We start from the raw sequence: 56690 nt of genomic DNA, 5'->3' as shown, positions 1-56690 counted from the left end.
GGCTCCCGGGTTCGTCGGGCCTCGGAACGAGAGGCCGCTTAGATGTGGTAGGTCTTCAACGGCGGGATGCCGTTGAACGCCACCGCCGAGTAGGTCGACGTATAGGCCCCGGTGCCTTCGATCAGCAGCTTGTCGCCGATCTCGAGCGTGACGGGAAGCGGATACGGGTTCTTCTCGTACAGCACGTCGGCGCTGTCGCAGGTGGGCCCAGCGAGCACGCACGGCGTCATGTCCGCGCCGTCATGCGGTGTGCGGATGGCGTAGCGGATCGACTCGTCCATCGTCTCGGCGAGGCCGCCGAACTTGCCGATGTCCAGGTATACCCAGCGCACCTCGTCCTCGTCGCTCTTCTTCGAGATGAGCACGACCTCGGATTCGATGATGCCGGCGTTGCCGACCATGCCGCGACCCGGCTCGATGATGGTCTCCGGAATCTGGTTGCCGAAGTGCTTGCGCAGCGCGCGGAAGATCGAGCGGCCGTAGGTCAGCACCGGCGGCACGTCCTTCAGGTATTTGGTCGGGAAGCCGCCGCCCATGTTGACCATGGTCAGGTTGATGCCGCGCTCGGCGCAGTCGCGGAACACCTGCGAGGCCATCGCCAGCGCGCGGTCCCACGCCTTCACCTTGCGCTGCTGCGAGCCGACATGGAAGGAGATGCCGCACGGCTCGAGGCCCAGACGCTTGGCGACGTCGAGCACCTCGACGGCCATTTCCGGGTCGCAGCCGAACTTGCGCGACAGCGGCCACTCGGCGCCGGCGCAGTCATAGAGGATGCGGCAGAACACCTTCGCGCCGGGAGCGGCACGGGCGATCTTCTCGACTTCGGCAACGCAGTCCACTGCGAACAGGCGAATACCGAGCGCGAAGGCGCGCGCGATGTCGCGCTCCTTCTTGATGGTGTTGCCGAAGGAGATGCGGTCGGGCGTAGCTCCAGCGGCCAGCGCCATTTCGATCTCGGCGACGGTCGCGGTGTCGAAGCAGGAGCCCATGGAGGCCAGCAGCGCCAGCACTTCCGGAGCCGGGTTCGCCTTGACGGCATAGAACACGCGGCTGTCGGGCAGCGCCTTGGCGAAGCTCTGGTAATTGTCACGCACGACCTCGAGGTCGACGACGAGGCACGGCTCGGTGTCGAGACCTTCCTTGCGGCGGTTACGCAGGAATTCCTGGATACGTTCGGTCATGGCACTCTCCAACGGTCCCAGCGACGGGATCCGCATCAACGTGACGTCGGATAGGAGTGCTCCGGCCACATCGCGCGATGGAGGCGCGCTGAAGCCAAAAGACTCAAACCAGACTGTGCTGCCGTGGATTGGTTGGGAGAGCTTCCCGCCCGCACACCTGGCAATGAAGGACAAGCCTTTTCAGTAGCCCGCGCCGGCGTTGGACTGCCGGTAGAGACCAAAAAAGCCCGATCCGTCGTTGCTTTAAGTCGCGTCCCCCGTTGAGAGCGGGGTGCGCCGGTTCGCCTCCGGCTGCCAGTCACGGTTGCAAAAAGTGAAGTCACCTTCGACAAGGCATCTCTTTGAGAGAGATGCTGGACGCTTCGGAGTCTGCTCCAACCTTCCGGCTTCGGCACTTCCGAAGAGCCCCTCGGCTTCTTCACCCCTTGGCGGCTGTCCGGCCTCTTGTCCGGATACCTACCGACTGACACACGACCACAGGCACGTGCGAAATTGGGCAAAAACGCACATAAGGGTTTTGACTCAGCTTCGCAAGAATTTTTTTAGGCTGAGGACAAATTTGCCTAACATCTGCTTGCGCGGTGTTGCGCGAGCGACGCGGAAGATGAACGTGCGTTAAGTTTTCTGTGTCGTGCGCGTGACCAGCACGCGCGTGAAGCGTCAGCCGCGCTTGAAGAACGGCTCGACGCGCTGAGCTGCGCGGATGAAGGCAGTCATGACCAGCACGCCGAGTGCGAACAGCACGGCCTGAAGGATGTGCGCGCCCTGGTCACCGAGCCCGAGAAGAATCGCGAGCGCCCAGCCGCCGGCAAACGCTGCGCCGAACACCTCCGCGCCGATCAGGATGGCGGCGCTGATGACGGTGATGACGCTCGGCCAGACGATCTGACGGGAAGATGAGGAGGGCGCGTTCATGGGCGTTGGGGTCCGGTGTTTCGAGGGCCGCAATCTCCTCGAAAAGGCGGGCGGGAGCAAGGCCAAATGGCCCAAAAAAGCCCCATCGCGTGCTATAGCTGGCCCCAACAAATCCGCTCAAAAAACGGGACAAGCGATGTCAGACCCCCGCCAGACTACGGACTCCGAGACCAATCCGCTGCTGAAGGCCTGGGTGACGCCGTTTGCGACCCCGCCCTTCGACGAGATCATGCCGGAGCACTTCCTGCCGGCCTTCGAGCAGGCCTTCGCCGACCATTCCGCCGAGATCGCCGCGATCACCAACGATCCCGCTGCGCCCGACTTCGCCAACACCATCACGGCGCTGGAGCGCTCCGGCAAGCTGCTGAACAAGGTCGCGTCCGTCTTCTACGACCTGGTCTCGGCGCATTCCAACCCGGCCATCCTCGAGATCGACAAGGACGTCTCCTTGCGGATGGCGCGGCACTGGAATCCCATCATGATGAACGCTGTGCTGTTTGGCCGCATCGCCCAGCTGCACGAGAACCGCGCCGATCTCGGGCTCGACCCGGAGCAGCTCCGCCTGCTGGAGCGTACCTACACCCGATTCCACCGTGCCGGCGCCGGCCTCTCCGACGAGGCCAAGACGCGGATGGCCGAGATCAACGAAAAGCTGGCCCAGCTGGCGACCGGTTTCAGCCATCATTTGCTCGGCGACGAGCAGGACTGGTTCATGGAGCTCGGGGAGGCCGACCGCCAGGGTCTGCCGGAGAGCTTTGTCGCTGCGGCCAAGGCTGCGGCAGAAGATCGCGGCATGGCGGGCAAGGCCATCGTGACGCTGTCGCGCTCCTCGGCCGAGCCATTCCTGAAGAGCTCGGCGCGGCGCGACCTGCGCGAGAAAGTCTACAAGGCCTTCACCGCGCGTGGCGACAACGGCAATGCCAACGACAACAACACCACCATCGGTGAGATCCTGAAGCTGCGCGAGGAGAGCGCCAAGCTCCTTGGCTACCCGACCTTCGCGGCCTACCGGCTGGAGGATTCCATGGCCAAGACGCCCGAGGCGGTGCGCGGCCTCCTGGAGCGGGTCTGGAAGCCGGCCCGCGCCCGCGCGCTCGCCGACCGCGACGAGATGCAGGCGCTGATCACGGCGGAGGGCGGCAATTTCAAGCTCGCGCCCTGGGATTGGCGCTTCTACGCCGAGAAGCTCCGCCTTCAGCGGGCCAATTTCGATGATGCCGCAATCAAGCCGTATTTGGCCCTCGACCACATGATCGCGGCCGCCTTCGACTGTGCCACGCGCCTGTTCGGCATCACCTTCGAAGAGCGCAAGGATGTGCCGGTCTGGCACCCCGACGTCCGGGTCTGGGAGGTGAAGGGTCCCGACGGCAAGCACAAGGCGCTGTTCTACGGCGACTACTACGCGCGGCCGTCAAAACGCTCCGGCGCCTGGATGACATCGCTGCGCGACCAGCAAAAACTGGACGGCGAGATCGCCCCGCTCGTCATCAATGTCTGCAACTTCGCCAAGGGCACCGGCACCGAGCCCTCGCTGCTGTCGCCCGACGATGCCCGCACCCTGTTCCACGAGTTCGGCCACGGCCTGCACGGCATGCTCTCCAACGTGACCTATCCGTCGCTGTCCGGCACATCGGTGTTCACCGATTTCGTCGAGCTGCCGTCGCAGCTCTACGAACATTGGCAGGAGCGGCCCGAGGTGCTGCAGCGGTTCGCCCGCCACTACCAGACCGGCGAGCCGCTGCCGGACGACCTGCTGAAGCGCTTCCTTGCTGCGCGCAAATTCAACCAGGGCTTTGCCACGGTCGAGTTCGTCTCCTCGGCGCTGCTCGACCTCGAGTTCCACTCCCAGCCGTCCGCCGCTGCGCAGGATGTCCGCGCCTTTGAGCGACGCGAGCTCGAGAAGATCGGCATGCCCGAGGAAATCTCGATGCGGCACCGGCCCACGCAATTCGGCCACATCTTCTCCGGCGACCACTACGCGGCCGGCTATTACAGCTACATGTGGTCGGAGGTGATGGACGCGGACGCCTTCGGCGCCTTTGAAGAGGCCGGCAATATCTTCGATCCGGCGGTCGCCAAGCGCCTGCATGACGACATCTATTCGAGCGGTGGCTCGGTCGATCCGGAGGCCGCCTACGAGGCCTTCCGCGGCCGCCCGCCCGAGCCCGACGCGCTGCTGCGCCGCCGCGGCCTGCTCGACGAAAAGGCGGCCTGACCGGCATGCGCGCCTGGCTGGGACTGGTGCTCGCCGCCGCAATGATGCTCGCATCCGGCGCGGCGCAGGCGCATCCGCATGTCTGGATCACCGCTTCCAGCGAATTGCTCTACGCCGAGGACGGCTCGATCACGGGCGTTCGCCACGCCTGGACCTTTGACGACATGTTTTCGGCCTATGCAGTACAAGGGCTCGAGAGCAAGAAAAAGGGAGCCTACACACGCGAAGAGCTGGGGCCGCTGGCGCAGACCAATGTCGAGTCGCTGAAGGAATACGCCTATTTCACCTTCGCGAAAGCCGACGGCAAGAAGGAGCGCTTTAACGAGCCGGTCGACTACTTCCTGGACTACAAGGACACGGTGCTGACCCTGCACTTCACGCTGCCGCTGAAGAATCCGGTCAAGCCCAAGCAGCTGGTGCTCGAAGTATTCGACCGCTCCTTCTTCATCGATTTCCAGATGGCCAAGGACAATCCGGTCAAGCTGGTCGGTGCGCCCGCCGACTGCCAGATGAAGCTCGACCGTCCCAGCGATGGCACCGCGACCGCGCAGAAGCTCAACGAGCAGACTTTCATGGATGGGCCGAACGCCAATTTCGGCATGATGTTCGCCAACAAGATCACGGTGGATTGCCCATGAAGCCGCATCTCTCGCCGCTCGCGCGTGCGCTGCTTGCCAGCGCTGCTGTCCTCCTCGCCGTCGGTGTGGCCGACGCCGCGCTTCATGATGTCCTCGCGCAAAATCCGTTCGGCGCGCCGAAGCAGGCAGCAGCGGCGGAGCCCGAGGCCAGCGGCCTCATCGGCTGGCTCCTGGCTAAGCAGTCGGAATTCTATCGCCAGATGTCATCGACCATCCGCGCCGCCAAATCCGACGGCTCCGCGGTGTGGACGCTGCTCTTCATCTCGTTCGCTTATGGCATCTTTCATGCCGCAGGTCCCGGCCATGGCAAGGCGGTGATCGCCTCCTATCTCGTTGCCAATCGCGAGACCGCGCGGCGTGGCATTGCGCTGTCGTTTGCCTCCGCGCTGATGCAGTCGCTGGTGGCGATCCTGATCGTCGGTATTTCGGCCTGGATCCTCAATGCCACCGCCAAGACCATGTGCAAGGCGGAGGGCGCGATCGAGATCGCAAGCTATGCCCTGATCGCGCTGTTCGGCCTGCGGCTGGTCTGGGTCAAGGGCCGCACCTTCATCCGCGCGCTCGAGGCGACGCAGCCGGTACCGGCGCTCGCAGGCGTGCCGCATGACCATCATGATCACGGTCATCACCATCACGATGCGCATGACCACCGTGACCAACACCACAGCCATGATGATCACCACGATCGCGCGCAGGCCCACCACCACGCCCACCACCACACCCATGACCATGTCCACGACGAGCATTGCGGCCATTCTCATGGGCCCACCCCGCGCGAGCTTGCTGGTCCGGGCGGCTGGCGGCGCGGGTTTGCCGCGATCCTGACTGTCGGCATCCGCCCCTGCTCAGGCGCGATCCTCGTGCTGGTGTTTGCGCTTGCCCAGGGCCTGTTCTGGGCCGGCATTGCCGCGACCTTCCTGATGGGGCTGGGCACCGCGATCACGGTGGCTGCCATCGCGGTGATTGCCGTCTCCGCCAAGGACATCGCCGGCCGGCTGAGCGCCGGGCGGGATGGCGGTGGTGCGCTCTTTATGCGCGACATCGAGTTCGGCGCGGCGGCTCTGGTCCTGCTGTTCGGAGCGGGCCTTTTGTTCGGCTACATCGCGGCCGAGCGGACGACGTGTTTTTGAGCCTACCCTCCCCCTCCAGGGGAGGGTAAAGGTCACACCGGCAGCAGCCGCTTCAACATCGGCATGAAGAAGATCGCCAGATTGATCGCAAAGCCGATGCTCCAGAGAATGGAACGCAGGGTCGGGCGGTTGCCGAGATAGGTCAGCACGTAGGCGATCCGGACGATCAGGAACAGCACGGCGAGCTCGTCGATCAGGCGCTGCGGCGAGTCGCGGAATTCGGCGAGCAGCACGGCGAAGGCGAAGAACGGGAAGGTCTCGATCCCGTTCTGGTGGGCGCCAAGCGCACGCTGCGCGATGGCGTCTTGGTAAAAGACGGGATCGCGCGGCCGGGAATTGTCGAATCCGCGAAACCTGATCCATTTGATCGACGCGATCGTTATGAGATAGAGCAGCAGCGCTCCGAGAACGCCCCATTCGGCGAGTGTCACATTCCCTCCCCCCGCTTGGGGGCGACCCTAGCGAAACCGGGCTTATCTTGACAAGTTCGGAGCAACGCGCGACGCAACGGATCATGACGATCGTCACCCCCATCGAGACCACGAAACCGGCCTTGCCGCCGGCCCAGCTTCGCGTCGGCGTGCTCTTGGTCAATCTCGGCACGCCCGACACGGCCGATGCGCCCGGCGTGCGGGTCTATCTGAAGGAATTCCTGTCCGACGCCCGCGTCATCGAGGATCAGGGCCTGATCTGGAAGCTGGTGCTCAACGGCATCATCCTGCGCACCCGGCCCCGCGCCAAGGCACGCGACTATCTGAAGATCTGGAACACCGAGAAGAACGAGTCGCCGCTGAAGACCATCACGCGGTCGCAGAGCGACAAGCTCGCCGCCGCGCTGTCCGATCGCCCCCACGTCGTGGTCGATTGGGCAATGCGCTACGGCAATCCCTCGATCCAGTCGGGCATCGACGGACTGATCGCCAGGGGGTGCGACCGCATCCTCATCGTTCCGCTCTATCCGCAATATTCCGCCTCGACCTCGGCCACCGTGTGTGACGAGGTGTTCCGGGTGCTCGCCCGCATGCGCGCGCAGCCGACGATCCGGGTGACGCCGCCCTACTACGTCGACGAGGCCTATATCGAAGCGCTCGCCACCTCGATCGAGACGCACCTCGCCTCGCTCTCGTTCAAGCCCGAGCTGATCGTTGCCTCGTTCCACGGCATGCCGAAATCCTATGTCGACAAGGGCGATCCCTACCAGAGCCATTGCGTCGCCACCACCGAGGCGCTGCGCCGCCGGCTCGGCATGGACGAGACGAAATTGCTGCTGACCTTCCAGTCCAGATTCGGATTCTCCGAGTGGCTGCAGCCCTACACCGACAAGACCATGGAGCGTCTTGCCAAGGAAGGGGTGCGTCGCATTGCGGTGGTCACGCCGGGCTTTTCCGCCGACTGCCTGGAAACGCTGGAGGAAATCGCGCAGGAGAATGCCGAGATCTTCGAGGAAAACGGCGGCGAGCATTTTGCCGCCATCCCCTGCCTCAATGACAGCGATCCCGGCATGGACGTGATCCGCACCCTGGTGTTGCGCGAGTTGCAGGGCTGGATCTGATGGGCGCTCCTAATCCCACCAGGTTCGAGCTCGTCATCAACCTGAAGAGCGCCAGGGCCATGGGTATCACGATCCCGGCGAGCCTGCTCGCAATCGCACACGACGTCGTCGAGTAGGGCGCAAATCTTAACGTTTGCCGTTGGGACTGCGTCCCTACGCTTTCAAGAGCCCTTCGCGAATACATAATCGTGACCGTTCTCGCTCCGTGCGCCTTGTTCAGAAACGCGCGAATGCTGACGTGAAAAGCGACCGCTGAACCGGTAGGGTCGTGGTCCCGACCAATGACTGCGCGGTAAAGGCCTGTTTCCCGCCTTGGAGGATATATGAGCGGTTTCGATATTTTCGCGATTGTGCTGGTGCTGCTCGTCATCGTCACGCTGATTGCCGGCGTGAAGACGGTGCCGCAGGGCTATGACTGGACCATCGAACGGTTCGGCAAGTACACCCAGACGCTGAGCCCCGGGCTCAATCTGATCGTGCCCTATTTCGATCGCGTCGGACGCAAGATCAACATGATGGAGCAGGTGATCGACATCCCCGAGCAGGAGGTGATCACCAAGGACAACGCCACCGTGACCGTGGACGGCGTTGCCTTCTATCAGGTGTTCGATGCAGCGAAGGCGAGCTACGAGGTCTCCAACCTCACCCAGGCCATCACCGTCCTGACCATGACCAACATCCGCTCGGTGATGGGCGCGATGGATCTCGACCAGGTGCTGTCGCACCGCGACGAGATCAACGAGCGCCTGTTGCGCGTCGTCGACGCTGCGGTCTCGCCGTGGGGCCTGAAGGTCAACCGCATCGAGATCAAGGACATCGTGCCGCCGGCCGACCTCGTCGAAGCCATGGGCCGGCAGATGAAGGCCGAGCGCGTCAAGCGCGCCGACATTCTGGCCGCGGAAGGCCAGCGCCAGTCCGAGATCCTGCGCGCCGAAGGCGCCAAGCAGGGCCAGATCCTTCAGGCCGAGGGCCGCAAGGAAGCTGCGTTCCGCGATGCCGAAGCGCGCGAGCGGTCCGCCGAAGCCGAGGCCAAGGCGACGCAGATGGTCAGCGAGGCCATCGCCAAGGGCGACGTCGCGGCGCTGAATTACTTCATCGCGGACAAATATATCAAGGCGTTCGGCCAGTTCGCGGATGCGCCGAACCAGAAGCTCATCATGTTGCCGATGGAAGCGACCAGCATGCTCGGTTCGCTCGCCGGCATCGGCGAGATCGCGAAGGCGACGTTCGGCGAAAGCGCGGCGTCCGCGTCCGCGGCGGCGCGCCGTACCGGCTCGGTGCCGCCGGCCGGCGGCACGCCTCCAACGGTCCCGCCGCGGCAGGGATAAGGAACGGCGCATGATCTTCTGATAAGGTCATGCGGCACTATCAAGCGCATGCGCCGGAAAAGCGGAGACCGGTTTTCCGGCAAGGGCATGCGCCACTATAAAGAGGTCGTGTCATGACCGACATGTTCGTATCGCTCGGCACCTGGAACTGGCTGATCTTCGGCTTCATCCTGATGGCGCTGGAGGTGATCGCGCCGGGCGTGTTCCTGTTCTGGCTCGGGCTTGCGGCATTGCTGGTCGGCCTGATCTCGTTCGCGACCGTCATCTCCTGGCAGATCCAGCTCGTGATGTTCGCGGTGTTCGCCGCTGCCGCCGTGCCAGTCTGGCGTCGGCTCGCCCGGTCGAAGCCGGATGAAAACGCCAGCCCCTTCCTCAACAAGCGCACCGAGGCGCTGCTCGGCCGCGAATTCACGCTGGAGAAGCCGATCATCGACGGCAACGGCACCATGCGCATCGGCGACACGGTGTGGCGCGTCGCGGGTCCGGACACGCCGGCGGGGACAAGGGTGAAGGTGGTGCAGGTGGATGGCGCCAATCTGACGGTGGCGGCGGCGTAGCTTTCAACCCTCCAGGGGAGGGTAAGCGAGGCCCTACCTCTTCCACCGCTCCGCAAACCGGAGCAGCGGCATGACCATCTCGCACAGCTCCCGCCCAAGCGCCGTCAGCGCATAGCCGCCGCCTTCGCCGAGCTCCACGAACCCCGCCCCGCGCAATTCCGTCAGCCGAGCCTGCAGCACCGTCGGCGAAGCTTCGTCGCAGGCCGTGCGCAGCGCGCGCGAGGTGAGGGGCTCCTCGCGCAGCTCCCACAGGATTCGCAAGGCCCAGCGCCGGCCGAGCAGGTCGAGCAGCGCCATGACTGGCCGGCCGGACCGCGAGCCGCGGACTTTCCCTGATGCTGCCTGCTTCGCCATCGCAACCCTCTTGCGTCTTGCTACGGATAATGTAGCGTAATGCTACAATAATTGTAGCAAAAAGGACGCCCATGTCATCCCCGACGCCGCGTATCGCCCCGCTCGCGCCGCCTTATACCCAGGAGATCCAGGCGCAGTTCGACCGCATCATGCGCGGCGCACCGCCGCTGGTGCTGTTCCGGGTGATGGCCGGCCACACCCGCGCCTGGGAGAAATTTCGCGCCGGCGGCCTCCTCGATCCGGGTCCGTTGCCGCTGCGCCAGCGCGAGATCGTCATCAACCGCACCTGCGCGCTGAATAAATGCGAATATGAATGGGGCGTCCATGTCGCGATCTTCGCGGGCCCGGCCAGGCTCAGCGAGGACGAGGTCCGCGCGACGGTCGAGGGCGATGCGACTTCGGCTTGCTGGTCGCTGGCCGAGCAGGCCCTGATCGCTGCGGTGGACGCGCTGCACACAAGAGCGACGTTCACCGACGACGAGTTCGCCGCGCTCTCGGCGCATTACGACGAGGCGCAGATCCTGGAGATCATGCTGCTGTGCGGGTTCTATCGCACGGTGTCGTATCTGGCCAACGGGCTGAAGCTGCCGCTGGAAGAGAAGGCCGCGCGGTTTCCGGGGTAGTGCTCGCTGTCATTCCGGAGCACGCAAAGCGTGAACCCGGAATCTCGAGATTCCGGGTTCGATGCTTCGCATCGCCCCGGAATGACTGTGCTTGAAACTACGCCACACCGGCGCGCAAAAGATCGTGCAGGTGCACGATCCCCACCACCTCGTCCGCCTCGGTCACGACCAGCGTCGTGATCTTGCGGGTGTTCAGCACCTCGATCATCTCGGTCGCCAGCATCGAGGGGGGCACGGTCTTCGGCTGCTTCGTCATGATGTCGTCGACCGACACTGTCAGCAGGTCAGGCCGCATGTGGCGGCGCAGATCGCCGTCGGTGATGATCCCGACCGCCGCGTTCGCATCGTTGACGATGCAGACGCAGCCGAGCCCCTTCGCCGACATCTCCATGATCGCGTCCGACATTTTGGTGCCGAGCGGCTTGACCGGGATCTCCGCGCCGGTACGCATGTAGTCGCGGACGTATTTGAGCATCGCCCCCAGCTTGCCGCCGGGGTGGAAATGCGCGAACTCCAGCGCCGTGAAGCCGCGGCCTTCGAGCAGCGCGATCGCAATGGCATCGCCGATCGCAACCTGCATCATGGTCGAGGTGGTCGGCGCCAGATTGTGCGGACACGCCTCGCGCGCCTTCGGCAACTCGATCACGATGTCGGCGGCTTGGCCAAGCGACGAGGCCGCATTCGACGTCACCGCGATCATCGGGATCGCAAAGCGCGCCGAATAGTTCACCAGCGTCTTCATCTCCGGCTGCTCGCCGGACCAGGACAGCGCCATGATGACGTCGTCGGTGGTGATCATCCCGAGGTCGCCATGGGCGGCTTCAGCGGTGTGAACGAAGAAGGCCGGCGTACCCGTCGAGGCCAGGGTCGCCGCGATCTTGCGCGCCATGTGGCCTGATTTGCCGAGGCCCGTGACGATGACCCGGCCCTTGGCGTTGCGGATCAGGTCGACCGCTTTGGCAAAGGACTCGCCCAGCGGGCCGCGCAGGGCGGCTGCGAGCGCGTTGATGCCGCCGCTCTCCGTCTCCAGCGTGCGGAGCGCGGATTCGACGCTGGCGGGGGTGGGGCCGGATGATGAGGTCATCAGCGGTTTCGAACTCGGCATGTCTGGATCCAGGGAGGAGGGGCGTCGGCCCTTTGACGCCTCCTTAGCACGCCCCGGCGGTTGAGGCGACGCGACCGCCATCGCCCTCAACGGGTCATTAACCATAATTGTTTTAACTCCATTAACGATGGTTCCCGCGAGGTCGCGGAGGTCATCGACGAAGTGTTTGATTTCGTTGGAGTTATTCCATCGTGGGGTCGCCTCCAGGTAGGGGCCGGAGCCGTCGCGCGTACGTCTTTCGCGCCGCTTTGCCATGCCTGCTGCTGATCGCGCTTGAGAACGCTCCGGCGGCGGCCCAGAGCGTCACGCCCGACCTGTTCAATCCCAACCGCGGCGGCTTCGTCTCGCCTGACACGCTTCCCACGCGCCGCACGGCCGGTGTGCTGCAGGCTCCGTCGGACGCGATCCCGCAGCCGCCGGATCCCAACGACGATCCGCGCAGGAAAAGCGACACACCCGCGGCGTCACGCATCGGTCAGGTCCCAACCTATGGCCTGCCCGCCGCCAACGGCGCGAGCAGTTCCGGCTACGACTCGCTCAATCGCAAGCGCCAGCAGCCCAAGCTCTACCCCGGCCAGCCGAAGCCGAAGAAGGCCGCCGGCCCCGGCTCGCCGGTGCCGCCCGCAACGCCGCCCGTCTCCACGCTTGGTCCGCCGCGCATCGCGCCGCCGCCGTCGGAGACCGCGAACAAGACGCCGGTGCCGCCGGCCATGGCGGGCACTGTGCCCGGCCAGCCGCAGCGCCGTCGCCTCAAGGCCGACGACGACGCTTTCGGCGCGGTCGGCGATTACGCCGGCAGCTTCCTGATCAAGGGCGGGCTCGAACTCTCCACCGGTTACGACACCAACCCCGCGCGCCTGCAAAAGCCGGTCGGCTCGCCGGTCGTTGTCGTCGCGCCTGATCTCCTCGTGATGTCCGATTGGGAACGCCACGCGCTGGTCGCCGATTTGCGCGGCTCGTTCAACGGCTACACCAACAACATGCCGGCGACCATCGACGGCCTTGCCTCGCCGTCGCCTGTCGAGATCAATCGCCCCGATTTCACCGGCCATGTCGACGGCCGCTTCGACGTCGATCGCGATCTCAAGCTGACCTCGCAATTCCGGCTGCGGCTCGCCACCGACAATCCCGGCAGCCCGAACGTGCAGGCCGGCCTGCAAAAATATCCCATCTACGCCACCTATGGCGGCACCTTCGGCTTCGACCAGACCTTCAACCGCTTCCAGGTCGCGGCCGGCGCGACGATCGATCGCACCGCCTATACCGACTCCAAGCTCACCGACGGCTCGACCTTCAGCAACGACGACCGCGACTTCAACCAGTATGGCGGTGTCGGACGATTCTCTTACGACCTGAAGCCGGGCCTGAAGCCCTTCGTCGAGATCCAGGGCGACAACCGCATTCACGACCAGGCCGCCGATCGCAACGGCTATTTGCGCGATTCAACCGGCGGCTACGCCAAGGTCGGCTCGTCCTTCGAGTTCACCCGCATCCTCACCGGCGAAGTCTCGATAGGCTATTCCGCACGCAACTATGTCGATCCGCGCCTCAGCCAGCTCTCGGGCTTCCTGACCTCGGGCTCGCTGATCTGGAACGCGAGCGGGCTGACGACGGTGAAATTCAACACCGACACCCAGATCGCGGAAACCACCATCCCCGGCTCCTCCGGCGTGCTGGTGCACACCTACGCGGCCGAAGTCGACCACGACTTCCGCCGCTGGCTCACGGCGATCGGCAAGTTCACCTACGGCACCTACGACTATCAGGGCCAGAATCGCAACGACAAGACCTACTCGATCGAAGGCGATTTGATCTACAAGCTCAACCGCAACATCTGGATCAAGGGCTCGCTGCGTCACGACATCCTGGACTCGAACCAGCCGGGGTCGAGCTCGCAGGGGACGGTGGTGATGGTCGGGGTGAGGCTGCAGAATTAAAGCGCGTCTTCGTTGCTAATTAGCTAGCTACGGTCCGGCTTTCGCGTGGTCACTGTGATGACTGGCTCTTCGTCTGAAACGACGTCAAGGCATGTCCAGCCGGTGACAAAGCGATAGTGGCGAGCATTGCTGTGAACGAGCTTGAGCGCTTCAGATTGTGACTTCCAGAACGATGAGTCCTCGACCAGATATGCGAAGTGCTCGGCGAGCAGTCCCTCAGACGGCGTATCCTCGGCTTCGGTGCTAAGCGCCATTTCGTCCAAAATTCGAACGACGTGAGTCCTGTCGAACCGAACCGTGATAGCCCGCAATTCGTCCTCCGGAACCGCAAAGTCGGCGCGTATACCCAGGGCTTCCCAAGTCAAGGCGATGAGATCACTCAAGCTCGTCTTGATCGCAAGGGGCTGTTCGATGGCGTGATATTTGGGCATGTGCGGGTCCAGAGGCGCCACTATTTCCGTCGTCATGCCCCGCGAAGGCGGGGCATCCAGTACGCTGCGGCCTATCCGTATACGTTTGACGTCTCTGGAATACTGGATCGCCCGCTTTCGCGGGCGATGACACCTTTCGTAAGTCTGGCAGCGAGCCGAGCAGCTACCGCGGCAGATCCGTCTTCCCCATCAGGAACGTATCGATCGACCTTGCGCACAGCCGGCCTTCACGGATCGCCCACACCACCAGCGACTGGCCGCGGCGCATGTCGCCGGCGGAGAACACGTTCGGGCGCGAAGTCTGGTAGTCGAGCGTGTTGGCCTTGACGTTGCCGCGCGGGTCGAGATCGACGGCAAGCTGCTTCAAGAGGCCCTCGTGCACGGGGTGCACAAAACCCATCGCGAGCAGGACGAGCTCGGCATCGAGCTCGAACTCGGTGCCTTCGATCGGCTTGAACTTGTCGTCGACGCGCACGCAGTGCAGCTTCTTGACCTTTCCGTTCTCGCCGGAAAATTTCTGCGTCAGCACGGCGTATTCGCGGATTGCGCCTTCGGCCTGGCTCGACGACGTTCGCATCTTCAGCGGCCAGTTTGGCCAGGTCAGGCCCTTGTTCTCGCGCTCGGGCGGGGCGGGCATGATCTCGAGCTGGGTCACCGACAGCGCGCCCTGGCGCAGCGAGGTGCCGATGCAGTCCGATCCGGTGTCGCCGCCGCCGATGACGACGACATGCTTGCCGCCGGCGAGAATCTCGGTGACGCCGTTCAGCGGCTCCTCGGAGACGCGGCGGTTCTGCTGCGGCAGGAAATCCATGGCGTAGTGGATGCCGTCGAGCTCGCGGCCGGGGATCGGCAGGTCGCGCGGGGCTTCGGCACCGCCGGTCAGCGCGATGGCGTCGTATTCGTTGAGCATCTCGCGCGGGTCGACATTGCCATCGACACCGACATGGCTGTTGTAGTGGAAGGTGACGCCTTCGCCTTCCATCTGCGCCACGCGGCGGTCGATGATACCCTTCTCCATCTTGAAGTCGGGGATGCCGTAGCGCAGCAGGCCGCCGGCCTTGGCGTACTTCTCGAACAGATGGACGTCGTGTCCGGCGCGCGCGAGCTGCTGCGCGCAGGCCATGCCGGCGGGACCCGAGCCGATCACCGCGACCTTCTTGCCGGTCTTGTGGGCCGCGACCTCAGGCTTCAGCCAGCCATTGTCCCAGGCGCGGTCGACGATCGCGCATTCGATGGTCTTGATGGTGACAGGGTTGTCGTCGATGTTGAGCGTGCAGGACGCTTCGCACGGCGCAGGACAGATGCGGCCGGTGAATTCAGGGAAGTTGTTGGTCGAGTGCAGATTGCGCGAGGCTTCTTCCCAATTGCCCTGATAGACGAGGTCGTTGAAATCGGGGATCTGGTTGTTGACCGGGCAGCCGGGCGTGCCCGGCGCAACCGAGCCGGTGCCGTGGCAATAGGGAATGCCGCAATTCATGCAGCGCGCAGCCTGGTCGCGCGTTTCCTTCTCGCTCAAGGGAACGACGAACTCGTGGAAATGCTTCACGCGCTCGGCGACCGGTGCGTACTTGCGATCGTGCCGTTCGATTTCCAGAAAACCCGTGATCTTGCCCATTAAACCCGAAGTCCCTGCCGCTTAATTCGTTTGTTGCTTCTCGTCGTCATTGCGAGGAGCTCGTGACAAAATTGCTACGCAATTTTGCACTGAAGCGACGAAGCAATCCAGTGTATCCGAGAAGAAAGTCTGGATTGCTTCGCTTCGCTCGCAATGACGGGGTGTGATGCTTTACGCCCCGATCGCGATTTTCGGCTCGGCGTCCGCGTTGGCGGCCAATTCGCGCAGTGCGCGCCGGTACTCGACCGGCATCACCTTGCGGAATTTTGGCAGCCATTCCTTCCAATTGGCAAGGATGTCGGCAGCGCGCTTGGAGCCGGTTGCCTTCGCGTGGCGCGTGATCAGGACGTGCAGCCGCTCGACGTCGGAGGCGAGCAGGTTCTTGAACACGTCGACCCGGCCATGCGCCTCGAGATCGCCGCTGGCGTGATAGGTGTCGGCATTGATCATCTCTTCCGACAGCACCGGTTCGAGCTCGACCATCGCCATGTTGCACAGCTTGTCGAACTCACCGGTCTCGTCGAGCACATAGGCGATGCCGCCGGACATGCCGGCCGCGAAATTGCGTCCGGTCTTGCCGAGCACGACCACGATGCCGCCGGTCATGTATTCGCAGCAATGATCGCCCGCGCCTTCGACGACGGCGACCGCACCCGAGTTGCGCACGGCGAAGCGCTCGCCGGCGACGCCGCGGAAGTAGCACTCGCCCTGAATGGCGCCGTACATCACCGTGTTGCCGACGATGATGCTCTCTTCCGGCACGATGCTGCTGTTGGCCGGCGGCTTGACGATGATCTTGCCGCCGGAAAGGCCCTTGCCGACATAGTCGTTCGCTTCACCCTCGAGCTCGAAAGTGACGCCATTGGCGAGCCACGCACCGAAGGCCTGGCCGGCGGTGCCCTTGAGGCTGACATGGATCGTGTCGTGCGGCAGGCCGGCATGGCCGTAGATCTTGGCGACCGCGCCTGACAGCATCGCGCCCGCGGAGCGGTTGGTGCTGTTGATCGCAGCCTCGATTCTGACCGGCGCGCCGCGGTCGAGCGCGGGCTGCGCCTTCTCGATCAGCGAGCGGTCGAGCACGGCCTCCAGGTGATGGTTCTGGCGCTCGGAGTGATAGATCTTCTGGCCCTTCTCCTCCTTCTGCTTGACGAACAGCTTGGAGAAGTCGAGGCCCTTGGCCTTCCAGTGCGCGACCAGCTTGGTCTGGTCGAGCAGCTGAACCTGGCCGATCATCTCGTTGAAGGTGCGGAAGCCGAGCGAGGCCATGATCTCGCGGACTTCCTCCGCGACGAAGAAGAAGTAGTTGATCACGTGCTCGGGCTGGCCGGTGAAGCGCTTGCGCAGGACGGGGTCCTGCGTGGCGACGCCGACCGGGCAGGTGTTGAGATGGCACTTGCGCATCATGATGCAGCCGGCCGCGATCAAGGGCGCGGTGGCGAAGCCGAACTCGTCGGCGCCCAGAAGTGCGCCGATCACGACGTCACGGCCGGTGCGGAAGCCGCCGTCGACCTGGACTACGATGCGGCTGCGCAGCCGCTCGCGCACCAGCGTCTGGTGGGTTTCGGCAAGGCCAATCTCCCACGGCGAGCCGGCATGCTTGATCGAGGTCAGCGGCGAAGCGCCGGTGCCGCCCTCGAAGCCCGCGATGGTGACATGGTCGGCGCGCGCCTTGGCGACGCCCGCGGCCACCGTGCCGACGCCGATTTCCGAGACCAGCTTGACCGAAACGTCGCCCGTCGGATTGACGTTCTTGAGGTCGTAGATCAGCTGCGCCAGATCCTCGATCGAGTAGATGTCGTGGTGCGGCGGCGGCGAGATCAGCCCGACGCCCGGCGTGGAGTGACGCACCTTGGCGATAACAGCGTCGACCTTGTGGCCGGGCAACTGACCGCCTTCGCCGGGCTTGGCACCCTGTGCCATCTTGATCTGCATCATGTCGGAGTTGACGAGATACTCCGTGGTGACGCCGAAGCGGCCGGAGGCGACCTGCTTGATCGCCGAGCGCATGGAATCGCCGTTCGGCATCGGCTTGAAGCGGTCGGCTTCCTCGCCGCCTTCGCCGGTGTTCGACTTGCCGCCGATCCGGTTCATGGCGATCGCCAAGGTCGTATGCGCCTCGCGCGAGATCGAGCCGAAGCTCATCGCACCGGTGGCGAAACGCCTGACGATGTCCTTGGCCGGCTCGACCTGGTCGAGCGGCACCGGCTTGCGCTTCTCTTCCTCGGCGCTCTTGATCCGGAACAGGCCGCGCAGCGTCAAGAGACGCTCCGACTGCTCGTTGAGGATTTTTGCGAAGGCGCGATAGCGCTCCAGCGAATTGCCGCGGGCGGCATGCTGCAGCAGCGACACCGACTCCGCGGTCCAGGCATGGTCCTCGCCGCGGCTGCGATAGGCGTATTCGCCGCCGACATCGAGCGCGGTCTTGTAGACCAGCGCATCGCCGAATGCGTCGGCGTGGCGGCGCACGGCTTCTTCAGCGATCTCGGCAAGACCGACACCCTCGACACGGGTGTGCGTGCCGGCAAAGAACTTGGCGACGAAATCAGCCTTGAGGCCGACTGCGTCGAAGATCTGCGCGCCGCAATAGGACTGGTAGGTCGAGATGCCCATCTTGGACATCACCTTGAGCAGGCCCTTGCCGATCGACTTGATGTAGCGCTTGACGATCTCGTAATCGTCGAGCGAGCCGGGCAGGCGGTCCTTCATCGCGATGATGGTCTCGAACGCGAGATAGGGGTTGATCGCTTCGGCGCCGTAGCCGGCCAGGCAGGCGAAGTGATGCACTTCGCGCGGCTCACCGGATTCGACGACGAGGCCGACCGAGGTGCGCAGGCCGGTGCGGATCAAATGATGATGCACGGAGGCGCAGGCCAGCAGCGACGGGATCGGAACCCGATCGGTGCCGACCATGCGGTCGGACAGGATGATGATGTTGACGCCCTCGCGCACGGCGGCCTCGGCGCGCGCGCAGAGCTCATCGAGCACCTGGTCCATGCCGGCCGCACCGAGGCCGGCGTGGAAGGTGGTGTCCAGCGTGCGCGACTTGAAGTGGGTGTCTGCAACGTCCGAGATCGAGCGGATCTTCTCCAGATCCGCGTCGGTGAGGATCGGCTGGCGCGCTTCCAGGCGCTTGGTGGTGGCAAGGCCCTGCAGGTCGAACAGGTTCGGCCGGGGGCCGATGATGGAGACGAGGCTCATCACCAGCTCCTCGCGGATCGGGTCGATCGGCGGGTTGGTGACCTGCGCGAAGTTCTGCTTGAAGTAGGTGAACAGCGGCTTGGCCTTGTCCGACAGCGCCGAGATCGGCGTGTCGTTGCCCATCGAGCCCGCGGCTTCCTCACCCGTCGCCGCCATCGGAGTCATCAGGATGGTGATGTCTTCCTGGCTGTAGCCGAACGCCTGCTGGCGATCCAAAAGCGACAAGTTGGAGCGCACGCCCGTTGTCGCCACCTTCGGCAGCTCTTCCAGCACGATCTGGGTCCGCTCCAGCCACTCCTTGTAGGGATGGCTGCGCGCCAGCTCGGCCTTGATCTCGTCGTCAGGGATCAGGCGACCCTGCTCGAGGTCGACCAGCAGCATCTTGCCGGGCTGCAGGCGCCACTTGGTGATGATCTGGTCCTCGGGAATCGTCAGCACGCCCATCTCGGACGCCATCACGATGCGGTCGTCCTTGGTCACGAGATAGCGCGCCGGCCGCAAACCGTTGCGGTCGAGCGTGGCGCCGATCTGACGGCCGTCGGTGAAGGCGATCGCGGCGGGGCCGTCCCACGGCTCCATCAGCGCGGCGTGATACTCGTAGAATGCGCGGCGCTTCTCATCCATCAAGGGATTGCCGGCCCATGCCTCCGGAATCATCATCATGACGGCGTGCGGCAGCGAATAGCCGCCCTGCACCAGGAATTCGAGCGCGTTGTCGAAGCAGGCGGTGTCCGACTGGCCTTCGTAGGAGATCGGCCAGAGCCGGTTGATGTCCTTGCCATAGAGCTCGGAGCTCACCGAAGCCTGGCGCGCCGCCATCCAGTTGGTGTTGCCGCGCAGCGTGTTGATCTCGCCGTTATGCGCGATCATGCGATAGGGATGCGCCAGCGACCAGGCCGGGAAGGTGTTGGTCGAGAAGCGCTGGTGAACGAGCGCGAGCGCGCTCTCAAAATCCTTCTCGTGCAGGTCGCGATAGTACTTGCCGAGCTGGTCGGCGAGGAACATACCCTTGTAGATCACCGTGCGGCAGGACATCGAGCAGGGGTAATAGCCCGCAAGCCCGCGGTCGCGGCGCTGGTAGATCGCCTGCGAGATCGACTTGCGCAGGATGTAGAGCCTGCGCTCGAACTCGTCCTCGGTCTTCGCGGTGCCGTTGCGGCCGATGAACACCTGCATGCAGGCGGGCTCGGTCGGCTTCACGGTGACGCCGAGCGAGGAATTGTCGGTTGGCACGTCGCGCCAGCCGAGCAGCGTCAGGCCTTCCGCCTTGATCTGGTCGGCGATGATGCTCTTGATGACGTTGCGCCAGGCGGTGTCACGCGGCATGAACAGCGCACCAATGGCGTATTCGCCGGGCGCCGGCAGCTCGAACTTGTTCTCCTTGGCCTTGCGGCTGAAGAAGGCGTGCGGGATCTGCACCAGGATGCCGGCACCGTCACCGGCGCGCGGGTCGGCGCCGACGGCGCCGCGATGCTCGAGGTTGCAGAGGATGCTCAGCGCGTCCGAGACGATCTCGTGCGACTTCTTGCCCTTGATGTTGGCGATGAAGCCGACGCCGCAGGAGTCTTTCTCCAGGCTCGGATCGTACAGGCCCTCGGCCGGCGGGCGTGAATTGTGTTCCTGAATCGGATCGGCCGTTTTCGAGGCGACCGTCGCCGACAGCTGTTCTGCCACGATGTTTGCGCGCTCGAATTGCGACCCGTTCATTGTTCCAATCCTCTCCATGCGGCAAGCCGCCTCACCGCCATCTTCGGCGCACCTTGGGCGTTCCGCGGCACCCGCCTCTGGGTCACCGCTCGTCCGCTGCGAGCCGCATTTTCTTAAATTCAGGCCAAGGCGTTCTTCGTCCCCGAGAACGGCTTTTCCTGCTTGCCTTATGGCGCTCGAAAGCACCGACTTTCGTTGCAATCCCTATGCCGGAACCGCAAGCAAAATTGAGACAGTCTTCCTGTCCTAACTGCCACCTTGCCAAATTTTTGTCTACCACACAAGCGTGCGGAAGTCCCGATTGCCGATATGTCAATCAATCGCTTTCCGAAAGTTGCGCGGCCCCGGTTTTGAAGCAAACGCGCCCCGATCCGGCCCAAGCGCCGCCGAAATCCCGGATGAAGCTTCACCTCAGCCCTTCGAAAGGCGCGCCACGCCACAAGAAGCGAAAGAGCGCCGGTCGTTCGGGGCCTGACAGGAGCGTGTCGACCATGAAGTTTTTCACAGGATGTGTGGCTGCTGCCACGCTGGTGCTGGCTGCAACCGCTGCCCAGGCACAGGTACCAGCGCGCGGCATTTCAGGTGGGGCCTTTGTCGCTGTGTCCGATTTCGACGGGCCCTACGCGCCGCCGGTCGCGGCGCCCCCGCCGCGCTATGGATACGGCTACGGCTATGAGGAGCGCGGCCCGGCGCCGGCGCTGCTGCCGCCGACCGAGGTCTATGCGGTGCTGCGCGAGAACGGCTTCTCGCCGCTCGGCATCCCGCGCCTGCGCGGCGCCGTCTACTCCATCGCGGTGATCGACCGCCGTGGCGATGACGGCCGGCTCGTGATCGACGCCCGCGACGGCCGGATCATCCGCTTCATGCCGGTCGCGGACGCCTATGGCATGGCGCCCGCCTATGAGGAGCCGTCGGCTGCGCCTTACCGGCCGCAAAGCGCGCTGCCGCCGCCGACCATGGTCCGCGGTGGCCCGCCGCGCCCGCCGGCCTCGATCCCGCATGTCGCGAGCCGGACCGTTCCGGTGCCGAAAGCGTCGCCGCAGCGGGCCGAGACACCAGTCCCGGCCGCGAAGCCTGCCGAGCCGACGACGCAGCAGGCGGCCGTGCAGGCCAAGCCAGCAGAGGCCGCACCACAGGCAGCCGCGTCAACCGTCGCTCAGGCCAAGCCGGCTCCGACGATTCTGCCGACGCAGGAGATGCCGGCTGCGCAGGGGCTGGATTAAAGCGTGATGTGTTTTGGTTGAATCGATGCGAACCGAGAGCTCAGATCACCTCTCCCCGTCGGGGAGAGGTGATCCCGGACGCCGATCGAACCTGACTCCATCGCGCTTTAGGCCAGAGCAAGACAAGGAGCGCCCGAGGATCTCGGCGTCACAGCGGCGGTGACCCAGTTTCGCGAAGCGTAAAATGCGAAAAACGCCCCGGGGGCACCGGGGCGTCTTCGCAACCTGGAAATCGCTCGAACGGCTTAGGCGGCGACCGAGTTCTCGATCACCTGCGCCTTCGCAGCGCCGGTGTTGATCGCGATCTGGCGCGGCTTCTTGGCTTCGGGAATCTCGCGCACGAGGTCGACATGGAGCAGGCCGTTCTCGAGCGAGGCGTCCTTCACCTGCACGAAATCGGCAAGTTGGAAGGCGCGCTCGAAGGCACGCGCGGCGATGCCGCGATAGAGCACTTCGGCTTTCGAGTTCTCGTTGGCGACTTTTTCGCCCTTGATCGTCAGCGTGTTTTCCTTCGCGACGAGGGAGAGCTCGTCCTTGGAGAAGCCCGAGACCGCAACGGTGATGCGGTAGGCGTTCTCGCCGGTACGCTCGATGTTGTAGGGGGGATAACCGGGGCTGCCGTCAGAGCCTGCCTGGTCGAGCAGGTTGAAGAGGCGGTCGAAGCCGACGGTGGAACGATAGAACGGGGTGAGATCGTAGGTACGCATGGTCAAGTCCTCCATTGAGCGACTGCTTTAACCCGCCCGCCGATCGGGCCGGGCTTTCGTCTGTGTGCAGCCTGATGTTCCGGTTCCGAAACACTGGTAGCGGCCTGCACCATGGTGATATGGGTGAGTCCAGACGGCGTTCAAGAGGGCGGCATTGGCGCCTTTTCGGCGCTCCTGCCCCTTGATTTACAGCTCTTGGATTTACCGCACTTGGATTTACAGAACTTGGCGCCCAAGCACTCCCGATCATGACGCTGGTTTCGATCCCGTCCAACCCCGTTCCCGAAGATGTCGTCAGCGGCACCATCAAGACGCCTGATGGCGTCGAGCTGCGCTTTGCGCGCTGGGCGCCGCCGGCGAACCGCAAGGGCACGGTTTGCGTCTTCACCGGGCGCAGCGAGCAGATCGAGAAATATTTCGAGACGGTGCGCGATCTGCGCGACCGCGGGTTTGCGGTGGCGATGGTCGACTGGCGCGGGCAGGGCCATTCGGCGCGGCGTCTGCGCGATCCGCGCAAGGGCTATGTCCGCAACTTCGCCGATTACGAGATCGACGTCGAGGCATTCGTGCAGCAGGTGGTGCTGCCGGATTGCCCGCCGCCGTTCTTCGCGCTGGCCCATTCGATGGGCGGCGCGGTCCTGCTGAGGCTGGCGCATGCGCAGAAGCGCTGGTTCGACCGCATGGTGCTGTCCGCCCCGATGATCGACCTACCCGGCCGCGCCACCTCGCTTCCTGTCCGGGCGCTGTTGAAGACGATGCGACTGCTGGGGCGGGGCGGCGCTTATGTGCCCGGCGGCAGCGACCAGCTGACCGGGCTGTCGCCCTTCATCAACAATCCGCTGACCAGCGATCCCGTGCGCTATGCGCGCAACGTCGCGATCCTGGAGGAGGACCCGACACTTGGCCTTGCGTCGCCGACGGTGGCCTGGGCCGATACCGCCTTCCGCGCGATGCATACCTTCAAGGGCGTGAACTACCCGTCGCAGATCCGCCAGCCGATCCTGATGCTGGCGGCCTCCAACGACACGGTCGTTTCCACGGCCGCGATCGAGGAGTTCGCCTACCATTTGCGTGCCGGCTCGCATCTGGTGATCGCCGGCTCCAAGCACGAGATTCTCCAGGAGCAGGACCGCTATCGCTCCCAGTTCTGGGCCGCGTTCGACGCGTTCGTGCCGGGCACGCCACTGTTCGGGTAAGAGGCGGTCCGCGAAGGCGGTACGCTCCCTGGCCCCGCTTGCGGGGAGAGGTAAGGCAGCTACAGCGTCTTCAGATATTCGATCAGGTCCTTGCGCTCCTCGTCCTCGAGCAGGCGGCCGACGACGCCGTCCTCGTGTGGCGGCCCCTTGCCCTCGAACGAGTGGCCGAGATTGCTGTTGCCGTATTGCTCGGTGCCGTCAGAGGCGCGCGTCGAGAAGCGCGACTGTCCGGTCTTGCAGCTTTCGCCGTCAGAGACCGCGAAGCCGACCTGCTTCGGATCGTAGTCGCGACCACCGCCCATGCAGAAGGACTTGGGGCGCTCGGCCGCCGGGCTCAGCATCCAGTAGAGCGAGGGCACCGATCCGTTGTGCAGGTAAGGCGCGGTGGCCCACACGCCGTTGAGCGGGCGCGCGCGGTACCATGGCGGCGGCTCCGGCTTGTCGGGCGGCTGCGGACCGGGATTGGGGCAATTCTTGCGCTTGCCCCACCAGTCGTCCTGCTCTTCCGAGCTGATATCGGCGTCCTTCATCGCCTTGCGGCTGACGATGTCGACGATCGCCATCAGGCCGAGCGAATACGGCATGTCGGTCGAAGAAACCTCGGGCAGCTTGCAGTCCCACCACTTGTTGAGGTTCTGCGAGGGATTGAGCTTGAGAAAGCCCGGCACCTGAACCGTGCGCGTCGCCAGCACGCTGGCCTGAGCGTGGTCGGTCCCCATGCCTCTGACGCTTTTCTGCACCTCGTTCAGGAATTTGTCGTCGCCGATGGTCTCCCAGCGGTCCGAGGACCAGATGCTCTTTTCGGGAAATTCGGCGTCGAACACGGGATCGTTGACCGGACCGAGATGGCATTCGACGCAGATTTGCGCGTAAAGCTTGCGGCCGCGCTTGACGCGGTCCTCATCGATCTTCCACGCCGCGTCGCCGAAGATATCCGACGGCCATTTCGGCGACGTCAGTCCCGACAGCTGCTTGTTCGGATAGGGCGCCGAGCCCTTCAGCAGATCCTCGATCCAGTTCAGATTCCTGATGTCCATCGACGAGCGGAACAGCGTGCCCTCCGGCGCATTGGCGGACAGATTGAGCAGCGCGGTCACGCCGAGCGCTTCGCCGGCATTGCGGATCAGCGGCTGTTCGATCGACGCGTCATATTGCGCGAATTTGAGCCAGGGCACGGTCCAGATCGGCGGGAAGCTGACCGGCGCGTCCTTGGCATGCAGATTCTTCTCGAAGCCGCTGAGGCCGCTGAGCGTCATGTCCTGGGCGAAGACCTGATTGCCGATCCGGTTGAGCGCGTCGAGACGGCCGTAGCCTTCCTCGGTGTCCTGCTGCTGCTCGTTCTGCTTCGTCTTCTCGTTGAGCCTTGTCTTGCCCGCGATGGTCTTGTCGTAGGTCGTTTCCCAGTCTTTCAGGAACGTGCCGATCGCACTCAGCTTCTGCTTCAGCGCGTCGCGATCCGCATCGCTGGCGGAGGGGCCGAGCACGCGGTCGGCGAAGCGCGTGAAGCGACCCGGCACGAGGACCGTGTAGGCGATCGACAGGCCGGTCGTGATCTCGAGCTTCCGGAGGTCGGTCATCGCCGGGCCGCCGTCGAACCTGACGTCGATGCCTTTGTAGTGGATCTGGCCGGTGTGGCAGGCGGCGCAAGTCAGGCCGATCCGGTCCTCGCCGACCTTGCCGGTCGCCGGATCAGGCACGCCGGTCATGCGCGCAAAGCCGACGGGCAGGCCGTCGACGTTTTCGGCCTGCGCGCCCCAGTCGACCGGCGGATTCCAAAGTCGAGCGGGCACCGGCTTCGTCTTGTCGTAGACATTGGCGTAGCCGAAGCGGCGCAGCGTCGCTTCGTCTGTGTTGATCGTCTGCGGGCTCGGGATGAAGCCGAAGCGCTGCAGATGGTCGCTGTCGTGCAGCATTCCGGGCTTGGCGAAGAAATGCAGCCGCGGCTGCTCCAGCGCCATGAACCAGCTGTAGGGCACCGGAAAGGTCGCGGTGCCCTGGCTGGCGTGATGAAACCAGTGCCGGTCTTCCAGCGCCCAGTTCTGCTCGAGCCAGTACGCGGCCCGCGCTTCGACCAGTTTCGGCAATGGCGGGGCGACGAGCTGGCCGATGACTCTGGGCAGCATCGGTTGGAATTGATCGGGAAAGCGCAGCGCCACGATGCCGAAGACGAGCAGCGCGGCGATGAGCCCCCCGGCCGCGCGCAAGATCAGCGAGGGCGGGGTCACCGGCTGGCTGACCATCCGCTGGGTGATCCTCTCCGGGAATTTGCGCTCGTTGAACAATGTCCTCACCTCGGCGACGCTGAGATAGCGGTCATCACCCTGACCCTTGCCCATGATCTTGAGCAGGATCGGCCATTCGAACTTCATCAGGAGCGGGTAATACCAGCGCGCTTGATTGCCGGCGCGCTTGAGATTGTCGTCCATGAAGGTCTGGATCTGCGCGGCGTTGAGCCCGGTCTCGGTGCCGCCATCGGGATCGGCATAGAGGCTGCCGAAACTGGCGAGCCGCGCGATCTCGTCCTCGTTGACCTTGCCGTCGACGCCAAGGATGCGCGAGCCGGCACCGAGCTTGTCGAGCGGGCCGCCGCGCAAGCCATTAAGCTGCGCGCCCCAGAAGATGCTTTGCAGGATGTGGCAGGCGCCGTTGGCGATCAGCGCGACGCCGCGGACCTGGATGCGGGCCGAAATCTTCTTCAGCCCGGTCTCGCCGCTTGCATTTGCGATGGTCTGCGACAGCGACCGCAGCGGCACGGTGCCGCCATCGACGAAACCTTCGCCGACGAGACCACGCAGGAACGGGCAGGGATTGTTCGGGGAGACGTCGATCGAAGGATCAAAGGGCTTCTTGCTGGAGTCATCCATCGGCAAAGTCCTGAAACAAACAAATCGCGAAAAGAAGCGCGCCGATCAAGCGCGCAAAGTCCTGACGAACAGCGGAAGCGGCGCGACTTTGCTACTTCAGGCTGTGACGAAGTGTGGCTGATTTCTCTTGGCTGTCAAGAATGCCGCGGTGAGGCCGCAGCGCATGCGCGGCAGAATCCCGCCGTCAGGATTCGGCGGCGCGCCTGAGGTCGCTCTGGACCAAAGTGAGCTTGCTGGCGGGGACGCCCGCCTTCAACAGCCCGTCGCGATAATGCGCGATGTCCTCGGGCCGCTTCCAGTGAAAATTCCGCAAATGGCGGTCGACATTCAAGGTTGGGTAGTTGCTCATCAGCACGCCGGTCGCCTCGGCAGCCTCGGCGGTGCGGCCCAATTGCGCCAGTGCCGCGGCGCGGATTGCCAAGGCCTGCATGTGGTTCGGGTTGACGTAGAGCTGTTCGCGGGCCCAGGACAGCGTCGCGTCGTATTGGCGGACGAGATAGTGGCTGAAGGCGTTCAATGCGGCCCATTGATACCGCGGGTCGCTGTTGTCGCGCTGGGCGGCCATCGAGAACAACTCGATCGCCCGGCGGTGCTCGCCGATGACGAAGTGGCAGATGCCGAGCACGCCGCGCGCACCCATGTCGTAGGGATTGAGCGCGACGGCGCGCTTGGCGGCGTCCATCGCCGCCTCGTCATGGCCTTCCATCGCATGCGCCCAGGACAGGATCGAGAACGCAAAGGACGAACGCGGGTCGAGCCGCACGCTGGTTTCGGCAAGCTGCATCGCCTCCGCCCACATCTCGCGCGTGCCCTTGACCCAGCCGAACTGGATGCTCTGGATCTGGATCGTGGCGAGATAGGCATGCGCGATCGACAGCTTTGGATCGAGCGCGATGGCCTGCCGGAACAGCTCGACAGCGGTGCTCAGGTCTTCCTTGGTCTGCCGGTAATAATGCGACAGGCCTTTCAGGAAGCGGTCCCAGGCCGTGACGTCGTTGGTCGGGCGCGCGGGCGCGGAGGCTTCGGCCCGGACGATCTCGGTGGCGATCGCCGCGGACAGGCTCGTGGTGATCTCGTCCTGCATGGCGAAGAGGTCGCCGATGTCGCGGTCGTAACGGCCGGTCCAGAGCTGCTCGCCGGTCTCCGGCGCGATCAGTTCGGCGGTGACGCGGATCTTGGCGCCGGCGCGCCGCACCGAGCCCTGGATCAGATAGGTGGCGTCGATTTCGCGCGCGATCACGCGGGTGCTCGCATTCTTGCCCTTGAACGCGAAGGTCGAGTTGCGGCTCAGCACCCGGTAGAACGATTGCAGCGACAGCGCGTGGATCAGATCCTCGGTCAGCCCGTCGGAGAAATATTCGTCCTGGGCGTCGCTGAGATTGGCAAACGGCAGCACGCCGACGATCGCGGTCCGCGACTGCTGCGCCGGGGACTCCTTCGCCTCGGGCACCAGCGTCGGCCCGCCGTCGGGATTCCAGGTCCAGACGCCGATCGGATCCTTGATGTTCTTGAAACGATGATGCCCGGCATCGACCAGCGGCACGCTGAGATGCTTGCTCGCTTCCTTGTGGGCCTTGGCCGAGATCGCGAATCCGCCGGGGTTCGCCACCGATTCGAGGCGGACGGCAATGTTGACGTCGTCGCCGAACACCTCGTCCTCGTCGGCGATGACGTCGCCCATGTGGATCCCGAGCCGAAACTGCATGGCGCGGTCGGCGGGCAGGTGGTCGTTGCGCTCGGCCATCAGCGTTTGCATCGCGATCGCGGCTTCAGTGGCACCGACGATCGAGGGGAATTCCAGCAGGAAGCCGTCGCCGGTGTTTTTGACGACACGGCCGCCGTGATTGAGAATGATGGGGTGGATCGCGTTGCGATGGGCCTTGAAGGCGGCATGAGTACCGGCCTCGTCACTGCCCATCATCCGCGAATAGCCGGCGACATCGGCGCAGACAATGGCGGCCAGACGTCTTTCCATATCCTCGGAACTCCAAGGGAGAGGGACTGCCACCGCGTGGCCGTCGCCGCGAATCCCGCATTTCAAGAACCCAGCCCTTATAGAGCAGATGTCGCCAAGCGAAAGTATGATCCGCATTGCAGATTCGACGCAAATCCTGCGCATTTCGGACGGTGGACGTCGCCGTGAGAACCAACTAAGGCCTTTCTGATGCTGGGCATTCACGAAATCTGGCTGTTCGTCCTGTCGGGCGTGCTGCTCAACATCACGCCGGGTCCCGACACGGTCTATGTCATCGGGCGCAGCCTGCAGATGGGCTGGCGCGGCGGGGCGGCTGCGGCTTTCGGCATCAGTTGCGGCTGTTTTTTCCACGTGGCAGGCGCGGCCATCGGCCTTTCCGCGCTTTTGATGGCCTCATCCACCGCGTTCTTGATCCTGAAGCTGGTCGGCGCGGCCTATCTTGTCTTGACCGGCCTCCAGATGCTGTGGTCGCGGCCGGCGCTGGTGGCGGTCAAGGATGAGGCCGAGCGGAGCCCGCTGCGGCGGGTCTTCCTCCAGGGCGTCTTCACCAACGCGCTTAATCCCAAGGTCGCGCTGTTCTTCCTGGCCTTCCTGCCTCAATTCGTCGCAGCCGATGCGCCCCACAAGCCGCTGGCCTTCCTGACGCTCGGCCTGATCTTCATCTGCACGGGGACACTGTGGTGCCTGGTGCTGGCGGCGTTCGCGGCCAAGGCCGCTCACCGGTTGCGGCAGTCCGAGGGCGTGATCGCCTGGGTCAACCGTGCCCTCGGCGGCCTCTTCATCTATCTCGGCATCCGCGTCGCCATGCTGCAGACGCGGTAACCCATCCGAACGGATGAGAGGGTCTCTCGTCAGGCGAACTCCTTCAGCAGCGCGCTGCCGGCCAGATAAACGCCGAGCAGGATCATCGCGACCAGGAACCAGCGGCGGAAAGCCTCCGCCGGCATCCGCTGCCGCACAGACTGGCCGACATACATGCCGGCAAATGCCATCGCCATGGCCACTGCGCCGGGCACGGCATTGGCCGGCGTCAGCAGGCCACCGGCCGTGAGGTTGAAGGCGAGCGCAAGCGTCGCCGTCGTGAAGAACACGCCGAGCGCCTGCACCAGTTCGTCCTTCTCCATCCCGATCGCCTGCATGAACGGCATCGAGGGGATCACCTGCACGCCGGTCGAGGCCGAGATCACGCCGGTGATGAGTCCGACCACGCCACCGACCCATTTCTCGTTCTGCGGCGCGACATGGAACTTGAATTTGCTGAGGCCGAGGATCGCGTAGATCACCAGCAGCACGCCGAGCACCACGGTGCCGTAGCGGCCATAGGGGCCGGTCAGCGCGCCGGCATTGAGCCAGCATCCGATGACAGTGCCGATCATCAGCGGCCACAATCGCTTGAGAATGTCGCGCAGATAGGGGCCGACGAAGGTCTGCCAGATGTTGGTGACGATGGCGGGCACGATCACGATGGCGATCGCGCGGCTCGGCGCCATGTTCACGGCGAGCAGGCCCATCGACACGGTCGGCAGCCCGAGCCCGACGACGCCCTTGACGAAACCGGCCACGAGGAAGACGGCGGCGATGAGAATGAGAAGCGGGTCAATCATGCCTGCACATTGACCGAAGCCGCGCGCGGGCACAATCTGGAGGTTACGGAGACAGCCTTCGCAAATGGCGAAGTCTGATCTTGGAGGACACGAAGTGCGCTTCGACCTGGTCGATCTCCAGCTCTTCATCGCGGTCGCCGACCAGCGCAGCATCACCCGCGGCGCCGAGCGTTCACATCTGGCCCTGGCCTCGGCCAGCGCGCGGATCAAGGGGCTCGAGGACGCGCTTGGTGTCGGCCTGCTCAAGCGCGGGCGGCGCGGCGTGGAACTGACTGCAGCCGGCGAGAACCTGCTCGACCATGCGCGGCTCGTGATCCACCAGGTCGATGCCATGCGCGGCGATCTCGCCGGCTTTGCCAGCGGCGTGCGCGCCAGCGTGCATTTCCTCGCCAACACCTCGGGCCTGTCGGAGCATCTGCCGAAGGCGCTGGCCGGTTTCCTGCGCGAGCATCGTGACGTCGCCATCGACATCGAGGAGCGCGAGAGCACCGACATTGCGGCCGCGATCACCGCGGGCGCCGCCGATCTCGGCTTCGCCGCCGAGCACGCGCTGCCCGATCATATCGAGCGTTTCGTGTTCAGCGAGGATCGCCTGACGCTGGTGACGTCCAAACGCGGCCCGTTCGCCGGCCGCCGCCAAATCGATTTCAAGGAGGCGAATGCCTGCGAGTTCGTCGGCCTGACCAGCGCCACGGCGCTTCAGATGCATATCTCAAAGCATGCCGCGCGGCTCGGCATGCGTCCGCATTTTCGCGCGCGCCTGCGCGATTTCGACGCGATCTGCCAGATGGTCGCCGCCGATGTCGGCGTCGCCCTGGTGCCGGAATCCGCCGCCCGCCGCTGCGCAAAACTGATGCCGCTCGCCATGGTCCGCCTGCGCGATGCCTTCGCCAACCGCAAGCTGGTCATCTGCGCGCGCAGCTTCAAGGCGCTGCCAAGGCCGGCGAAGATGCTGGTGGAGCATCTAAGGGCGGCGGCGATGTGAGGCCTTACTTCGCCGTTTCCACGCCGGCATCCTTGATCACCTTCGCCCATTTCGCGGTCTCGTCCGCGATGAACGCGCGAAAATGCTCCGGCTCGTCGCCGACAAGCGTCGCGCCCTGCTGGGCCAGCTTGTCCTTCACCGCGGGATCCGCCATGGCCTTGGTCGCCAGATCATGCAGCGCGGCGACGATCTCCTTCGGCGTACCCTTTGGCGCGACCATGCCGTACCAGTTCTCGATGCGCAGATCGGGAAAGCCGGCTTCCTTCGTGGTCGGCACGTCGGGCGCGGTCGGGGCGCGCTCCACCGATCCGACCACGATCGGCCTCAGCGCGCCGGCCTTCACCTGCGGCAGCAGCACCGGGAGATCGAGGAAAGTCATCTGGACCTGCTGACCCAGCAGATCATTCACGGCAGGAGCCGCGCCGCGATAAGGCACGTGGACGATATCGATCCCGGCGGTCAGCTTGAGCAATTCGCCGGCGAGATGCGGCAGGCTGCCGGGGCCTGAGGAGGCGAAGTTGAGTTTTCCCGGCTGCGCCTTAGCGAGCGCGACCAATTCGCCGATGTCCCTGGCCGGCACGTTCGTCGCCACGACCAGCATTTCAGGCACGGTCGCGACCAGCGTCACCGGGGTCAGGTCATTGAGCGCGTCGTAGGCGACCTTCTCCATGCTGGGGCTGATAGCGAGCGCACCGGCAGAGGAGATCGCGACGGTGTAGCCGTCGGGCACGGCCTTGGCGACCGCGTCAGTGCCGAGCACGCCGCCCTGGCCACCGCGATTGTCGATCAGCACGGGCTGCCCTGCCAGTTCCGACATGCGCTGGCCGATGACGCGGGCGATGATGTCGTTCGGGCCGCCGGCCGGGAACGGCACGATCAGCTTGATCGGCTTTGCAGGAAAATTCTGGGCGGTTGCCAGCGTCGGAAACAGCAGCAGGACGGCGAGAACGAGCTTACGCGAGCTTTTCATGCAAGCTCCTCGCTCGCCTATGCATTGAGCAGTTTCAGTGCTTCTTCGTGCACGCGTGCGTCGCCAGCCGCGACGATGCGGCCGCCGCCCTGGGCCGGCTCGCCTTCCCAGGTGGTGACGACGCCGCCGGCGCCGGTCACGATCGGGATCAGGGCTGCGATGTCGTAAGGTTTCAACTCGGTCTCGACCACGAGATCGACATGGCCGGCCGCCAGCATGCAATAGGAGTAGCAATCGCCGCCATAGCGCGACAGGCGTGCGCCCTGCTCGATCCGGCCGAAAATGGCGCGGTCGCGCTCGTTCATGAGCAAGGGAGAGGTGGTGTAGGTCGTGGCCTCCGACAGCGAGGCGCAGCGGCGGACCTGGAGCCGGCGCTCGCCGGAGGGGCCTTTATAGGTGGCCGAGCCGTTGTCGCCGGAAAAGCGCTCGCCGATGAAGGGCTGATGCATCATGCCGTAGACAGGCGCGCCCTTGTGAAGCAGCGCGATCAGCGTGCCCCAGATCGGAAAGCCGCCGATGAAGGACTTCGTGCCGTCGATGGGGTCGAGCACCCAGACATAGTCGGCGTCCTCGCGCTCATTGCCGAATTCCTCGCCGACGATGCCGTGCTGGGGGAAGCTCGCCTTGATCAGCCGCCGCATCACCGCTTCAGCGGCGCGGTCGGCCTCGGTCACCGGATCGAAATCCTTGGTCTTGCTCTTGTCGTCGATCGACAGCGAGGTGCGGAAGAACGGCAGGATGGTCTCGCCGGAGGCGGTGGCGAGCCGTCCGATGAAGGCTGAGAAATCGATCACCGTCACGGCGCATCCTCAAAACGAAAGTTGGGTGAAGTTCGCATCTGCCTAGCTCAAATCGCCGCGCGCGGGCAGCGCTGTCTTGATTTGCACCCTGGTATTTTGGACCCGGTTACCGGCGGGCCAGGGAAACGATGCGGCGAGCCATATGCCGGCCAAATATCGATCACCGAGTTGAAAACTTAGTTCCGAATATGCCTTGTTCGTATGCAAATGACTATCAACCCATTGAATTTACTTATCAAAGAAACTGAATCTGGGTTTCTCTGAGAGCAAATGAGCCATGTGTTTTTGCATGGGAAACCGCTCAAAAGCCCTTGCACTTTGTGCGGCGCGGCGGCATATTGTTGCGGTGCGGTAGCGCTCTGCGTTACCGCTGCCCTCCTTGGGCGTTTCCTCCCTAGACTTGGGCCGCTTGCGTCATTCGCGAGCGGCCCTTTTTTCTTGTGTCGCCTGTTTTCAGTTTAGCGCGCGATTGATTGCGAAACGAAACACGTTCGCGCCCATCGCAGATCGATTTCGGAGCGCGTCTATTCCGCCGCGGCCTGGAACGGGCCGAGATCACCGAAGGGGATGGTGGTCGCCAGCACGTCGGCGAGAACGCCAAAGTCGTTTGCGACTTGCGCGAAGCGCGGCCCGCGTTCGCGGCGGCGCTCGTCCATGTAGATCGCCCGGTTGAACTCCAGCTGCACCGCATGCAAGCCGCTGGCCGGGTTGCCGTAATGCTCGGTGATGAAACCGCCGGCATAGGGCTTGTTGCGGCCGACGGAATAGCCGAGCCCGGTCATGGTCTCCTCGACCCGGTCAGGCAGCAGCGGCGTGCAGCTGGTGCCGTAACGGTCGCCGATCACGACGTCGGGCCGGCGCGGCTCGTCCCTGCTGACGCCGACCGAGGGCATCGAGTGGCAGTCGACCAACACCACTGTGCCGAACATCTGGTGCACCTTGTTGATCAGCCGGCGCAGCGCGCGGTGATAGGGCTTGTACAGCGTCTCGATTCTGGCCAGCGCGTCGTCGACCGCGATGCGGTCGCGATAGATCTCCTGGCCGTCGCCGACCACACGCGGAATCGTGCCGAGGCCACCTGCGACCCGCATCGAACGGGTGTTGGCAAAGCTCGGCAGCCGGCCGGTGAACATGCGAGGGTCGAGCTCATAGGGCTCGCGATTGACGTCGACATAGGAGCGGGGAAAGTTGACGCGTACGGTCGGAAAGCCGTGATCGCTCAAATGGCCGATCAGCTCGTCCATGAAGGAATCTTCGGACCGCCGCAATTGCGGCAGGTCGATGCGCGAGGCGCTCAGGAAATCGTCCGGGTAGGTCGATCCGGAATGTGGCGAGTTGAAGATAACAGGCGCGCGCCATTCGGCGGGCTCCACGATCTCGAATGCTGGCGACGCGTCGCCGTCAAACCGGGTCATCTTCTCAGGCTTCGTCCCTTCACGCCGCGCGATCCAGCATGGGTGCAGATCGAGTGATTCGGCCGGTCGAGCGGCTCTTATGTGTCGTCATTGTCCGGAATCGCAACCATTCTGCCAAGCGAAAAGATGTGATCCGCGCTGGAACACGTCTTAACCGTGCGGGCATCAAGGCGGGGTTCACCGCGCGCTGCTCGATTGATTCGCAGGCCATTCGGGTTCACAAGGAGCCGGCAGCACGGCCGTCCCAGGGTAAAGATTTTCACCCCAAATTTACCCTCTGTCGGGCTTAGTGACCTCTGCTGATATCCTCTGGGGAATCGACGTTCTGCCATGCCAAAAATCCTGCTCGCCGAAGACGACAACGATATGCGCCGTTTCCTGGTCAAGGCGCTGGAAAACGCCGGTTTTCAGGTTTCGTCCCACGACAACGGCATGGCCGCCTATCAGCGGTTGCGGGAAGAGCCGTTCGAGATGCTGCTCACCGACATCGTGATGCCGGAGATGGACGGTATCGAGCTCGCCCGCCGGGCCTCGGAACTCGACCCCGACATCAAGATCATGTTCATCACCGGTTTCGCCGCGGTCGCCCTGAACTCGGATTCGGACGCCCCCAAGAACGCCAAGGTGTTGTCGAAACCCGTTCACCTGCGCGAATTGGTGAGCGAAGTGAACAAGATGCTGGCGGCCTAAATTGGCCCCCTTCCGTCCTTGCACCGGCTCCCCCGAGCCGTTATAGGGACCCCACCCGACGCAAGTGGACTTATTAGGGCGCGTAGCTCAGCGGGAGAGCACTACCTTGACATGGTAGGGGTCACAGGTTCGATCCCTGTCGCGCCCACCACGCTTCGGCTTCGCGTGGCGCAGCCACGCCCAATAACAGGCGAAGCGTGTCCGGCGTAGCTCGTAGAGCGAAGACGGACCGTTGCATCTTGCTGCGCTGTCCTTCTTCACTTCACGTCAGCGGTAACAGATGCTCCGGAATCGGTATCGGGGCTGACGGCACCAGCGAGGCGACGGAGACGTGCGGCCAGGTCAGGCCGTTGAAATCCAGCATCACCTTCTGCGAATATTGGATCTGTGTCGTCGACACCCGGACGCGACCGCCGGCAAAAGCCTTCCCCGGCACGAACGGCAGCGTGGCGACGAAGCTTGGCACCAGCGGCACCGTGCCGCTCTGCAACGTCTGCAGGATGATCGGCGGCTCGCCCGATGCGATGCGCGGCACGTCGATGTCGTAGATGACAGTCTCGATCCAGAACACGGCGTCCATCTGGAATGCGTTGGCGTTGGCGCCGTTGCCGCCGGGCGCTGGAGCCGGCACGCCCTGGAGGAACGCGATGTTCGAGGTGCCGCCGGCAAAGCTCGGTGCCTGTGGATGCGGCCCCGCCGAGGCAACGGCCGGCAACGGACCTCCCGATAGCGGCGAGCCGGGCCTGGTCGAGGTCTCGATGACGATGGTCTGGCTGATGGTCTGATGCGCGATCTGGTTGCGCAGCACCGTGTTCGGATCGGTGATCATGGCCTGCGTCAGCTTTCCGGACGCGATCAGCGCAGTGAGATCCTGCGGCAGCCTGCGTGTGGCCTTGTTGGTCGCGGTCTGATTCTGGAACGTGATCTTGTTGGCAGGATTCCCGCCCAGGAACGGCGTGATGTCGACCGCCGCGATTGCAGGCTTGCCGGCGATGGCCGGCAGCGCGGCGCCCTGTGCAGTGATCGTCGTACCGTGCGGGATCGAGGCCATGCGGGCGACGGTGAACGGTTCGTGCGGATTGGCGCTGGCAGGCACCGCGAGCCAGATGCCGGGCTCGAAGTGGATGCCAACGGGCGTTCCAGTGGTCACGTCGTTGATGGTCTGAAGATATGGCACGCCGTTGAGGAAGGCATCCGCCTGCGGCCCGGAGCCGCGATTGGGAATCGAGCCGAGATTGTTCGAGAACGACAGCGTCTCGTCGGTGAGGTTCAGCTCCAGCACGTTGTCTGGCGGGTCTGTGGTGGTGATCGGTCCGGGCATCTGGGTCGGTGTCGTTGCGCTGTCCGGCCGGAAGATCGTGTTGAACCCCTGTCCGGTGAATGTGCCGGTGAAGGCCGACAGCGGACCAAGCGTCGGCGGCAGGGTGACAGGCACCGCAGCGGGAGCGGCGGTGGCGCGTGCGGCAGCCCTGAACACGGAATCGACCTGATGGATGGAAAAGTTGGCGGTCTTGCTGAAGGCGCTGGTGAGCGGCTTGGGTTCGTCCATGGAGCGTTCCTTTCGATGGCGGCAAGCGCAATGGTCGATGCCGGCGCTGTCCCGGGCCGGCGCTCCGGGCGGATCATGGGTGCACGCACGAGGCAGCCGTCGCATCGCCGGGTTCGGCGAGACGTCAGGCATTTTCGGCACTGCTCGCGATCTGTCGGGTCGTCACTCGTCGCAGGGTCGTCTGTCTCGCCCCGCGGGACTCGAACTCGATGTTCGAAAATGAAATAGTCGAGAAATGATACGGGGTTCGTGCGCCCCGTTCGTCTTGGTTACATCTTTAGTATGATACAACCTAGGCGTCGCTTCAAGTGTGTTTCATTTCACAGGTGCTGGAGCGCGTGAGGAAAACGTCGGCGCGATACTGGACTCCAATCAACGGAATGCGAATGATGCGGACGATCTGTTTTGCTTTGGCGGTCTCGGCGCTGACGGCGTCAAGTGCGCATGCTGCAACTGTCGACTGGCAGGCTGAAATGGAGCGCTGCCGCGCGGTGCGCGCGAGCGTTGCGCCGCTGCTTGCGGCCGGCGAGGGGATATCCGCCATCGGCCGCTCCAACAGGTCCGTCCGTCGCTGCATCTGGATCCAGCGCATGGCGGTGCGCAAGAAAATCCCCGGCGCGGAGACGTGGTAACAGGTCTATTCAGCTGCGCCGGTTCTTCCACGCCAGCAGCAAGTCCTTCAGTCCGGTCGGATAGAGGCTCGGTCCATCGGGCTCATCGAGTTCCGCAAGATCGAACCAGCGGGCGGTGATCTCCTCGCCGTTGTCCTCGCGAAATTCAATGCGATCCTGACCATCGAACGCACCTGGCGGAAACGCGACCTCGACGATGAACATCACCTCGTGTCCGGTCGCGCCTTCGTGCACAAAGATGTTTTCCATCGTCAGCGGCTCGCCGATGATGGTGACGTCGATGCCGAGTTCCTCCGTGAATTCACGCAAGAGGGCCGCGCGCCAGCTCTCGCCGAACTCGATCTCGCCACCGAGCGGGCGCACGCCCTTGATCCGCGCCGCATCGTCGCGCACCTCGGCCGCGAGCAGCCGCCCGTCGCGCCAGTGAAGGCCGATCGCGACGACGCGAATGTGCTGATGCGGGCGCCATGTGGTCATGGAGGCATCGTTAGTCGGCTTTGGTCGATCCCGCAATGAGGAGGCAGATTACGACCCGCAGGGTGGCGATGGTGGCCTCTTCCAGCGAGACCGGGACGGTGTCGAAGAACGGCTGCATCATCCAGATGACCAAGCGGGGCGAGGTGAAGAAACCGGCTCCGCTCTAAATCACTCCACCAGATATTTCTTCACCGCCGCCTCATCCCACTCGATCCCGTTGCCAGGCGCCTCGCTCGGAAGCGCATACCCGTCCTTGATTTTCAGTCGGGTCGCCAGCACCGCGTCGGCCCAGTCGACATATTCCAGCCAGTGCGCCGTCGGCGTCACGCAGAGCAGATGCGCGCTCACCTCCGAGAACAGGTGCGTCGACATCTCGATGCCAGCGGCATGCGCGAGCGACGCCGCGCGCATCCAGCCGGTGACGCCGCCGATGCGCTGCACGTCGGGCATCACGTAGTCGCAGGCCTCGGCCGAGAGCGCGGCCTGCATCGAGAACGCGCTGTCGAAATTCTCGCCGATCTGGACCGGCGTGCGAAGCGCATCCGCGATGCGGGCGCAGCCCTCGTAATCGTCGTGGCGGACCGGCTCCTCGATCCAGGTCAGCCCCTCGTCGTCGAGCATCTCGCCGCGGCGGATCGCTTCCGTCACCGTCAGCGCCTGATTGTAGTCGCACGTCAGCGTCACGTCGTCGCCGACCGCTTTCCGCACCGCGCGCACCACGGCCAGATCCTCGCGCGCGTCCGGGCGGCCGACGCGGATCTTGGCGGCGTGAAAGCCCTCGGCCAGCAGCTTGTGCGCTTCCTCCACCGCGGCGCCCGCAGCCATGATGCCGAGGCCTTTCGAGTTGTAGGCCTTCACCGGCTTCGGCGCGCCACCGAGCAGGCGGGCAAGAGGCAGGCCGCGGGCTCGGGCCAGGGCATCCCACGCCGCCATGTCGATGCCGGATTGTGCCAGCCGCTGCAGGCCGGCGAGCCCGAGCAGTGTGAAGCGTTGCGTCAGCTTCCGCTCGATCTCGAACGGCAGCAGCTCGTCGCCGGCGAGCAGCTCCGACATTTCCGTGACCATCATGGTCAGCGGCTTCAATGCCGACGGCGTGATCGAGAACAGATAGGCATGCCCTGTTACGCCCTGGTCGGTCTCGCAGTCGATCAGCACCAGCGGTGCCTTCGCCACCGCGCCGGTCGAGGTCTGAAGCGGCAAATTCATCGGCACGATCACGGCGCGCGCTCTGAAGCGGACGATGCGGATGCTAGAGGTCATGGGATCTCCCGGCGGAATGAATGCAGGTTCATGCGCGATCTTAAGCATTCGTTGTGAAACGAAAAGCGCCTTGCTGCGACCACCATAAAATGGGGTTGCGCCGTCGCGCGTTTATTGGCTCTGTGCGGGCCGCATGCTGTGCCGCAAATCACCAGAACTTGCGACAAAAGCGCACACAACGGAGCCGTCAAGTGAAACAAGAGATCGCCGAAGAGCAGCGCAAGAACGGCATCCTGATCGGAGCTGTGATTGCCTTTCTCCTGCTGGCGCTGCCGCTGGCGGTCTGGCTGGACCTGACCGAGCTCAGCAAGAATGCGCTGCGCCGCCAGGCCGTCGATCTCAACTCCGTCATATCGAGCGTGCGCAGCTACTATGCATCCAACGTGGTCGGCCGCGTCCTGGCCCATCCCGATGGTACCACCAGGGTCGTTCACAACTACGAATCCGTCCCCGGCGCGATCCCCATCCCGGCGACGCTGTCGCTGGAACTTGGCCGCGTCATCGGCGCGCAGCAGGAAAACATCGCCTACCGCTTCGTCTCCGATTTCCCGTTCCAGAACCGCGCGCCGCACCAACTCGACAAGTTCGAGAAGGATGCGCTGGCCGCGCTCCGCGCCGATCCGGAGCAGAAGATCATCGACACCGAAACCTCGCTGTTCTCGGACAAGGTCCGTCTGGTCGCGCCCGTCACCATGGGGCCGGCCTGCGTCAGCTGCCACAACAGCCATCCCGAGAGCCCGAAAAAGGACTGGAAGGTCGGCGATGTCAGAGGCATCCAGGAGGTGATTATCGCCCAGCCGATCGCGGCCAACATCTTCTCGTTCAAATTCCTGCTGGCCTATTTCTTCATCGCCGCCGGCTGTGGCCTGTCGTTCCTGTCGCTGCAGCGCCGCCAGGCCAGCCGCATCAAGGGCATGAACAAGGAGCTCGAATCCGCCAACGACTTCCTGGCTTCGCTGTCGATGAAGATTTCGCGCTATATCCCGCCCCAGGTCTACAAGAGCATCTTCTCCGGCCAGAAGGACGTCACCATCCACACCGAGCGCAAGAAGCTCACGATCTTCTTCTCCGACATCCAGAATTTCACCGCGACCGCCGAGCGGTTGCAGCCGGAGCTGCTGACCCAGCTGCTCAACGAGTACTTCACCGAGATGTCGGCGATCGCGCATGAGCACGGCGGCACCGTCGACAAGTTCATCGGCGACGCCATGCTGATCTTCTTCGGCGACCCCGAGACCAAGGGCGATCGTGCCGATGCGCAGGCCTGCCTGCAGATGGCCTGGCGCATGCAGCAGCGTCTCACCGAGCTCAATGCGAAATGGCGATCGTCCGGAATCGAGCAGCCTTTCCGCTCGCGCATGGGCATCAATTCCGGCTATTGCAATGTCGGCAATTTCGGCAGCAGCGACCGCATGGACTACACCATCATCGGCGCGGAAGCGAACCTCGCCGCGCGCCTGCAGTCGATCGCCGAGCCCGGCGGCATCGTGCTGAGCTATGAGAGCTTCGCCCTCGTCAGCGACATCGTCCGCGCGCACGCGCTGCCGGCAATCACGATGAAGGGCATCAGCCGCGAGGTGATTCCGTATTCGGTCGATGCGTTGAACGATGCGGTGGCGGCGAACCGCGGCGTCATCACCGAGCGTGCGCCGGGGCTGGAGCTCTATCTCGATCCGGCCGTGGTGAAGTCAGGCGATGCGGCAAGGGTGCGCTCGCTGCTCGAAAGCGCGCTGGCGTCGCTCAAGCCGGCGTGAGGCGGTGCGCAGTTGGAGGGTGCCCCAGCAAAAGGTGAGGGTAATCGTCCCTCCTTACGGCAGCCCACGCGCCTCGAGCTGCTTCACCAGCAGCAGCGTCGGCTCCGCCAGACTGTCACCCGAGCCATCCAACCCGAACGCCGCCGCGATGCCGTCGCGGCTGCGCAGCAGCGTGGCACGCGGGCAATGGCCGGCGCCGCACAATGTCTTCTTCAGCGTCTCGCCCTGCGCCACGATGTTTGCCGGATCGTTCGCCGCCCAGGCCAGCACGATCGGTGCATCGACATTGAGAATGCCGGGAAATACCGAACGCTTGTCGTACTGGGTGACGTCCGTGCCGAAATAGGCCTTCTCGCTGTCGCTGGCGTCCTTGCCGGCGCGGTAGATGCCGGAGACCAGCACGACCGCCGCGACATCGGCGCGGTCGGTCTGGAGCTCGGGATGCGCCAGGAGGCTGGCGACGTGGAAGGCGCCGGCGCCATAGCCGACCGCGACGATCTCGCGGGCATCGCCGTTGAACAGGTCGATATTGCCGTGAACCCACGACAGCGCCGCCGCCACGTCGGTCGCGCCCATCGGCCAGGTCGCGGTCGGCGCCAGGCGATAGTTGACGCGCACGCCGATCATGCCGTTGCGCGCGGCAAAGCACATCGCTTCGTCCTGGACGTCGCGGGACAGCTCCGGCGCGCCGCGGTCGCCGGTGAAGGTGTCGCCGGCGACGAACAGCAGCACGGGCCGCGGCGTGTCCGACTTGGTGATCTCGCTGGTCGCGACGTCGACGACATTGGCCTCGCTGTCGCCATAGCGCAGGCCGCGCGAGAAGGTGACCTGCTCGCACAGCCGTGCGACGCCGCCAGCGGTGGTGTCGTTGTCGGTAAGACCCGTCAGGACAAGGTCAGACGGCGCGGCGGAGCGCACCGCCAAGGGGCCGTGCGCGGAGGCGACCGTTGCGGTCAGGAGAAACAAAAATGCGAGACAATTCTTCATCATGAGGGTGCCGGCCTTGCGCGCTCCATATTGGGGCGCCGGTTTGGCCTGTCTTTTCAATTCGCCTGACGTTTTGCTGTTGTTGTTTGATCTTGCGGCGATTTCACGGCACCCCCAATTCGGTTCCTCGCCCCTGGATCAGCTGCCCGGCTGGAACGTACAATCCGCCCCGCTGCCGTCCTTCTGCCTGATGGCATTGGGGTCGATCGTGCAGCTCAGCTTGCTCAGGCTCTCGAAATTCGATCCCGCCGCGCCATCGGGCGGAATTCCCGCCAGGGCCTCGGTCGCGTAGATCTCGTTGGCCGTCGGCCCGTTCACGTTTCTGACCGTCTTGCCGAAGGTCACCTCGCAATTGCGCACGGTGATGTCGACATTGCCGGTGCGGCAGACGATCTTGTCGGCGGTCACGACAACCGGCTTCTTGTAGGAAATGTCGGCATTGGCGGCGAACAGCGTCGCCACCGCCTTCTTCTCCGCGCCGGACAGGGTTGGCGACAGCGGCGCGATCACGCCTGCCAGCGCCAGCGCGGTCGAGCCGGATATTTTCGATGGCGTGGCGCCGGAGGCGCCCACGACATGAGTGGCGCCGGCCACGAGCAGGGCACCGGCGAGGCAAGTCGAAATCGTGAGCTTCATGCGTGCTTTCCCTCTCCGGTCACAGCTCGCAAGCCTATGACAGATTTCCGGGCAGGGGGAGGGCTTTGGTCAAGAGTCCCGGCAGAGCCGAGCGCCGCGAAGTCGCTGGGTGCGCAAGCACGGTGTGGGGTCCGGACGGACGTCGGCTTCCGGGCGCGCGGTGAATGAGCTGTGCTCACGCGAATTCTTCGGCCATTGGGCCCGAAAACCGACCAAGACCCTATTTCAAGACGAACTCAATCGAGGCGCGCAGGCTGCGCCCTTGTTCGTTCAGTTTCGATCCAGAATTTCGCGGACCTTCAGCGCCAGTCTTGCCTGAGTGACCGGCTTTTCCAGAAGATCGACGCCCTCATCAAGCCGACCCTGGTGGATGACTGCGTTGCGCGAGTAACCCGTCATGTAGAGAACCCTGAGATCCGGCCTGATCTCCTGTGCGCGCCTTCCCAGCTCGCGTCCGTTGATACCGGGCATGACCACATCGGTGAGAAGAAGATCAATATGCTGGTTTTGCTGCAACAGAATTGTCAAAGCTGCCTGCGCGCTGCCGGCAGACAGAACGCGATAATTGAGGTCCCGCAGCACGTCCGACACGTAGCCCCTGAGATCGGCATCATCTTCAACGACGAGAATGGTTTCGACAGAGGTGCCTTCCGAGATGAGCTCTTCCGCATCGTCCGAATTGAGCTGCGCACTCCCCGCATAGCGGGGAAAATACATCTTGATGCTCGTGCCTTCTCCCACCTCGCTGTAGATCTTCACATGGCCGCCTGACTGTTTGACGAAGCCATAGACCTGGCTTAGTCCAAGACCGGTTCCCTGGCCCGGCTCCTTGGTCGTGAAGAACGGCTCGAATGCATGCTGCAGGACTTCCGGCGCCATGCCCGAGCCCGTGTCACGCACGCAGATGACGACATACTGGCCGACGGCGAGCTCCGGGTTGGCACGTGAATAATTCTCGTCGACGGCGACGTTTGCCGCCTCGATGGTCAGCTTTCCGCCATTCGGCATCGCGTCACGGGCATTGATCGCCAAATTCACGATCGTCGATTCCAGATGGTTCACGTCCGCTTCGATTTGCCAGAGACCGGCACCGCCGACTGACTGCACCTCGACGCGTTCGCCCAGCGTGCGCTGGAGAAATTCCTGAAGGCTACTGAGGAAGCCGTTGAGGTTGAGCGGCTTGGGATCAAGGGCCTGGCGGCGCGAGAAGGCGAGCAACCGGCTTGTCAGCGCCGCAGCCCGCTGGGCGCCGCGCTTCGCGTTCGCCAGCGCGCGATGGAGGTTGGGCCCTCCTGCATTGCGGCTGCTGCGCTCCGCGTTCTCGAGATTGCCGAGGACGATCATGAGCAGATTGTTGAAGTCGTGCGCGATGCCGCCGCTCAACTGTCCAACCGCTTCGAGCTTCTGCGACGCAACAAGCTGCTCCTGGACGCGTTGAAGCTCGTCCTGTGCCCGCTTGCGCTCGGTGAGATCGCGCGTGACCTTTGCAAAGCCGATGATCGCACCGCTTTCGTCGGTGATCCGATCGATGACCACCGAGGCCCAGAACCGCGTGCCGTCTTTGCGCATGCGCCAGCCCTCGGCTTCGAACCGGCCTTTTTCGGCGGCCTCTGCCAGAGCTGCCGTTGGCACTCCTTTTTCAAGATCCTCGGGCGTGTAGAACGTGCTGAAATGCCGGCCGATAATCTCTTCCGGCCGATACCCCTTGATGCGCTCGGCCCCGGGATTCCAGGTTGCGACATGGCCCGTGGGATCCAGCTGGAAAATGGCGTAGTCCACGACGGCTTCGACGAGCCGGCGATAGCGCCTTTCGCTTTCCACGAGATCATTATGGGCCTGCTGCCGCTCGGTAATGTCCCGCGTGACCTTCGCGAATCCGATCACCCGGCCGTCTTCGTCGCGGATCGCGTCCAGAACGACGAGGGCCCAGAAGCGGCTGCCATCCTTCCGCACACGCCAGCCCTCGGAGGCGAAACGCCCCGTCGCGGCGGCCGTCGCCAATGCCATTCTCGGCAAATCCTTCTCTCGATCTTCCGGTGTGTAAAAGGTCGAGAAGGATTTCCCGATGATTTCCTCGGCAGCATAGCCTTTGAGGCGCTCTGCCCCCTTGTTCCAGATTCTGACCACGCCGTCAGCGTCGAGCATGAAGATGGCGTAATCGACGATGGAATTGATCAGCAATTCGAGGCTTAGGGCGCCCGCTGCAGCGGTCGTTTTCATACCATGGAAACTCAAAGGACGGGCTCAACCAACGTCAGGCCTGGGAGAATGTTCCTGGACGGAAAAAGCTCCCCGAGATGCATCGTTGCAGATTCCTGGGTTCCACCTCCTGGCAGATATTTGGTCATTGCACTGATCCTGAGCCGCTCCGCCGTCGTATATCTGGCGGAGGTCCAGATGGAGCGCGACAATCTCCTGCAATTTCCGTGTCCCGATCACGGCCTGTCATCGGAGGAGTTCGCTTGCGAGGTCACAAAGCTCACGGGCGAGTTGGCATCGGCACTTTCCGGCGGGGAAGACGGGTATGCCCAGCGTCTGGCGCGTATTGAGAAGGCCAGCATTCTGCTGAAGGACATCAGCCTTCTCTTGTCGCGGGGACGCGACAGACAGCGCGCTGCCGAGACATTCGAACGAGTTATGCGTTCATTGGCGGAATTGCGCTCAAAGTTGCGGGAGGACGCGTAACAAGCGGACGCCAAAGGTGATCTGAGCCGGTTGCTTTCGATTTCACGCTTGTTCTGGCGCCGCGAGGACGAGGACGAGGCCGCGGCTGCGTCAGGCGGACGCGGCCTGTTATCTAGGTCCTGCGCAGGCAGGCGGATCGCCCGCCTGCGCAAACGCGGATCGGCTAGCTGATCGGGCCGCCCTGGAGTGCGGTGAGCAGCTTGCCGCCATCAGGCACGCCCCAGCCGGTGCAGGCGTCCCATCCCGGACCTGCCTGGTATTGTCCGCCAAGCAGACCGTCGGTGTCGTTGTTGCCGACGGTGATGTCGCGCAGCACGCCGGCCGGACCGAACTTGGAATAGAGCAGGGCATTGAAGTTGCCGGACCGGGCGCCGAGCGCGGCGTTGATCCTGGCGATCAGGCTGGCCCACAGCGGCGCGGAGGCGCTGGTGCCGCCGACGATGCCGAGCTTGCCGCCCGACATGGTCAGATAGCCCGTGGCCGGATCGGCGTTGGCCGCGACGTCGGGGATCGCGCGTCCGGCGAAGTGACCAGGGTTGATCGACTTCGGCACGATGCCGTTCTGCCAACTCGGGACCGGCGTGATGTCGCTGACGCCGCCGCCGGTGCCGCTGCCCGGTCCGTCGTTCCAGACGGTCTCGGTCAGCTGCACGTGCTTCCTGGCATTTGCGCGCGCATGCAGGGTCGTGCCGCCCACCGCCAGCACATAGGGACTGGTGGCGGGGAAGTTCACATGGGCACGGCCGTCCTGCATCTGCGCTTCCGAACCGTCGTCGCCGGTGGACACGCAGAACGTGATGCCGAGATGGGCCGCCGCGAGGAAGCTGTGGTTGCAATGGTCGATCGCCGCAGGTGACCAGATCACGCCGGCATTGTTGAAAGCCTGGTTCTCGTCCCAGCCCCAGCTGATCGAGACGACCGAGGGATCGTTGACGGAATCGCTGACGACCTTGGCGAGGCAATCGACCAGGCCCTTCTCGTCGAACGTCGAGAAATAGGTGGCGATCCTGGCGCCGCCGCCGAGCGCGCCGGCGACGTCGACATCCAGCATCACCTCACCGGTCGAATCGGGATCGCCGGCGGGATCTGTCGAGACGCCGTCGACGGCGACGACGGCAACGTTCGGCGCCGGAACGCCGATCTTGCTGAAATAGGCCGCGACATCGGGGGTCTCGACGCCACCGCCGAATTCGAGCAGGCCGATGCATTGCTTGCTCGCATCGGCTTGCGGGAATTTGTAGATCCCCGCGAGCTCGGTCGGAATGAACCAGTGCCGCACCGAGCTTGCGAAATCCGGCTTCGCGCTGCTTGCCGAATGGCGCGAGCGGCGGAGCACACGGTGGTTGTTCAGGCCGAACACGCCGGTGATGGCATCGCCGACGTCGCTCGGGACGTGCACCGGGCCGGTGCGTGCGTGGAAGTCGCCGAGATGCGGATGGGAATAGTCGAACAGCGTGACGCCGAAGGCGTCGCTGACGTCGTCGACGGTCCCGGCGATGCCGAGCCGCGCCGCGGCAGGCTCGTTGCGGGTGACGACGAGCTTGTGCGCCTTGGCAAAATCCTCGATCGACTTGATGGCTTTGGGATCGGAGCCGTAGCGGCTCTCGAGCTGCTCGCGCGTCATGTATTTGCGCGCCTTGGGAAGCTTGTTGTCGAGGTCGGACAGATCGGGCAGATCGGCGGAGCGCTTGACGCCAAGCGTCAGCTCGATCCAGCGCTGGCCGTTGGTCCGGCGCATCGCCTTCGAGCCTGTCGGCAGTTGATGGACAGAGTTGGGAAGTTCGACCATGTGGGGTGTTGCACTCGGGGACATAGTATTTCCTCCTTGCACGGGTGGCGGACGAACCGGGAAACATCGATTTGCGAACGCGGGTTCTGGCGTTCGAAAGTATTCAGGTGTTTGAAAATGAATCGTTGTGTGCCGGCCACAAAGCCGGCGCGTAAAATGAATAAAACCTAAAATAGCAAAACGAAGCGATGCATCCTAACAGCGGGATGCCGATGCGGCAAAGCCGATCGCACGATGCGCGTCTCACAATCGCGTCAGTCGATCGCAGGCACGCTGCACCGATGCGCCAATCGAGCTGACGTAGTTGGACTGTCGTGCTGTCGCGGCGCGTGTGCGAGCCGGCGATGCACGCCGGCTGATGCGTCCGGCGAGGGGACAGCTGTTCGACGGTTCAGGCGGCCATCTTGCGCGAGGCAGATGTCTTCTTCTTGGTGGCCTTCTTCGCTGTCTTCTTCGTTGTCTTCTTGGCCGCCTTTTTCGCCGCCTTCTGGGCGGCCAGGTAGGCCTCGACCTTCTTGGAAGAATGGCCAGCGGCAGCGACGGCGGCCTTCAGCCTGGCTGGCGTGATCTTGAACTTCTTCGACCAGTAGCGGACTTCATAGGCTTCGCCGAGCGCGATCAGCTTCTTGTCGGCAGCGCGGTGCTTCTGCAGCTTGATGTACTCTTCGACCTTCTTCGCGGAGTGGCCGACTTTCTTGACCGCGTATTTCAACTTGGCGGGAGTCACCTTGAATTTCTTCGACCAGTAGGCGACTTCGTACTTCTCCGTGAGCGCAATCAGCTTGCGGTCCGCTCCGCCCCGCTTGGTCTTGTCGTCGGCCATGCTTGTCTCCTGCCCTGGGATCTGCGGCATGCAGTCTAGCATGCAATCGGATTTTGCGGCGCAAGATGAAGCGCGGGTGGCGATTTGCGCGGGTCGGCGGTTTTGCCGCGTCGGTTCAAATGGTTGGCGAGCGCGGCCCCGGCCTGCCGCGGCAGGGTCGTTCTACTTTGCATGGGGTTGTTTTTTCGACTTTTTGCTATTCGCGCGTCCGTGACGGAACCTTTTGCCGGCTGATGCGACTTATCCATGACACGGGGAAACACGTGCGAGGCTGTCATGGCAGACAAACATACCGCCGATCCGGCAGAGATCATGCGGGCGACCGGTCATCCCGAGCTGGAATACGCCGCCGGTTGGACCATCGCCGGGCTGGTCACCATCGGCACCATCGTCGCCGCCTGGGTGTTTGCGATCTAGGCGACAGGAAACTGAAGCTCGAAGGCGACGCCCTCCTCGGAGGGCTTCAGCCTGATCGAGCCGCCATGGCTCGCCATCACCGCGCGCGCGATCGCCAGCCCCATGCCGGTGCCGCCCTGATCGCGCCGGGTCGTGAAGAACGCGTCGAAGATCCTGTCGCGGTTCGGCGCCGAGATCGGCTCGCCGTCATTGCTCACTGTCAGCAGCACCGTCGTGCGCTCGTCCACCGCCTCCAGCCTGATTGTCCCGGCCTTGTGCCGCATCGCGTTATCGGCGAGGTGCGACAGCACGATCAGCGCCTTCTCGCCGGACATGCCGATCGCCCGCTCAAGACTGCCGCTGGCCTCGATGGTACCAGCCGGAAACCGGCTCCGCAGGTCGGCGATCACGGGCGCGAGCTCCGTGCGCTCGTTCTGCGGCGGGCTCTCGGCGCGCGCCAGCTCCCGCAGCCGTTGCGCCATTGCCTCCAGCCGCTTTGTGTCCGACAGGATGTTGGCGATGAACGTCCGCTGCTCTGATGGCGTGAGGCCTTCGGGCTTGCCTTGGTAGGAATCCTGCAACAGCTCGGCCGCGCCCTTGATCGAGGTCAGCGGTGATTTCAGCTCATGGGTGAGATGTGCCGAGAACGTCGCGATGTAATCGGAGCGCCGCGCCAGCTGCTCGGCCATACCGAGAAAGCTGTGCGAGAGCTGCGCGAACTCGCGCGTGCCGTAATGTTTCAGCGGCTGGAACGCCTCGCGGTCGCCGCTTCGAATCCGGGCCGCCCGGTCGATCAGCGCGCGCATCGGCAGCGTGATGGTGCGCGAGAACACGAGCCCGATCGCGATCGTGCCGAGGATCACGGCAAGCCCCGCCAGCACGAATTTCGCGCGCTCCTGATAAAGATGGTCGAAGATGTTGCTCGGCGTCCGCGTGGTGTAGATCACGCCTGCGACGCGGTTGTCGACGATGACAGGCATCGCCGAAAACACATGCACGCCAAGCCCGCGGCTGAAGGAATAGATCGGCGGCGGCGGCTTGTCCGGCACGCGGTTGCGCAACGTGGCGCGGTATTGGCCGTGCAGCGCGTCCGCGACCTCCTCGATATGGGCGAGCGACTGCCCGACCTCCTGCCGCCCGGCGATCACCACGCCCTGCGGATCGAGGATGCGAAAGCCCGCCAGCGTCACCTTCTGCGTCTCGCGGATGATCGGCGCCAGCTTTGCGCCGATCTCGACATAAGCGGCTTGCGCGGGCCGGGGCGCGACTTGCGCATCGGGCCGGCGCCGCAACAGGTCGTTGGCGGTGAGGTCCAGCGCGGGCCGGATCGGCGTGAACTGGTCGCCGGGATCCGGCAGCACGTTCGGCGGCACTTCGGCGCCGAGCGTGAGGCCGCTGCCGAGCCGGGCTTCGACCTCCTGCGCGTAGATCGTTGCGAGCACGCGGCTCTGCGCGATCAGCTCGGCCTGGGTCTGGCGGATCAACTGGTTGTCGTAGAGGCGGAAGAAGAACAGGCCGACCAGCGGCAGCACGGCGACGGTTGCGAGCACCGCGAAGATCACGAGGCCGAGCGACGGCCGCCATTTGTCGGGTGCCGCACTCATGCCTCTTTCTCGCAGCGCCCGAGCTTGAAGCCGACGCCGTGGATGGTCTCGATCACGTTGTCGCAGGCGAGCGCCGCAAGCTTGGCGCGGATGTTGCGGATGTGGCTGTCGATGGTACGGTCGGAAACCTGGATGTTGAGCTGGTAGGCTGCCCGCATCAGCTGCTCGCGGCTGAAGACCGATGTCGGCCGGGTCAGGAATGCGCGCAGGATGCCGAATTCGATCGCGGTCAGCTTCAGCGGCGCGCCGGCAAAGGTCGCAACATGCTGTTCGGGATCGATCAGCAGGCCACCCTGCGACAGCGCGCCCGGCTCGGCCTTGGCCTCGCCGCTGCGTGGGCTGAGCCTGCGCAGAATGACATTGACCCGCGCCACCAGCTCGCGCGGGCTGAACGGTTTTGTCACATAGTCGTCGCCGCCGATCTCGAGGCCGAGGATGCGGTCGATCTCCTCGTCGCGCGCCGACAGAAACAGGATCGGTACGTCGGAGCTCTTGCGGATCTCGCGGCAGACGTCGAGGCCGTCGAACTCGGGCATGCCGATGTCGAGCACGATCAGGTCGGGCCTGTCGGCGGCAAAGCGCAGAAGCGCCTCCCTGCCGTCGCGGGCCTCGACCACGTCCATGCCGGCCTTCTTCAGGGCGACGCGGATGACCTCGCGGATATGGCCCTCGTCGTCGACGATGAGAATGCGATGCGCCAAGGGCTTCTCCGCTCAGCCGGCCGGCCGGTTGCCGGGTTGGCCTTTGGCCTCGTCGTCCAACCTGCGTTGCAACCGCCAGCTGCGAAAGCCCCAGGCCCGCCAGACCATGTCCATGCGCTGCGTGTCTGCAAGACGATCGTGCCATCCGATAAGAGTATGATCGGCGCGAATCTGCAACATCTTCTCGATTGCCGGCAACGCCTGTGGTCCGAGCTGCGCGAGGTAGGCGACATCGATCTGCGCGCCCTTGCCGGAGACTTCCCGGCTGTGGGCCACATTATAGTCGGCAATGAACGCGTCGAAGTTCACCAGCGCACAGATATAAAGAATGATCGTTAACGCGATCATATTGGCGCCGATGAGCCACCGGTTGGACCGGTTGAGCAGGATGCGTGTCACGATCAGGATCAGACCCAGCGCCACCAGCCCCATCCAGATGAAGGCCGCGATGCGCCAGTAGGTCAGCATGTAGATGTCGACATAGAGATCGAGGCGAAGGATCGAGGACGCGACCAGCAGGACGTTCTGCCCGACCCAGAGATAGACAAGCGCTCGGATCACTTGGGACTTCTCGGCCGGTTCACCCGGACGCATCGCGACCAGCACGAAGGCGGCGGCGAGGACGGCGGTCGCGATCAGCGGATAGGCGCCGCGATGCGCGTAAGCTGCGTAGGTCATGTTGGCTGGCAATGCCACATGGCCCCAGAGATAGAGGCCGTCGAGAACGGACTGCGCCGCGAACAGAACATTGAACAGGATCAGCGAGCGCAGAATGGTGGACGGTCCCAGGAACTCAGCGGAGATCAGGGGCGGGACGGTCTCCGGTTCGGTGACATCGGCGACGGCCGGGATCGCGGCAGTCCTGCGCCGCCAGCGCACATGGACGAACGGCCAGACCAGCGCCAGCATCATCGTCCAGAACAGCGCGCGCGGAATGCTGATATAGTCGAGAATGACCTTCGGATTGAGCAGGGATACCCACTGCTCTATCACCGGGTTGGCTGCGGCGAAGAGTGCGACAAAGACCGTACCGAGCACCACCGGCAGCAGCCAGAGTGCAACGCCGCGGGTGAACGCCGACATGTTGAAGATCTGAAGCACTTCGAGGAAGAACCTGAAGGGGCCGAACAGGACGAGGTTGCGCAGTGCGCGCCAGCGGTCCGCGAGGCCGGTCGTCTCGGGATTGGTCGCGAGCAGCAGGGCCACGAGCAATGCAGTGACGAGGACCAGGAACGAAAGCGTGTTGAGCTCCTCGACGGCTGGCACGAGCCCCGCGATGAGAATGACGGCAGCGATGGTCGCGCGGCGCGGATCCAGGGTCGCGTGATTGAAGAGCACGCAGACGCAGACGATTGCGATCGCGAAGAGTGAGAGCGACAGCCCGATCCGCTCGCCATAGAACAGCCAGTCCGCAAGCGCAGCCAGCGCCAGCGCGCAGCCAAGCTTGGCTGGAATTGAGGAATGCCTGATCGGCCGGAGGTCCGTCGCGATCGTCGAAGCCAGGCTCGTCATGTCCAAAGCACCTTTCGTGATGGGTGGGATCACGAAATCTGCACCGCGCTCGTGCAGAAGCCGGGATCATCGTCTGCACGGCTTCAGGAGTCTTTTGCAGATTTCGTGCAGGTCCACTCTTGGCTCTCGCGCAGCGCAGATCGGCTTGATAGGTGCGAAGCATCCGCCACTGCCCGGACGTGATGCATCATGCAATTCCTCCGCCGTATCGGCCTCATCCTGCTTTGGCTTGCCGCACCCCTCGTTGCATTCGCCGCCGCGAACAAGAACGATCCCTATCTGGTCCCGCTGCGCGGTGCCGGAAACGTCGCGCTCGTCGCCGCAAGCATTGCGATCGTCGTCGCCCTGCTGCGCAGAGGACATTGGCAGGGTCTCGCCGGCAGGCTGCTCGTCATGCTCTGGTGCCTGCCGCCGGTGCTGATGGCGACAGCACATTTCGGCTTCGAGCTGCGCGAGCACGATGTGCTCAGTGCGAGCGTGACTGAGGCCCGCTCGCTCGGGCCTCATTTCATGGTGGGCTATTCGTCGTATGCAGAAGTGGCGCGCCTGGCCGAGCAAGGATTGATCGGCGGCATCTACGTGACCCGGCACAACATCCGCGGCCGGACTGCTGATGCGCTGCGCGCCGAAATCGCGGCGCTCCAGGACATCAGGCGCGCCGCGGACCTGCGACCTCTGATCGTCGCCGCGGACCAGGAGGGCGGCATCGTCGCGCATCTGGCGCCGCCGCTGACAAGGGTGCCGGCGCTGGCGACGCTCTCCGGGCTCGCCCCGGACGAACAGCAGGCCAAAGCGGAAGAGTTCGGCCGTATCCATGGCCGCGAGCTTGCCGACCTTGGCGTCAACCTCAATCTCGCGCCGGTGCTCGACCTCAAGCCGCCGCAGCGGCGCAATCGCCTCGACTTTCACACGCTGATCGGCCAGCGCGCGATCGCGACCGATCCCGTCGTGGTCAGCACGATCGCAAGTGCCTATGTGCGTGGGCTGGAGGAGTCTGGCGTCGGCGCGACGCTGAAGCATTTTCCGGGCATTGGGCGGGTGCGCACCGACACGCACCATTTCAGTGCTGACCTCAATACGCCGGTCAGGGAGTTGGAGGCGACCGACTGGCTGCCGTTCCGCGAGGTGCTGTCGCAGTCGCACAGCACGCTCATGGTCGGCCATGTCACGCTCACAGCCGTCGATCCCGATCGCGCGGCGTCGCATTCGAAACGCGTCGTTGATGGCATCATCCGGAACAAGTGGAACTATCAGGGCGTGGTGATGACCGACGATCTCGTGATGGGCGCGATCTACCAGCATGACATCTGCAAGGCCGTGGTCGAGGCCATCAATGCGGGTGTCGATCTCTTGCTGGTCGCGTATGACGGCGCGCAATTCTACCGGATTTTTGGATGCGCCCTCGATGCATCGCGGCGGGGCAAGCTCGATACGGCCATGCTGCGGCTGAGCGAGGCGCGGCTGGAGGGGAGCTTTTCGATCGAGCAGGCGCGAACGACGTCAGTCACCGTCCGCGTCGTCGATAAAAATCAGCCCTTGGCGAATTGGCGGTAGTCCGGTTCGCGGTGAAACCAGAATTCGTAGCCCGTGACGCTCTTCTGCATCGCGACGTCGTGGATCGGCTGATTGAGCGGGATGACAGGCACATCGCGCATGCAGAGCGCGATGAAATCCTTTACAGTCTTGTCGTATTCGGCTGCATCCGTGGTGAAACGCGCCTTGTCGATCAAGGCATCCATCTCCTTGTTCTGGTAGGAGGAGATGTTGAAGATCGAATTATTGCCGTGGAAGTTCCAGTAGAAGTAATACTCGGGATAATCCAGCCAGCCGCTGAAGCGGTTGAGCGCGAGCGGCAGCTCCTTCTTGTTCAGCGTCGTGCGCCAGTTGGCGCCGGGGATCTTTTCGATCGATGCCTTGATGCCGATTTTTGCGAGGCTCTCCTGGATCAGGACCGCGGTTGGCTCGCCAACGGTGGCCGTGCCCGTGTCGATCGACAGCGTCGTCTCCAGCCCGGATTCGAGGCCGGCTTCTTTCATCAGCGCCTTGGCCTTGTCGAGATCGGTGACGTAAGGCGACGGTTGCGGCCAGACCGGCTTTGAGACGTCGGCGGAGCCGCCATACATCGGAACGGCACGGCCGAAGAAGGCGCTGCTCTGGATCTGCTCGTAAGGCATCGCCCAGGCAATGGCCCGACGAAGCCTGGCATTGTCGAACGGCGGCTTTGCCGTGTTCAGCGCGACATACCAGAGCGCGTTGGGGATAGGCACGCCGGAAACCTTGACCTTGCCCTCCTTAATGATTTGCTCGAAATCACGCGGGGCGAAACCGCTGGAGATATCCGCATCGCCTCTCTCGAGCATGGCACGGCGCGTACCGGCCGAGGGGACGTCGCGTGCGATCACGCGCTTCACTTTCGGCAACGGCCCGCTCGTCCAGTCGTCGAACCGCGCTAGCACGGTCTCGCTGCCGGGCTTCCAGCTTTCGATCTTGTAGGCGCCGCCGCCGGCTTCGTTGTTTCTGAGCCAGGCCAGCGCCCAGGGGTCTTCGGCCGTCGCGTTCTTCTTGGCGAGCTCGGAATTGATGATGAAGGGAACGACGACAGCGACGTTGAACAGAAGCAGCTTGTCCTTGCGGACATAGTCGATGCGAAAGGTGTGGTCGTCGACGACGACGAACTGCTCGGGCTTTTCCAGCGATCCGGCCGACATCTGGAAGGTCGGAAAGCCGCCGACCGTCACGGCGCGGTCGAACGACCATTTGACGTCTCTGGCCGTAACGGGCGTGCCGTCATGGAATTTGGCGTCCTTGCGAAGTTTGAAGGTGCAGGACATCCCGTCGGCGGCAACTTCCCAACTCTCGGCAAGCTCAGGCGCGAGCTTCTCGCGGTCGTAAGACAGTGTGCCGTCGGGTAGCGTTTTCGATGCGTAGGAGAGCAGGCGGTCGTAGCAATTCCAGGACAGGCCGTTCACGGTCTGGTTGGAGCCGACCCCCTGCATGTCGAGCGAGTTCGGTCCGAGCTCCTGCACCACCAGCAGTGTCTCGCTGCGTGCCTGGGCCTGGGCGAAACGCGGGAGCGCCGTCATCCCAGCCGCGCCGAGACCGCCGAGGAGGATGTTGCGGCGGTTGAGATCAAACGACGATGGGCGCATGAATGCCTCCTTGAGAGCGATTTGCTAGTCAAAGAGGCAAAGCGCATGCCATTTGCTGCGCTTCATGACGTCGCATGTTGTGCGAGCGGCGCTGCTAGGGCGTCACTGCGCCGCGCGCGACTGCGCGCGGGGTGGTCAGCTCCTTCCAGGTGGAATTGGCGACATGCACCGGCGAGAATGCCGGACGCTCGACATAGTGCCCGTCGCCGGCTTCGGCGCGCAGATCGCCATCCTTCCACACGATGCGGCCGCGCGAGAGCGTTGCCGCCGCGCCGCCGGTGCAGGCAAAACCTTCGAACACGTTGTAGTCGATCTTGCTCATCTGCCGCTTTGCGCTGACGGTCTTGCTCGCCTTCGGGTCCCACACCACGAGATCGGCATCCGAGCCGACGGCGACCGCACCCTTGCGCGGATAGATGTTGAGAATGCGGGCGATGTTCGCTGACGTCACCGCGACAAATTCCTCTTTCGTCAGCCGCCCCGTGGCGACGCCCGCCGTCCAGAGCAGCGCCAGGCGATCTTCGAGGCCGCCCGTGCCGTTCGGGATCTTCCTGAAGTCGCCGAGGCCGAACCGCTTCTGCTCGGTAGTGAAGGCACAATGGTCGGTCGCGACCACTTGCAGCGAGCCGGACTGCAGGCCGGCCCAAAGGCTGTCCTGATGCGACTTGTCGCGGAATGGTGGTGACATCACGCGCTGCGCGGAATGATCCCAGTCCTTGTTCTGATATTCGCGTTCATCGAGCAAGAGATGCTGGATCAGCGGCTCGCCATAGACGCGCTTTCCCGCGGCGCGGGCGCGAGCGATCGCTTCATGCGCCTCGCGGCAGCTCGTGTGGACGATGTAGACCGGCGTGCCCGTCATGTCGGCGATCATGATGGCGCGGTTGGTGGCTTCGCCCTCGACCTCCGGCGGCCGTGAATAGGCGTGCCCTTCGGGGCCGGTGACGCCGCGGGCGATCAAGGCTTCCTGCATCAGCGCGACGACGTCGCCATTCTCCGCGTGGACCACCGGCATGGCGCCGAGATGGGCGCAGCGGGCGAACGAATTGTAGAGCTCGTCATCATTCACCATCAACGCGCCCTTGTAGGCCATGAAGTGCTTGAAGGTGTTGATGCCGTAGGTTTTGACCACGGTCTCCATCTCGTCATGGATCTGCTTCGACCACGAAGTCACCGCCATGTGGAAGCCGTAGTCGGTCGCCGCCTTCTCGGATTTGTGCCGCCATTCCTGATAGGCCGCGAGCATCGACTGGCCGGGGTCTGGCAGGCAGAAATCCACCACCATCGTGGTGCCGCCGGTCAGCGCGGCTTTGGTGCCGGATTCGAAATCGTCGGCGGTGACGGTGCCCATGAACGGCATTTCGAGATGGGTATGGGGATCAATGCCGCCAGGAATGATGTAGGCGCCGCCGGCGTCGATGATCTCCGCCCCCGTTGGCGCCGCGATCGATGCGCCGATTGCTGCGATGGTGTCGCCCTCGATCAGCACGTCCGCACGGCGCGAATGATCATGATTGACGACGGTGCCGCCGCGGATGAGGAGGGACATGGGAACTCCGGAGGAGAGGCCAAGGAAGGAACGTAGCGAAAGCTAAGCGCGCCGGTCGCGTTACAACAGGCGAAATTTTAGTCAGCTGCGCTCTCCTGGCCGGGGCGCCGCCCGCGCGGTCAATCCGTCGATCATGGCACGCACGAGGCCCGCGATCTCCTTGCGCAGCGCCGGCAGCGGCACGGCGACCAGCTTCTGCTCCAGTCCGAGCGCGACCATGCCGTGCACCGCCGAGAACAGGCTGCGCGCGGTGATGCCGAGCTCCTCCGTAC

General features: G+C 64.1%; 49 protein-coding genes and 1 tRNA gene (1 of these 50 running past the window's edge). 20 read left to right on the top strand and 30 right to left on the bottom strand.

What is annotated here, in order from left to right:
• Positions 1-38: 38 nt before the first annotated feature.
• Positions 39-1181, bottom strand: a complete 1143-nt coding sequence (locus JQ621_RS08120; RefSeq protein ID WP_212233931.1) for a type III PLP-dependent enzyme — start codon at positions 1179-1181, stop codon at positions 39-41.
• Between JQ621_RS08120 and JQ621_RS08115 the strand changes: the two genes are divergently transcribed.
• The gene (locus JQ621_RS08115) at positions 1180-1368 is read left to right on the top strand and encodes a hypothetical protein (RefSeq protein WP_212233930.1); all 189 of its coding nucleotides are present in this window, start codon (positions 1180-1182) and stop codon (positions 1366-1368) included. The two genes, JQ621_RS08120 and JQ621_RS08115, sit on opposite strands and share 2 nt — an antisense overlap.
• 473 nt (positions 1369-1841) lie before the next feature.
• Here JQ621_RS08115 and JQ621_RS08110 read toward each other — a convergent pair whose 3' ends face one another.
• A complete protein-coding gene (locus tag JQ621_RS08110; protein ID WP_212233929.1) occupies positions 1842-2096 on the bottom strand; it encodes a hypothetical protein in 255 nt (84 codons plus the stop codon).
• Positions 2097-2232: 136 nt separating this feature from the next.
• On the opposite strand from JQ621_RS08110, the gene JQ621_RS08105 reads away from it, so the two are divergent.
• From JQ621_RS08105 to JQ621_RS08095, 3 genes are read left to right on the top strand one after another with little or no spacing between them, the layout of a single operon-like run.
• The gene (locus tag JQ621_RS08105) at positions 2233-4311 is read left to right on the top strand and encodes a M3 family metallopeptidase (RefSeq protein ID WP_212233928.1); all 2079 of its coding nucleotides are present in this window, start codon (positions 2233-2235) and stop codon (positions 4309-4311) included.
• A gap of 5 nt (positions 4312-4316) precedes the next feature.
• Positions 4317-4949, top strand: a complete 633-nt coding sequence (locus tag JQ621_RS08100; protein ID WP_212233927.1) for a DUF1007 family protein — start codon at positions 4317-4319, stop codon at positions 4947-4949.
• Complete coding sequence (locus JQ621_RS08095) at positions 4946-6079, top strand: nickel/cobalt transporter (RefSeq protein WP_212233926.1); 1134 nt, start codon at positions 4946-4948, stop codon at positions 6077-6079. Before JQ621_RS08100 ends, JQ621_RS08095 begins: the two co-directional genes overlap by 4 nt.
• A gap of 32 nt (positions 6080-6111) precedes the next feature.
• Here the strand turns inward: JQ621_RS08095 and JQ621_RS08090 are convergent, their stop codons facing one another.
• Positions 6112-6510, bottom strand: coding sequence for an MAPEG family protein (locus JQ621_RS08090; protein ID WP_212233925.1), 399 nt, complete (start codon positions 6508-6510; stop codon positions 6112-6114).
• 83 nt (positions 6511-6593) lie between these two features.
• Here JQ621_RS08090 and hemH point away from each other — a divergent pair, with 83 nt between their 5' ends.
• From hemH to JQ621_RS08075, 3 genes are all read left to right on the top strand, one after another.
• Positions 6594-7631, top strand: a complete 1038-nt coding sequence (gene hemH, locus JQ621_RS08085) for a ferrochelatase (RefSeq protein ID WP_212233924.1) — start codon at positions 6594-6596, stop codon at positions 7629-7631.
• A 323-nt stretch (positions 7632-7954) separates the two neighbouring features.
• Complete coding sequence (locus tag JQ621_RS08080; protein WP_212233923.1) at positions 7955-8959, top strand: SPFH domain-containing protein; 1005 nt, start codon at positions 7955-7957, stop codon at positions 8957-8959.
• A 113-nt stretch (positions 8960-9072) separates the two neighbouring features.
• Complete coding sequence (locus tag JQ621_RS08075) at positions 9073-9516, top strand: NfeD family protein (RefSeq protein WP_212233922.1); 444 nt, start codon at positions 9073-9075, stop codon at positions 9514-9516.
• Between the two features lie 33 nt (positions 9517-9549).
• On the opposite strand, the gene JQ621_RS08070 is transcribed toward JQ621_RS08075, so the two are convergent.
• The gene (locus JQ621_RS08070) at positions 9550-9870 is read right to left on the bottom strand and encodes a winged helix-turn-helix transcriptional regulator (RefSeq protein ID WP_212233921.1); all 321 of its coding nucleotides are present in this window, start codon (positions 9868-9870) and stop codon (positions 9550-9552) included.
• Between the two features lie 71 nt (positions 9871-9941).
• On the opposite strand from JQ621_RS08070, the gene JQ621_RS08065 reads away from it, so the two are divergent.
• On the top strand, positions 9942-10493 hold the full coding sequence (locus JQ621_RS08065) for a carboxymuconolactone decarboxylase family protein (protein WP_212233920.1): 552 nt from the start codon (positions 9942-9944) through the stop codon (positions 10491-10493).
• A gap of 97 nt (positions 10494-10590) precedes the next feature.
• Here the strand turns inward: JQ621_RS08065 and JQ621_RS08060 are convergent, their stop codons facing one another.
• The gene (locus JQ621_RS08060) at positions 10591-11598 is read right to left on the bottom strand and encodes a KpsF/GutQ family sugar-phosphate isomerase (RefSeq protein WP_212233919.1); all 1008 of its coding nucleotides are present in this window, start codon (positions 11596-11598) and stop codon (positions 10591-10593) included.
• 191 nt (positions 11599-11789) lie between these two features.
• On the opposite strand from JQ621_RS08060, the gene JQ621_RS08055 reads away from it, so the two are divergent.
• Positions 11790-13535, top strand: coding sequence for an outer membrane beta-barrel protein (locus JQ621_RS08055; protein WP_212233918.1), 1746 nt, complete (start codon positions 11790-11792; stop codon positions 13533-13535).
• Between the two features lie 23 nt (positions 13536-13558).
• Here JQ621_RS08055 and JQ621_RS35355 read toward each other — a convergent pair whose 3' ends face one another.
• The 3 genes from JQ621_RS35355 to gltB all read right to left on the bottom strand — a co-directional run bounded on the left by JQ621_RS35355 (position 13559) and on the right by gltB (position 20486).
• On the bottom strand, positions 13559-13966 hold the full coding sequence (locus JQ621_RS35355; protein ID WP_249124968.1) for a hypothetical protein: 408 nt from the start codon (positions 13964-13966) through the stop codon (positions 13559-13561).
• A 163-nt stretch (positions 13967-14129) separates the two neighbouring features.
• The gene (locus JQ621_RS08045; RefSeq protein WP_212233917.1) at positions 14130-15581 is read right to left on the bottom strand and encodes a glutamate synthase subunit beta; all 1452 of its coding nucleotides are present in this window, start codon (positions 15579-15581) and stop codon (positions 14130-14132) included.
• 171 nt (positions 15582-15752) lie between these two features.
• On the bottom strand, positions 15753-20486 hold the full coding sequence (gene gltB, locus JQ621_RS08040; protein WP_212233916.1) for a glutamate synthase large subunit: 4734 nt from the start codon (positions 20484-20486) through the stop codon (positions 15753-15755).
• A 491-nt stretch (positions 20487-20977) separates the two neighbouring features.
• On the opposite strand from gltB, the gene JQ621_RS08035 reads away from it, so the two are divergent.
• Positions 20978-21709: a hypothetical protein gene (locus JQ621_RS08035; RefSeq protein WP_212233915.1), complete on the top strand. Its 732-nt coding sequence runs from the start codon at positions 20978-20980 to the stop codon at positions 21707-21709.
• Between the two features lie 245 nt (positions 21710-21954).
• On the opposite strand, the gene JQ621_RS08030 is transcribed toward JQ621_RS08035, so the two are convergent.
• Complete coding sequence (locus JQ621_RS08030; RefSeq protein ID WP_212233914.1) at positions 21955-22416, bottom strand: Hsp20 family protein; 462 nt, start codon at positions 22414-22416, stop codon at positions 21955-21957.
• Between the two features lie 248 nt (positions 22417-22664).
• Here JQ621_RS08030 and JQ621_RS08025 point away from each other — a divergent pair, with 248 nt between their 5' ends.
• On the top strand, positions 22665-23612 hold the full coding sequence (locus JQ621_RS08025) for an alpha/beta fold hydrolase (RefSeq protein WP_212233913.1): 948 nt from the start codon (positions 22665-22667) through the stop codon (positions 23610-23612).
• 59 nt (positions 23613-23671) lie between these two features.
• Here the strand turns inward: JQ621_RS08025 and JQ621_RS08020 are convergent, their stop codons facing one another.
• Positions 23672-26476, bottom strand: coding sequence for a di-heme-cytochrome C peroxidase (locus JQ621_RS08020; RefSeq protein ID WP_212233912.1), 2805 nt, complete (start codon positions 26474-26476; stop codon positions 23672-23674).
• A gap of 184 nt (positions 26477-26660) precedes the next feature.
• Entirely contained in the window at positions 26661-28451 is a 1791-nt protein-coding gene (locus JQ621_RS08015; protein ID WP_212233911.1) for an adenylate/guanylate cyclase domain-containing protein, read from the bottom strand.
• A gap of 189 nt (positions 28452-28640) precedes the next feature.
• On the opposite strand from JQ621_RS08015, the gene JQ621_RS08010 reads away from it, so the two are divergent.
• The gene (locus JQ621_RS08010; protein WP_212233910.1) at positions 28641-29273 is read left to right on the top strand and encodes a LysE family translocator; all 633 of its coding nucleotides are present in this window, start codon (positions 28641-28643) and stop codon (positions 29271-29273) included.
• Between the two features lie 29 nt (positions 29274-29302).
• Here the strand turns inward: JQ621_RS08010 and JQ621_RS08005 are convergent, their stop codons facing one another.
• A complete protein-coding gene (locus tag JQ621_RS08005; RefSeq protein ID WP_212233909.1) occupies positions 29303-30055 on the bottom strand; it encodes a sulfite exporter TauE/SafE family protein in 753 nt (250 codons plus the stop codon).
• 94 nt (positions 30056-30149) lie between these two features.
• On the opposite strand from JQ621_RS08005, the gene JQ621_RS08000 reads away from it, so the two are divergent.
• Complete coding sequence (locus JQ621_RS08000; RefSeq protein ID WP_212234293.1) at positions 30150-31040, top strand: LysR substrate-binding domain-containing protein; 891 nt, start codon at positions 30150-30152, stop codon at positions 31038-31040.
• A 4-nt stretch (positions 31041-31044) separates the two neighbouring features.
• On the opposite strand, the gene JQ621_RS07995 is transcribed toward JQ621_RS08000, so the two are convergent.
• The 3 genes from JQ621_RS07995 to JQ621_RS07985 all read right to left on the bottom strand — a co-directional run bounded on the left by JQ621_RS07995 (position 31045) and on the right by JQ621_RS07985 (position 34225).
• Positions 31045-32010, bottom strand: coding sequence for a Bug family tripartite tricarboxylate transporter substrate binding protein (locus JQ621_RS07995; protein ID WP_212233908.1), 966 nt, complete (start codon positions 32008-32010; stop codon positions 31045-31047).
• A gap of 17 nt (positions 32011-32027) precedes the next feature.
• Positions 32028-32810, bottom strand: a complete 783-nt coding sequence (gene hisN / locus JQ621_RS07990; protein ID WP_212233907.1) for a histidinol-phosphatase — start codon at positions 32808-32810, stop codon at positions 32028-32030.
• A gap of 524 nt (positions 32811-33334) precedes the next feature.
• Positions 33335-34225, bottom strand: coding sequence for an N-formylglutamate amidohydrolase (locus JQ621_RS07985; RefSeq protein ID WP_212233906.1), 891 nt, complete (start codon positions 34223-34225; stop codon positions 33335-33337).
• A 330-nt stretch (positions 34226-34555) separates the two neighbouring features.
• On the opposite strand from JQ621_RS07985, the gene cpdR reads away from it, so the two are divergent.
• Both cpdR and JQ621_RS07975 read left to right on the top strand, forming a co-directional pair.
• Positions 34556-34915 carry a cell cycle two-component system response regulator CpdR gene (gene cpdR, locus JQ621_RS07980; RefSeq protein ID WP_007597092.1) on the top strand — a complete coding sequence of 120 codons (360 nt, stop codon included), beginning with the start codon at positions 34556-34558 and terminating at the stop codon, positions 34913-34915.
• A gap of 76 nt (positions 34916-34991) precedes the next feature.
• A tRNA-Val gene (locus JQ621_RS07975) sits at positions 34992-35066 on the top strand.
• A gap of 111 nt (positions 35067-35177) precedes the next feature.
• On the opposite strand, the gene JQ621_RS07970 is transcribed toward JQ621_RS07975, so the two are convergent.
• From JQ621_RS07970 to JQ621_RS07960, 3 genes are all read right to left on the bottom strand, one after another.
• Positions 35178-36464, bottom strand: a complete 1287-nt coding sequence (locus tag JQ621_RS07970) for a heme-binding protein (protein ID WP_212233905.1) — start codon at positions 36462-36464, stop codon at positions 35178-35180.
• A gap of 304 nt (positions 36465-36768) precedes the next feature.
• A complete protein-coding gene (locus JQ621_RS35855; protein ID WP_212233904.1) occupies positions 36769-37068 on the bottom strand; it encodes a hypothetical protein in 300 nt (99 codons plus the stop codon).
• A gap of 37 nt (positions 37069-37105) precedes the next feature.
• Entirely contained in the window at positions 37106-37573 is a 468-nt protein-coding gene (locus tag JQ621_RS07960; RefSeq protein WP_212233903.1) for an NUDIX hydrolase, read from the bottom strand.
• A 35-nt stretch (positions 37574-37608) separates the two neighbouring features.
• Here JQ621_RS07960 and JQ621_RS35750 point away from each other — a divergent pair, with 35 nt between their 5' ends.
• Positions 37609-37740: a hypothetical protein gene (locus JQ621_RS35750; protein ID WP_283813162.1), complete on the top strand. Its 132-nt coding sequence runs from the start codon at positions 37609-37611 to the stop codon at positions 37738-37740.
• 1 nt (position 37741) lies between these two features.
• Here JQ621_RS35750 and JQ621_RS07955 read toward each other — a convergent pair whose 3' ends face one another.
• Positions 37742-38833, bottom strand: coding sequence for an enolase C-terminal domain-like protein (locus tag JQ621_RS07955; protein ID WP_212233902.1), 1092 nt, complete (start codon positions 38831-38833; stop codon positions 37742-37744).
• A 191-nt stretch (positions 38834-39024) separates the two neighbouring features.
• Here JQ621_RS07955 and JQ621_RS07950 point away from each other — a divergent pair, with 191 nt between their 5' ends.
• Positions 39025-40587 (top strand): adenylate/guanylate cyclase domain-containing protein, encoded by a 1563-nt coding sequence (locus JQ621_RS07950; RefSeq protein WP_212233901.1) that lies wholly within the window; start codon positions 39025-39027, stop codon positions 40585-40587.
• A gap of 54 nt (positions 40588-40641) precedes the next feature.
• Here the strand turns inward: JQ621_RS07950 and JQ621_RS07945 are convergent, their stop codons facing one another.
• The 3 genes from JQ621_RS07945 to JQ621_RS07935 form a co-directional block, all read right to left on the bottom strand.
• The gene (locus JQ621_RS07945) at positions 40642-41574 is read right to left on the bottom strand and encodes an alpha/beta hydrolase (protein ID WP_212234292.1); all 933 of its coding nucleotides are present in this window, start codon (positions 41572-41574) and stop codon (positions 40642-40644) included.
• Positions 41575-41712: 138 nt separating this feature from the next.
• The gene (locus JQ621_RS07940) at positions 41713-42210 is read right to left on the bottom strand and encodes a hypothetical protein (protein ID WP_212233900.1); all 498 of its coding nucleotides are present in this window, start codon (positions 42208-42210) and stop codon (positions 41713-41715) included.
• 270 nt (positions 42211-42480) lie between these two features.
• Positions 42481-44355, bottom strand: coding sequence for a hybrid sensor histidine kinase/response regulator (locus JQ621_RS07935; protein ID WP_249124962.1), 1875 nt, complete (start codon positions 44353-44355; stop codon positions 42481-42483).
• A gap of 252 nt (positions 44356-44607) precedes the next feature.
• On the opposite strand from JQ621_RS07935, the gene JQ621_RS07930 reads away from it, so the two are divergent.
• Entirely contained in the window at positions 44608-44895 is a 288-nt protein-coding gene (locus tag JQ621_RS07930) for a hypothetical protein (protein ID WP_212233898.1), read from the top strand.
• 163 nt (positions 44896-45058) lie between these two features.
• On the opposite strand, the gene JQ621_RS07925 is transcribed toward JQ621_RS07930, so the two are convergent.
• Both JQ621_RS07925 and JQ621_RS07920 read right to left on the bottom strand, forming a co-directional pair.
• Positions 45059-46708 (bottom strand): S53 family peptidase, encoded by a 1650-nt coding sequence (locus tag JQ621_RS07925; RefSeq protein WP_212233897.1) that lies wholly within the window; start codon positions 46706-46708, stop codon positions 45059-45061.
• A gap of 367 nt (positions 46709-47075) precedes the next feature.
• Positions 47076-47507, bottom strand: coding sequence for a DUF3606 domain-containing protein (locus JQ621_RS07920; RefSeq protein ID WP_212233896.1), 432 nt, complete (start codon positions 47505-47507; stop codon positions 47076-47078).
• Positions 47508-47783: 276 nt separating this feature from the next.
• Between JQ621_RS07920 and JQ621_RS07915 the strand changes: the two genes are divergently transcribed.
• Positions 47784-47924: a hypothetical protein gene (locus JQ621_RS07915; RefSeq protein ID WP_167353997.1), complete on the top strand. Its 141-nt coding sequence runs from the start codon at positions 47784-47786 to the stop codon at positions 47922-47924.
• On the opposite strand, the gene JQ621_RS07910 is transcribed toward JQ621_RS07915, so the two are convergent.
• From JQ621_RS07910 to JQ621_RS07900, 3 genes are read right to left on the bottom strand one after another with little or no spacing between them, the layout of a single operon-like run.
• On the bottom strand, positions 47921-49507 hold the full coding sequence (locus JQ621_RS07910; protein ID WP_212233895.1) for an ATP-binding protein: 1587 nt from the start codon (positions 49505-49507) through the stop codon (positions 47921-47923). The genes JQ621_RS07915 and JQ621_RS07910 overlap by 4 nt on opposite strands.
• Positions 49504-50208 carry a response regulator gene (locus JQ621_RS07905; RefSeq protein WP_212233894.1) on the bottom strand — a complete coding sequence of 235 codons (705 nt, stop codon included), beginning with the start codon at positions 50206-50208 and terminating at the stop codon, positions 49504-49506. The genes JQ621_RS07910 and JQ621_RS07905 overlap by 4 nt, the downstream gene beginning before the upstream one ends.
• Before the next feature lie 12 nt (positions 50209-50220).
• Positions 50221-51720 carry a DUF4153 domain-containing protein gene (locus tag JQ621_RS07900; RefSeq protein WP_212233893.1) on the bottom strand — a complete coding sequence of 500 codons (1500 nt, stop codon included), beginning with the start codon at positions 51718-51720 and terminating at the stop codon, positions 50221-50223.
• A gap of 189 nt (positions 51721-51909) precedes the next feature.
• On the opposite strand from JQ621_RS07900, the gene JQ621_RS07895 reads away from it, so the two are divergent.
• Entirely contained in the window at positions 51910-53274 is a 1365-nt protein-coding gene (locus tag JQ621_RS07895) for a glycoside hydrolase family 3 protein (protein WP_212233892.1), read from the top strand.
• Here the strand turns inward: JQ621_RS07895 and JQ621_RS07890 are convergent.
• The 3 genes from JQ621_RS07890 to JQ621_RS07880 all read right to left on the bottom strand — a co-directional run.
• Positions 53250-54869 carry an ABC transporter substrate-binding protein gene (locus tag JQ621_RS07890; RefSeq protein ID WP_212233891.1) on the bottom strand — a complete coding sequence of 540 codons (1620 nt, stop codon included), beginning with the start codon at positions 54867-54869 and terminating at the stop codon, positions 53250-53252. The genes JQ621_RS07895 and JQ621_RS07890 overlap by 25 nt on opposite strands.
• A 94-nt stretch (positions 54870-54963) precedes the next feature.
• Positions 54964-56418 carry a dihydropyrimidinase gene (gene hydA, locus JQ621_RS07885; protein WP_212233890.1) on the bottom strand — a complete coding sequence of 485 codons (1455 nt, stop codon included), beginning with the start codon at positions 56416-56418 and terminating at the stop codon, positions 54964-54966.
• A gap of 81 nt (positions 56419-56499) precedes the next feature.
• On the bottom strand, positions 56500-56690 hold the 3' portion of the coding sequence (locus JQ621_RS07880) for a TetR/AcrR family transcriptional regulator (protein ID WP_212233889.1). It continues 439 nt past the right edge of the window; the window shows 191 of its 630 coding nt (coding positions 440-630); its start codon lies off the right edge, out of view — the gene reads right to left on this strand; the stop codon is at positions 56500-56502.

Source organism: Bradyrhizobium manausense (assembly GCF_018129685.1).
Lineage (GTDB): Bacteria > Pseudomonadota > Alphaproteobacteria > Rhizobiales > Xanthobacteraceae > Bradyrhizobium > Bradyrhizobium manausense_D.
This window is presented reverse-complemented; position numbering and strand designations above follow the sequence as displayed.

Bases quoted from the DNA above. Each gene is read 5' to 3' on its own strand.
- JQ621_RS08115 (WP_212233930.1), top strand. From the start codon at position 1,180: ATGGCACTCTCCAACGGTCCCAGCGACGGGATCCGCATCAACGTGACG.
- JQ621_RS08120 (WP_212233931.1), bottom strand. From the start codon at position 1,181: ATGACCGAACGTATCCAGGAATTCCTGCGTAACCGCCGCAAGGAAGGT.
- JQ621_RS08110 (WP_212233929.1), bottom strand. From the start codon at position 2,096: ATGAACGCGCCCTCCTCATCTTCCCGTCAGATCGTCTGGCCGAGCGTC.
- JQ621_RS08105 (WP_212233928.1), top strand. From the start codon at position 2,233: ATGTCAGACCCCCGCCAGACTACGGACTCCGAGACCAATCCGCTGCTG.
- JQ621_RS08100 (WP_212233927.1), top strand. From the start codon at position 4,317: ATGCGCGCCTGGCTGGGACTGGTGCTCGCCGCCGCAATGATGCTCGCA.
- JQ621_RS08095 (WP_212233926.1), top strand. From the start codon at position 4,946: ATGAAGCCGCATCTCTCGCCGCTCGCGCGTGCGCTGCTTGCCAGCGCT.
- hemH (WP_212233924.1), top strand. From the start codon at position 6,594: ATGACGATCGTCACCCCCATCGAGACCACGAAACCGGCCTTGCCGCCG.
- JQ621_RS08080 (WP_212233923.1), top strand. From the start codon at position 7,955: ATGAGCGGTTTCGATATTTTCGCGATTGTGCTGGTGCTGCTCGTCATC.
- JQ621_RS08075 (WP_212233922.1), top strand. From the start codon at position 9,073: ATGACCGACATGTTCGTATCGCTCGGCACCTGGAACTGGCTGATCTTC.
- JQ621_RS08070 (WP_212233921.1), bottom strand. From the start codon at position 9,870: ATGGCGAAGCAGGCAGCATCAGGGAAAGTCCGCGGCTCGCGGTCCGGC.
- JQ621_RS08065 (WP_212233920.1), top strand. From the start codon at position 9,942: ATGTCATCCCCGACGCCGCGTATCGCCCCGCTCGCGCCGCCTTATACC.
- JQ621_RS08060 (WP_212233919.1), bottom strand. From the start codon at position 11,598: ATGCCGAGTTCGAAACCGCTGATGACCTCATCATCCGGCCCCACCCCC.
- JQ621_RS35355 (WP_249124968.1), bottom strand. From the start codon at position 13,966: ATGCCCAAATATCACGCCATCGAACAGCCCCTTGCGATCAAGACGAGC.
- JQ621_RS08045 (WP_212233917.1), bottom strand. From the start codon at position 15,581: ATGGGCAAGATCACGGGTTTTCTGGAAATCGAACGGCACGATCGCAAG.
- gltB (WP_212233916.1), bottom strand. From the start codon at position 20,486: ATGAACGGGTCGCAATTCGAGCGCGCAAACATCGTGGCAGAACAGCTG.
- JQ621_RS08035 (WP_212233915.1), top strand. From the start codon at position 20,978: ATGAAGTTTTTCACAGGATGTGTGGCTGCTGCCACGCTGGTGCTGGCT.
- JQ621_RS08030 (WP_212233914.1), bottom strand. From the start codon at position 22,416: ATGCGTACCTACGATCTCACCCCGTTCTATCGTTCCACCGTCGGCTTC.
- JQ621_RS08025 (WP_212233913.1), top strand. From the start codon at position 22,665: ATGACGCTGGTTTCGATCCCGTCCAACCCCGTTCCCGAAGATGTCGTC.
- JQ621_RS08020 (WP_212233912.1), bottom strand. From the start codon at position 26,476: ATGGATGACTCCAGCAAGAAGCCCTTTGATCCTTCGATCGACGTCTCC.
- JQ621_RS08015 (WP_212233911.1), bottom strand. From the start codon at position 28,451: ATGGAAAGACGTCTGGCCGCCATTGTCTGCGCCGATGTCGCCGGCTAT.
- JQ621_RS08010 (WP_212233910.1), top strand. From the start codon at position 28,641: ATGCTGGGCATTCACGAAATCTGGCTGTTCGTCCTGTCGGGCGTGCTG.
- JQ621_RS08005 (WP_212233909.1), bottom strand. From the start codon at position 30,055: ATGATTGACCCGCTTCTCATTCTCATCGCCGCCGTCTTCCTCGTGGCC.
- JQ621_RS07995 (WP_212233908.1), bottom strand. From the start codon at position 32,010: ATGAAAAGCTCGCGTAAGCTCGTTCTCGCCGTCCTGCTGCTGTTTCCG.
- JQ621_RS07985 (WP_212233906.1), bottom strand. From the start codon at position 34,225: ATGACCCGGTTTGACGGCGACGCGTCGCCAGCATTCGAGATCGTGGAG.
- cpdR (WP_007597092.1), top strand. From the start codon at position 34,556: ATGCCAAAAATCCTGCTCGCCGAAGACGACAACGATATGCGCCGTTTC.
- JQ621_RS07970 (WP_212233905.1), bottom strand. From the start codon at position 36,464: ATGGACGAACCCAAGCCGCTCACCAGCGCCTTCAGCAAGACCGCCAAC.
- JQ621_RS07960 (WP_212233903.1), bottom strand. From the start codon at position 37,573: ATGACCACATGGCGCCCGCATCAGCACATTCGCGTCGTCGCGATCGGC.
- JQ621_RS35750 (WP_283813162.1), top strand. From the start codon at position 37,609: ATGAGGAGGCAGATTACGACCCGCAGGGTGGCGATGGTGGCCTCTTCC.
- JQ621_RS07955 (WP_212233902.1), bottom strand. From the start codon at position 38,833: ATGACCTCTAGCATCCGCATCGTCCGCTTCAGAGCGCGCGCCGTGATC.
- JQ621_RS07945 (WP_212234292.1), bottom strand. From the start codon at position 41,574: ATGAAGAATTGTCTCGCATTTTTGTTTCTCCTGACCGCAACGGTCGCC.
- JQ621_RS07940 (WP_212233900.1), bottom strand. From the start codon at position 42,210: ATGAAGCTCACGATTTCGACTTGCCTCGCCGGTGCCCTGCTCGTGGCC.
- JQ621_RS07935 (WP_249124962.1), bottom strand. From the start codon at position 44,355: ATGCTCGACGCTGACGGCGTGGTCAGAATCTGGAACAAGGGGGCAGAG.
- JQ621_RS07930 (WP_212233898.1), top strand. From the start codon at position 44,608: ATGGAGCGCGACAATCTCCTGCAATTTCCGTGTCCCGATCACGGCCTG.
- JQ621_RS07925 (WP_212233897.1), bottom strand. From the start codon at position 46,708: ATGTCCCCGAGTGCAACACCCCACATGGTCGAACTTCCCAACTCTGTC.
- JQ621_RS07920 (WP_212233896.1), bottom strand. From the start codon at position 47,507: ATGGCCGACGACAAGACCAAGCGGGGCGGAGCGGACCGCAAGCTGATT.
- JQ621_RS07915 (WP_167353997.1), top strand. From the start codon at position 47,784: ATGGCAGACAAACATACCGCCGATCCGGCAGAGATCATGCGGGCGACC.
- JQ621_RS07910 (WP_212233895.1), bottom strand. From the start codon at position 49,507: ATGAGTGCGGCACCCGACAAATGGCGGCCGTCGCTCGGCCTCGTGATC.
- JQ621_RS07900 (WP_212233893.1), bottom strand. From the start codon at position 51,720: ATGACGAGCCTGGCTTCGACGATCGCGACGGACCTCCGGCCGATCAGG.
- JQ621_RS07895 (WP_212233892.1), top strand. From the start codon at position 51,910: ATGCAATTCCTCCGCCGTATCGGCCTCATCCTGCTTTGGCTTGCCGCA.
- JQ621_RS07890 (WP_212233891.1), bottom strand. From the start codon at position 54,869: ATGCGCCCATCGTCGTTTGATCTCAACCGCCGCAACATCCTCCTCGGC.
- hydA (WP_212233890.1), bottom strand. From the start codon at position 56,418: ATGTCCCTCCTCATCCGCGGCGGCACCGTCGTCAATCATGATCATTCG.